Source organism: Gynurincola endophyticus (genome assembly GCF_003991195.1).
Taxonomy (GTDB): Bacteria; Bacteroidota; Bacteroidia; order Chitinophagales; family Chitinophagaceae; genus Gynurincola; species Gynurincola endophyticus.
This window is the reverse complement of sequence record NZ_RCWL01000001.1, coordinates 634,385-692,055: the sequence shown is the minus strand read 5'-3', so window position 1 is coordinate 692,055 and position 57,671 is coordinate 634,385. Positions and strand designations below refer to the sequence as shown.

The window sequence follows — 57,671 nt, the reverse complement described above, 5'->3', positions numbered from 1 at the left end:
TGCTAAAGAAGTTTCAAAACTTGGGAAAGAAAGCGTTTCGTCTTCAACTTCCGGCTCTTCAACGGGTGCTGCCGGAAATAATTCAAACTGACTTTTTGAATTACTAGTTACCGGTGGTACTTCTACTAATTTGGGAGCCAGTTCTTCGGGTAATTTTTTTTCAGGTTCGGCAACAAAACCAGTGGCTTTGTTTTCTACAACCGGTTCTTCAGGAACAGCAGCTGTTTTATTCGGGTTTAAATCTAAATGCGTTGTCGGCTGAGCAACTTCGTTTGGGTTTAACTCAAGAATAATTTTCTGATCTCTTTCTTCAGTAGCGGCTACCGGTTGTGCCTTTGTAGCCAGCTTTGTGAAAGGATCTTTATGCTCAAAACCGGTAGCAATTAATGTAATACCGATTTTATCATTTAAAGAATTGTCATATCCAAGACCAAGAATAACATCTGTTCCTTCGCCGGCCTGGCTCAATAAATGATTTTGAATAATATCCACCTCATCCATTGTAAACTCATGTTCACCTTCAGAAGAATTGATATTAATAAGAATCCATTTTGCACCTGAGATATCATTATCATTTAATAACGGAGAGTTCAGCGCTTCTTCGATTGCACGTTGTGCACGATTATCGCCTCCGGCAGTTGCATTACCTAAAATAGCAACTCCACCGTTACGCATTACGGTACAAACGTCGGCAAAGTCGACGTTGATTTGTCCGGTACTGTTAATAACATCAGTAATACATTTAGCAGCAGTTGCCAATACATTATCAGCCTTTGCAAAAGCTTCTTTCATTTTAAGATTACCGAATTGGTGACGCAATTTATCATTACTGATGACCAATAGGGTATCTACATAATTTTTGAGGATCTTGATTCCTTCTTCTGCCTGTAGCTGACGTTTTTTTCCTTCGTAAGAAAAAGGCGTTGTTACAATTCCGACAGTAAGGATACCCAGATCTTTACATATTTTAGAAATAATGGGAGCACCTCCGGTACCTGTACCGCCACCCATTCCGGCAGTGATAAAGGCCATTTTTGTATTTACTTCCAGAATTCTTCTTATTTCTTCTAAAGATTCTTCTGTAGCCTGACGACCGATTTCAGGATTGGCTCCGGCACCAAGTCCCTGCGTCAGGTGTGGCCCCAACTGCACTTTATTAGGTACCAGACTTTGAGTAATTGCCTGGGCATCAGTATTACAGATAATAAAATTTACTCCTTCAATATTTTGATCAAACATGTGGTTAACAGCATTGCTACCACCACCTCCTACACCGATCACTTTAATGATGGATGATTTCTCTTTTGGTAAATCAAATTGAATCATAGCTTTCTGTTTTTGCTTTCCCGATAAGAAAGCAGTGTTGAATAGGTTAGTAATAAAGCTTTGAAGTATTAGAATTTAGGATCGTCGTCTTCTCTGAACAGTTCGATGATTCCATCTTTCAATTTACCCCAGAAGTCATTCAGGCCGCCCTTACGGGATTTCATTGTTTTTTCAGCAATCGGCTGTTCGGATGTAGTTTCTTCTTCCATGAAATTGTCTACGGCAGCAATTTCAGTTGTTAATACATCCTGTTTTAATGCTTCAGGTACTTCAAACTTTTTAAATGACTGGCTAAAGTGTTTACGATGGTGTTCATAATCACTATAACCTTTTAAGATCAACCCGATACAGGTTGAATAGGTAGGTTTAGAAAGCTCCTCAATATGACCTGCGGCCAGGTGCTCGATTGGTAAACCAATACGTGCATTCAAACCGGTGGCATATTCAGTTAGTTGAATCAAATGACGTAATTGAGAACCACCCCCGGTGAGTACAATTCCACCATTCAAGGTACGACTATCCATTCCGACTTGTTTCAAATGATAAATCACGAAGTCCATGATTTCATTCATTCTTGCCTGAATGATATTTGCGAGATTTTTTACTGAAATTTCTTTAGCAGGCATACCTCTATGACCAGGAATGGTAATAAAAGCATTTGCACGGGCTTCATTCGCCAATGCGCTACCAAATTGAACTTTCATTTGCTCAGCCTGTGATTTCAAAACACCGAGACCGGCTTTAATATCGTTTGTAATATTTTCTCCTCCGAAAGGAATTACAGCAGTATGTTTTAAAACACCTTCATAAAAAACGGCCAGATCGGTGGTACCGCCACCAATATCCACAATAGCCACACCAGCTTCCAGATCTTCTTCACCCATTACGGCAGCAGCTGAAGCCAACGGTTGCAATACAAGATCTTTAGTAATCAGGCTGCTTTTTTCTACAGCACGATTAATATTTCTGATAGCTGTTTTATCACCTGTAATAATATGGAAATTAGCACCAATTTTCACGCCACCATACCCGATTGGGTTAGGAATATTTTGAAAATTGTCTACAGTAAACTCCTGCGGAATCACATCAATGATCTGATCGCCTGCCGGGATGTATGTTTTATATTGATCTGAAATCAACTGATCAATTTCTTTTTGCGAAATTTCATCTTCCGTGCTGTGACGAACAATATCACCACGGGTTTGTAAACTCTTAATGTGATGTCCTGCTATACCAACATATACCTCATTAATCTCTAACTCAGGATTACTCAAATAACAGTTTTGCAAGGCCTGCTCGATTGCGCAGATGGTTTCGTCGATATTCAAAACCTGGCCGTGCTTAACTCCATTTGAGTTAGCTCTACCAAAACCAATCACTTCCAACTTGCCGAATTCGTTCTTCCGGCCTGCAATCGCCACAATCTTTGTAGTTCCGATATCGAGCCCAACAATGATAGGTTGTTGTTCTTTGTTCATAATTTATGTTGTTTTTAGTTGTTGTCTGTTTAATAAGGATAGCTACAACAGCTACACCTTTTCTTTTGTTTACAATAATTGGCTATTTAGTAGCTACAATTTGTTTTTCAAATTGCACATCAATTGTTTTATACTTTTCCACTCCTACATTCGCTAAAACCTGTTCATAAAACAAATCCAATTTTCTAAACTTCTTTGGTATATCCGTTATAGTTCCGAACTGTATCGTTTGTTTTCCTACTGTTGGTACCAGATAAAGTTTTGTGTCGTTCTGCAAATACATCTGAGCAATCTGCGCTTTCCAGAACGGGTCAGCCTGAATGTATTTACTAACTTCAATTATCTGATCTACCAGTGTTTTATATTTCTTCTGATTCGATTTTAATTCTGTTGGAAAACCTGTAATGACAGGTACTTTTGCCGTTACTCTGTTTGACAGTGGTAATACTTTTCGATTTTCTGCGAAGTAGTAACTTTTACCATCTGCCTCAAACACTCTTACGACCGGTTGTTCTTCCTGGATGTAGATTTGTAATATCTGATGATTATCAAAGTGCAAATCTACGTTCTTTACCCAAGGATTCTGCTGAATTTTGTTTTCTATTTTAAATAAATCAAATTCAACGATTGGTTTTCCTTTAATTTTTATTCCACCACTTTTTTCTAACAGTTCTACAATGTCTTTCTTATCCATGAACCATTCCTTATCATCACCTCTGAATTTTATTTCAAACCCTGCACACAATTTTTCATTTCTATGATTCACCGCAGCAACGAGCAGTACCGTTATACCGGCTACAACAGCCAGACTTGTTATAATGGTGATTACTGTTCGTAACTTTTTTTTCATTGATCATTTAATATTTTGGCGATCGGCAATACCATAGTATCTATATTACCGGCACCGGCTGTTATTAATAGTTGCGGTGTATTTCCCTGGTGCACCCTGTTTTCAATTAAAGAAAGAATTTGTTCTTTATCTTCTAACAAAGTGCAGGGCACCGTTATTTTACTCACCAGCATTTCGCTGTTTACGCCATCCATAGGCAATTCTCTTGCCGGATAAATTGGCATCAGGTATACTTCATCAGCCAAACTTAAACTGGCTGAAAATTCATCAGCAAAGTCTCTGGTTCTGCTATAAAGATGCGGTTGAAATACCAGCGTCAGTTTCAGATCAGGGAAGAGTTTCTTTGCTCCTGTTAAAAGTGCTCTCAGCTCTTCGGGATGATGCGCATAATCATCAATCATGATTTTTGTTTGCGCATGATCTGCCTGTATTTCTTTAATAATATACTCAAATCTTCTTTTTACTCCTTTGAAACGATCAACTGCAGTACGGATTTTTTCGTCTTCAATACCCAAATACTTTGCCACAGCTATTGCAGCGGTTATATTTTCAACATTATGCCAGCCCGCCATGTGCAATGTCAATCCTTCCAATGTCCAACCCGGGCCTACCACATCAAAAGTATTTGAACCATTTTCGCCTTTTATATTTACCGGATGAATTTCGGCATCTTTTACATTCCCGTAAGTATAAGTTGTTGCAGCATTCAGGTCTGTTTCACGCGACAATCCTTTTTTCCTGATCAACATCCCATCAGCTTTGATCTGTTTTGTAAAGTCAATGAAAGCCTGTTCAAAAGTGGCACGGTCACCATAAATATCCAGATGATCGGGATCCATTGCCGTAACGATGGCGATATTCGGATGTAATTGTAAAAAGGAACGGTCATATTCATCTGCTTCTACCACACACACCTGGCGTTCATTACTCCAGTAATTGCTATTGTAATTAACTGCGATACCTCCTAAAAAAGCATTACAACCGTAACCTGTATCTCTCAGTAAATGTGCCACCATTGTAGTGATAGTTGTTTTACCGTGGGTACCGGCGATACAGATATTAAAAGTGCTTTTAGTAATAATACCTAACACCTGACTTCTTTTCATTACCGGCACATTATTCTGCAGATACCAGTTCAATTCCTGATGATCTTTCGGTACTGCCGGTGTATAAACCACAAGATCTGCATCCTTCGGAATCAACGCCACATTATCTTCAAAGTGGATACTCATTCCTTCATCGATCAATTGCTGAGTGAGTACAGTAGGTGTTTTATCATAACCGCTGACATTTTTTCCATGAAAATGAAAAAAACGGGCCAGCGCGCTCATTCCGATACCGCCGATTCCGATAAAGTACACTTTCTGTATTTGATCTAAATGCATCACTCTTATTATATTTTATCTAAAATATCTCTTGCTATTTCCTGATCTGCATCAGTAATGGCAAGAGTTTTTATATTTTGTTTCATCATTGCCCGGGCAGCTTCATCTTTTAGTAACTCAATCACTTTGGGTACTAAAAATTCTTTTGCCAGATAATCCGGAATCATTTGTGCAGCTTGTTGCTCCACATAATTCTGGGCATTTTTTGTTTGATGATCTTCTGCAGCATGCGGATACGGCACAAAAATCACAGGTTTTCCCATAACAGCCAGTTCTGCACAAGCCATTGCTCCGGCTCTGGACACTACAATATCAGCAGCTGCGTACGCCATTTCCATATTTGAAATAAAACTGTTCACCCAGATATTTTTGTTATCCACGGCGTAAGCAGCGGCAGTAGCAGCAAATAATTTTCCTGTTTGCCAGATCAGCTGAACATCTTCTTTCTTAAATAAATCTATCTGATCTGCAATTGCCTCGTTAATAGTTTTTGCTCCGAGACTTCCTCCGGTTACAAATACTGTTTTTTTGTCGGCTGAAAGATCAAAAAACTCCAATGCCTGCGCGCGATCAACCAAACCAGTTTTTATATTTTTACGTACCGGATTTCCTGTAACTTTTATTTTCTCAGCAGGAAAAAATTTTTCCATGCCTTTGCTGGCTACATATACAGTAGTAGCTTTTTTTCCAAGAATAATATTCGACTTTCCTGCAAACGAGTTTGATTCGTGAATAAAAGATTTAATTTTCTTACTCTGTGCATATTGCACTACAGGAAAACTTGCATACCCACCCACGCCAATTACGGCGTCGGGCTGAAATTCTTTAAATATTTTTTTTACCTGAAAATAGCTTTTGATCAATTTGAATGGCAAAGCATAATTCTTCCAGATAGCTGACCGGTTGAAACCTGCAATATCCACCCCTTCAATTTTATAACCTGCCTGTGGAACCTTTTCCATTTCCATTTTTCCTTTCGCTCCAACAAACAGTATTTCTACATCAGCATTGATTTCACGAATAGCGTTTGCAATAGCGATAGCAGGAAAGATATGTCCTCCTGTACCGCCACCGGTAACGATGATACGTTTTACCGCAGATTGTTTATTTTGTTGATTCGCCATTCGCTACTTCATTAGTCGCTGCCATATTCTCCAGTTCTGACTCCACGTTTCTTGATACACTCAGAATAATACCAATCGACATACAGGTTATAATAAAAGATGATCCTCCCATACTCACTAACGGCAGGGTAACTCCTGTTACAGGAAATATATTTACCGTTACCGCCATATTAGCAAAAGCCTGTATTACCAAACTAAAGCTCAGCGCCAATGCTAAAAATGCACCAAATGCTCCGGGACATCTTTGATAAATTCTTATACATCTATATAAAAAGATCAAATAAATTAATACAATTACTACACCACCGAGAATACCATATTCTTCTACAATAATGGCATAGATAAAATCTGAGTAAGGGTGCGGCAAAAAATTTCTACCCTCACTATTTCCTGGTCCAACACCGGCAATTCCTCCTTTTGCGATCGCTATTTTAGCCTGATCAGTTTGATAACTATCATCTTTACTGGTCTGATCTGCATAAACAAAGGATTGTACTCTTTTTATCCAGGTCGGAATTCTGCTCACTTCCAATACCGCCGGTAAGTCTTTCATCTTACCTTCTTCCTTATCATAATAACCGATTGCCACTGTAATTAAAATCACAACAGGAATAGCAATAATGCCTGCGGTTACCAGCAGATGTTTAAAGCTTACTCTACCGATAAACAACAGTATCATAGAAGTGACACCGGTTAATAAGGCGGTAGAGAAGTTAGCCGGAGCAATCAACATACAAGTCAGCAACACAGCTCCAATCAACGGCAGATAAGCCTTCTTAAAATCTTTTATATAATCCTTGTATTTACTTAGTCCTCTGCTGAGATAAATATACAAGGCTAATTTTGCAACATCAGAACTCTGAATGGTGAGGTTGATAATGGGTAATTTAATCCACCTCGTTCCTTCATTTAAACTGACACCAAAAAAGAGTGTCCATAAGAGTAACCCCAGGCTTACTACGTACAGCGGGCGTGAGATTTTTAGATAAAACTTATAGTTAATCCGGTGACAGAAATAGATAAATGCCAAACCAGTACCGATAAAAGCAACCTGTCTGAACAAATAATATTCGGTATCACCTTTTTTATCTTTAAACGCCAGCATTCCTGTTGAACTGTAAACCACCAACATTGAAATCAATGCCAACACGAGCACACATGCCCAGATCACTTTATCACCTTTCGTATTTTTGATGATTACCTGTTCCATTAGCTAGGGTTTATAGAGATCGAACTGCATCCTTGAACTGATCGCCGCGATCTTCATAATTTTTAAACAAATCAAAGCTTGCACAAGCAGGGCTTAACAATACCACATCTCCTTTTTCAGCCATATTGAATGCCAGTTCAACGGCATCCTTAGCAGAAGTCGCATCTACCATTTTTTCTACAGTACCTCGAAATGCTTCGTGTATTTTTTCATTATCCACTCCCAGGCAAACGATACCTTTTACTTTTTCTTCTACCAATTCTAAAAGTTCGCTATAATCATTGCCTTTGTCGACGCCACCTACTATCAAAATGGTAGGTTTAGTCATGCTTTCCAACGCATACCAGGTACTATTGATATTAGTTGCCTTACTATCGTTGATAAACTCTACTCCTCTAACAGTTGCTACTGTTTCCATTCTATGAGCGAGGTCTTCAAAACTTTGAATGGCGTCTCTTATCTTCTCTTTGCGGATGCCTAAAGTAGCACCGGCAATTCCTGCTGCCATGGTGTTGAATTTATTATGTCTACCTTTTAATGTGAAATCATATACGCTCATTTGCATTCTCTCGTCTTTGGCAGCAATAGTCATCTGTCCATCCTTAATAAATGCGCCTTTGTTCAATTCTTTACTCATAGTAAATGGTAGTAAGTTAGATTGTATTAAAAACTTGTCTTTATATTTCATCGTAACCGGATCATCTTCACAATAAATGAAAGAGTCTTCGGCTGTCTGATTTTTAACTATCCTGAATTTTGATGCGATATAATTTTCGAACTTATAATCGTATCTATCCAAATGATCTTCTGTAATATTGGTCAGTACAGCTATATCCGGTCTGAATTCCACAATATCATCCAGCTGAAAACTGCTCACTTCAATTACATACACATCTTTCGGATCAATTGCCACTTGCCGGGCAAACGAGTAACCGATATTTCCTACCACTGCACTATTCAATCCGCCCACTGCACAAATTTTTCCGATCAGGCTGGTAGTCGTTGTTTTTCCGTTACTACCGGTAATGGCCACAATGGTACTGGCTCCTTTATACCTGTAAGCAAATTCGATTTCCGATATTATCGGAATATCAGCTGCTCTGATTTTTTTTACGATTGCTGCTTTTTCAGGAATACCCGGACTTTTTACCACTAAATCTGCACTCAGAATCTTCTCTTCAGAGTGTTTACCCGATTCAAACTCAATTTCGTTCTCTGTCAATTCTTTTTGAAACAATGCACTGATCGATCCGCCATCAGACACAAAAACATTCAGTTTCTTCTGCTTTGCCAACAAAGCAGCACCCACTCCACTTTCACCTGCACCCAGAATGATGATATTTTGATTCATTTTTAAATTCTTTATCCTTATACGGATTGAGGGTTTTTCACAAGTATTAGAATTTTACTGTCTCTTCCATCACTGAACTTGCGCATCAAGACCTAAGTGTTGGTTTTTCAGTAAACATATTTTTAGGGGCTTATCTTATTTTCATTGTTACGATTGAGAACACTACACATAAAATGGTAACGATCCAGAATCTGGTAACAATTTTAGATTCATGATAACCTAACTTCTGATAGTGGTGATGGAGTGGGCTCATCAGAAATATCCGCCTTCCTTCACCATACTTCTTTTTGGTATATTTAAAATAACTTACCTGTAATGTAACGCTCAGCACTTCAACCAGAAACACACCACAGAATATAGGAATCAATAACTCTTTTCTTACAATAATGGCCAGCGCTGCAATAATACCTCCCAATGTCAAGCTACCTGTATCTCCCATAAATACCTGAGCGGGGTATGCATTGTACCATAAAAATCCGACACAGGCTCCAATCATTGCACCGATAAAAATCGAAAGTTCTCCCAGATTAGGGATATACATGATATTCAGGTATTCTGCCAAACGGAGGTTTCCGCTGGCATAGGCAAATATTCCTAAACAAACACCTATCAGCGCACTGGTTCCGGTAGCGAGACCATCAATTCCATCTGTTATATTAGCTCCATTTGAAACGGCTGTAATAATAAATATAACAATGACCATATATAAAACCCAGCTATATTCACGAATCGACTCCGGTAACAGTTTTGAATAATTAAACTCATGACTTTTCACAAACGGAATTGTTGTAATAGGTTCGTTTGCCTCAACAAAGTATTTAGGATTGCCATCCAGCGATACCTTCTTCACATTCGCAGGTAAACTGGTTTCACTACTTTCGTATTCACGCCACACTTTAGTGTTTTCATTAAACAGCAAAACAGCAGCAACCACTACACCTAATACCACTTGTCCTAAAACCTTAAACCATCCTGCCAGTCCGTCTTTATCTCCTTTTTTATAAGCGATTCCTTGTTGCTGAGCAATTTTTTTAGCCCTGAGTTTTAGATAATCGTCGATAAAACCTACTATTCCTAACCATATGGTGGCAAAAATCATTAACCGAACATATGCTTTCTCTAAATCCGCTAATAATAAAGTGGGAATCAAAATTGCGAGAATAATGATAATACCACCCATGGTAGGAGTTCCTTTTTTCTGTTGCTCACCTGCCAATCCCAAGTCTCTTACCGTTTCGCCTACCTGCATTTTACGCAGGGTTTGAATTAATTTTTTTCCAAATACAGCTGATATCACCAGCGATAAAATTACCGCCATCAGTACACGGGAAGTAATAAATTGAAACAATGCACTTCCTGGCACTCTTACACCAATTTCTTTAAACCAATCAAAAATGTAATACAACATTATTAAGCTGTTTGGATATTTCCGAGCCGTCGTCAAACGTCCGGTATATTGTCAATTATTATTTATCTAAAAATTCGAATAACTCTATCAATACCTGTTTATCATCAAAAGGATGTTTCACACCGTTAATATCCTGGTATTTCTCATGCCCTTTACCTGCTATCAGAATAATATCTTCAGGTTTCGCAAGGCTGATAGCCGTTTTAATAGCCTCTTTCCGGTCGGCAATAGAAATAAACTTTCTCCTTCCTGCTGCATCCAGATCCGTTTCCATTTGTTTTAAAATTGTAATCGGATCTTCTGTTCTCGGATTGTCGGAGGTAAAGATTACACGGTCACTCCAATCACACGCTACTTTACCCATAATCGGTCTTTTTGCAGCATCCCTGTCACCACCACATCCTACCACAGTAATTACAGATTCATATCCTTTTCTCAACTTCCTGATTGTCGACAATACATTTTCAAGTGCATCTGGTGTATGGGCATAATCTACAATTCCGATTACTTTATCTTTTACAGATATCACATAATCAAACCTGCCTTCTGCTCCTCTCAATACACTCAAACAGGTTAATACCTCCTGTTTATTTTCACCTAATGCCACTGCCGCACCATATACAGCTAATAAATTATAAGCATTAAATTCACCAATCATTCTAAAATGCACTTCCTGTCCATCTACCGTCATCATTAAACCACTCAATGCATTTTCAAGGATTTTCCCTTTAAAATCTGCCGGCTGTTGCAATGAATAAGAATATTTTTTTGCATTCGTATTCTGTAACATCACCAGCCCTCTTTTATCATCAATATTGGTGATTGCAAAAGCATCGCTTGTTAACTGGTCAAAGAACTTCTTTTTCACTTTGATGTATTCATCAAAAGTTTTATGATAATCCAGATGATCGTGTGTGATGTTACTAAAGATCGCTCCTGCATAACGAAGTCCGGCTATTCTATGCTGGTGTATTGCATGTGAACTGGTCTCCATAAATGCATAAGTACATCCTGCTTTTACCATTTCACTCAGCAATTCATTCAGTTGAATCGGGTCGGGCGTAGTATGTGTTGCCGGAATAACCTTTCCATCAATTCTATTCTCTACCGTACTCAGCAAACCGCATTTATATTCCAGCGCTTCAAACAATTCGTACAGCAACGTGGCAATTGTTGTTTTGCCATTTGTGCCTGTTACTCCTACTAACTTTAAGCGATCAGTTGGTCTGTCATAGAAATTATGCGACATAATTCCCAAAGCCTCCTGTGTATTCTCCACAACAATGTAAGTAACATTGTTATGTGTAATAGCCGGCAATTCTTCAAGAATGATGGCTACAGCTCCCAGCTCAATAGCTTTATTAATAAACTGGTGTCCGTCTACATGCACACCTCTTACAGCAATAAAAGCACTTCCCTGTACAACCTTTCTGGAATCAACACACAATTGCTCAATATTTGATTCAACAACTCCTTGCACCGCTCTGATGCTTACACCATATAATATATCCTGCAATACTGGCATGTCCGACTCTATTTATTGTAACTCTAAGAAAACAGTTTGCTGTTGTTGTATTTTTGTACCTGAAGGAATGCTCTGTGTCGTCACTTTTCCAACGCCCTGCACCCTTACTCTTAAATTAAGATCTTCCAATAGCGCTAATGCATCTCTCAATCCCATCCCTTTTACATCCGGCATTTGATTTTCCCATACCGGCTGACCATACACGACCTGCTTATCAGCTTTAGACTTCATCATCCCCCACTCATGAACACCCGTAGAATCATTCAACTGCATTTTCAGTTTTGCTGCGATTGTTTTTAATGATTCAGAATTTCCGGCATACTGATAATAAAGCGAATCTTTTTCCGTTTTAATTTTACGGGTATCCCGATCTTTATCAGCCGAAAGTGCATAAAGTTTGTCTGCCACTTCTCTAAAAACAGGGCCAGCAACACTGGCTCCATAAAACTTCTTCGCAAAAGGTTTATTCTTCACTACTACAATACAACTGTATTGAGGATTTTTAGCAGGGAAATAACCTGCAAATGAAGATTGATAAATCCGGTCTATGTACCCTCTTCTACCATTCGCTACCAATGCCGTTCCTGTTTTACCAGCTACTTTATACGGAGCAGTATAAAACAAGTTATATCCCGTTCCTCCAGGCAAACCACAAACTCCTTCCAAAGCAATCTTCATATCCCGGAGCGTTTCTTCACTACAAATCTTATCTATCATTACAGTTGGCTGAAAAGCTTCCAGAACATTTCCGCCTTCCGTAACTGCATTCACCAGATAAGGCTTCATCATTTTACCATTATTTGCAATCGCATTATATAACATCAGCGTTTGCAGCGGACTCACCAACACTTCATACCCAAAACTCATCCACGGTAAAGTAACCGCGCTCCAACTTCTGTTCTTAGGATTTTTAATTACCGGCTTCGATTCACCGGTCAAATGAATACCGGAATACTGATCGAGCTTTAATTTCGTAAGATGATCTACAAATCTCTGAGGAGATTGCGCATAATGATTCATCACCAGTTTTGCCATTCCGACATTCGAAGAACTTTCAAAAGCCTTTTTAACAGTCACTTCATACAATCCGTGAGGTTCTGAATCATATACGGTTCTGTTTTTCACTTTCCATTTTCCACCTTCCAGATTCACTTTTGAATCAAGTGTAACTTTTTTATCTTCCAACACCGCCATCAGAGTAGCCACTTTAAAAGTAGACCCCGGCTCTGTAGCGGTAATTGCAAAATTCTCAACTTCCCAATAACCACCATCTCCTGTTCTTCCCAGATTGGCTATCGCTTTGATTTTACCGGTAGCCACTTCCATTACAATACACGTACCCCACTCAGCTTCATTATCCTGCATCATTTTCAACAATGCATTTTCTGCGATATCCTGAATATTTACATCGATAGTCGTTATCAGATCTTTTCCGTGTTTCGGCTCAATTCCTGAACCGTCAATCGGAGCATACACACCGGGAGCAATTCTTTTAACCAATTGCGTTCCTATTTCTCCGCGCAACACAGAATCATATACCCGCTCTAAACCTACGTTGGTATTTTTCACCTTTCCCTCACTATCAATAAACTCTCTCGATAAACCAATGGTTCTGTTTGCCAGCAAACCAAAAGGGTTTACTCTTTTATCTTTTGTTTCAACAATAAACCCGCTTCTGTTCTGCCCCAACCTTGCCAACGGCAGTGTTCTGAATTTTTTATATTGCTCAAACGAAACATTTTTTTTAAAAGAATAATAACGACTCTTTTTCTTATACCCCTGTTCTAATTGCTGCTTATAAGCCTGAGCAGATTTATCACCAAACAACCGGGCTAAACCATAAGACAAAGAGTCTATATTATCTTTAAATCTTTTTCCGTTTTTCTGACGAAGACCGTCAGCCATAAAATCAATATAAATATTAAAATAAGGAACACTGGTACTCAACATACTTCCATCTTCACTGTAAATTGTTCCCCGATCCGCATCTATCTCCTGCACTCTTTGTCTTTGCTGTTCAGCCACCTTCACCCAATGCCGATCGTTACCCATCTGAATGAAAACCGCTTTTGCCAAAATACACACACCGAACACCAACAAGCCAAGAAAGCAGAGATAAACCCTCCATAATATGTCTTTCTTTTGCTCCAATTTTCTTCAGTTTAAAAGTCAACTATTTTTTTCCCGTCGAATCCTTTACCACATAAGGCGGCGCTTTCAATTCTTTCAACCCCAGCGGCTCCAGCGCCTTTGCCACCTCACTCTGCTTACTTCTGAACATCACCTCACTATTCAATGATTTATATTCATATTGCAACTCCTTCACTTCACGACTCAACTTTTCTACTTTACTAATTGTTTTTGTTGCATAATGCACATTAGCGATATTCAACACTCCTAACACACTCAAGAACATAATGAAGAGAATATCCTCCTTCTTCACCCGAGGGTTTAAGATTTTTCTGATCTTAAACTTCTTATTCTTTTTTTCATTCACCTCTGTCATGCTTATATCTTTTCTGCGATTCTGAGCTTAGCGCTTCTCGACCGTGGATTACGCTTCAACTCTTCTTTACCGGCTACAATCGGCTTTTTATTTACCAATTTAAAATGTTCACTCTTACCGGAATCTCCATATAAATCATACACATCTTCCACCTCTTCAAAATCACCTTTTTTAAAATAAGTTTTCACCAACCTGTCTTCCAGAGAATGAAACGTAATAATAGCAGCACGTCCACCCTCTTTCAACACCTCCGGCAATTGCTGTAACAACTCTTTCAACACGCCTAATTCATCATTCACTTCTATACGCAATGCCTGAAACACCTGGGCGAAATATTTATTAGGATTACCTTTTACAATATGCTGCACTGCCTGCTTAAAATTCTCAATTGTTTTCAACGACACTGTACGCCTTACCTCCACAATTGTTTTTGCCAGTGTTTTTGCATTCGTAACCTCACCATATCGTTCAAACATCTTATGCAATCCCAACTCTGACTTTCGCATCAAAACATCATAAGCCGTTTTTTCCTGCCTCGCATCCATTCTCATATCCATCGGCGCATCAAATCTTATCGAAAACCCTCTTTCCGCTTCATCAAACTGATGACTACTCACTCCGAGATCTGCCAGCAAACCATCTACAGGAGGAATTTTATGTAAGCGCAGAAAACGATGAATATGCCTGAAATTGTGCGGTAAAAACAAAACCCGCGGATCATCCGGAATATTTCTCTGCGCATCTGCATCCTGATCAAAAGCAATCAATCTTCCCTTCTCATTCAAGCGCTTCAATATCTCTTTCGAATGACCACCACCACCGAACGTACAATCCACATAAATACCATCCGGTTTTATTGCCAATCCCTCCAACACCTCTTCCAGCAACACGGGCACGTGGTACACTTCACCAGACTCCTCATTATTCTCCATTACCGCCCTCCTCTTTTTTAAACTTCGGCTTCGACTTCATTACCTTTTTCGCTATCTCTTTCATTTCAGCAGCCGTCATCACCCGCTCAGATTCAGCTTTCACCTCTTCTGCCCATATTTCATAGCGGTCGCCCAGTGAAGTAATTTTCATTTCTTTAATAATCTTCGCATACTCCTTCAATTCTTTACTGATCAGAATTCTACCGGCACTATCCAACTCTGCTTCTATCAGATCATTAAACACCCAACGCTTTACAGCCTTTTCATCAGTATCATAATCATCCAACTGCATCAGACGATTATATTCAGGACCCCACTGCTCAGGAGTATACAAATACAAATAGTCATCATACCCCTTATGAATAATCACATAACTCTCCTTCTCGGCCAGATTCTTACGAATTCCGACAGGTAAAACGATGCGATTTTTAGCATCAATCGAGACGATATATGATCCGAGACCTCTCATTTGGGATTTTCTACCACTTTCTACCACAAAATAACACTTTCCCCCACTTTTTTATAAAATTTTTTCGTTTTTTATTTATCCACAACACATTAACAATTTATAATACTTAAACAATTATTAATCAATTATTTAAATATCATTTATTCAACAAATACGCATGTTAATTAAGTGTGAATATTTATTTTAAAAATGTGAATAAGCCAAAAACCGATGTGAATCAAGCTGCCGGCAGCTACTCTAAAGCCCTGTAAATGAGGTATTTTATTTTAAAAAAATGTAGATATCTTGCATAGAAATCAAATGTGAACAATGGTGCATCCGAAAAACATATCAATTGCTGATTATCAATACAATTTACCTAATGAAAGAATTGCATATCAACCTTTGGAGCAGCGTGATGCATCAAAACTGCTGGTGAATAAAAAAGGGAAATGGGAAATTGACAACTACAAAAACCTGTATCGCCATCTACCGGCTCCGGCACTGATGATTTTCAATAATACCAGAGTTGTAGCCGCCCGTTTACTGTTTTACAAATCCACCGGTGCTAAAATTGAAATTTTTTGTCTTGAACCGGCTTCAGCTATTGATATCACCACTGCTATGCAGCAAAAGGGCAAAGCAATATGGAACTGTTTTATTGGCGGAGTGAGTAAATGGAGCGAAGATTTAGTACTTGAAAAAACAATTGAAAAAAAGAGCAGGTCCATTACATTACACGCCACTTTCATTCGCAAAAACAGTAATCATTACACGGTAGCATTAGAATGGAATGATGACACCGTTACTTTTGCGGAACTGTTACAGGATGCCGGCAAAATTCCCTTGCCGCCCTATATAAAACGGGAAGCTACCAAAGCAGATGAAGACCGGTATCAAACTGTTTTTGCCAAACAGGAAGGCTCAGTGGCTGCGCCAACTGCCGGATTACATTTTACCAATGAAGTATTAAGTAATATTGCCGCTTCGGGCATTTCAACCGATTATGTTACACTACATGTAGGAGCAGGTACCTTTTTACCTGTAAAATCGGCTACACTCGAGGGGCACGAGATGCACCAGGAATTTATAGAAGTAAATACAGGCACTATAGAAAATTTGCTGGCGCACCTAAGCCGCCATGTGATTGTTGTAGGAACGACCAGTTTACGTACGATTGAAAGCTTGTATTGGCTGGGGGTAAAAGCTGTTTTGCATCCTCACATGAACAGTCAGGATCTGATAGTATTGCAATGGGATGCCTATGAACTGGAAGAAAAAAAGATTGCCGTTGCCAATGCCCTGCAAGCCTTGCTAAACCTGTTGAAAGCAGAGGGAAAAACACAACTGATCACCAAGACGCAACTACTGATCACGCCTGGTTATCAATTTAAAATTGTGAAAGGATTGGTGACGAACTTTCACCAGCCGCAATCTACTTTACTACTATTAATTGCGGCTTTTATCGGAAAGGAATGGAAAGAAATGTATGAGTTTGCTTTAGCAAACGATTTCAGATTTTTAAGTTATGGCGACGGTTGTTACCTGGAACCTTAATAAAGTGGCTTCAACGGAAATTCAAGGGTAAAAGTAGTACCCTTTCCTACCGCAGAGTCTACTCTTATTTTTCCGTTATGTGCATCCACCATTGTTTTCACATAACTCAAGCCCAGACCGAAACCTTTTACGTTATGTAAATTACCGGTGTGCGCGCGGTAAAACTTCTCGAAAATACGCTTTACGGTTTCTTTCGACATACCGATACCGTTGTCTTCAATTTTTATAACAATTGATTTCTTTAAGCTTAAAGTGGATATTTTTATATGCAGGTTTTCTTCCGAATACTTTACAGCATTGTCGATCAGGTTCGACAACATATTCCGGAAGTGAACCGGGTCTCCTTCGATATTATCCCTTCCGGCATTGAGAAATAAATCACAAACACCGTTTTTGTCATTTACCTGCAATTCATATTTAGTGACCAGCTCTTCAAGAATTTCATGAACACGTAATGGTTGACGATTCAACTGCATTTCCTGTTTATCTGTTACAGCGGCTTGTAAAATCGTTTCAACGTGCTTATTCATTCGCTTATTCTCCTCCTTAATTACATTTGTAAAATAATGCATCTTATCGGAGCTCTGTAATACTTTCGGATTGTTCAAAGCATCTACCGCTAATGAAATAGTAGCTAAAGGTGTTTTGAACTCGTGAGTCATATTATTGATAAAGTCATTCTTTATTTCGCTCAGTTTTTTCTGACGGATCAACGCAATGATGGTTACATAGAAACCGGCCATAATAATGAGCGAACAAACGATTGCCAGAATAATTTTACCGCGCATACTCTCATACAATACACGTTTCACATTCGGAACAATCAACGAAAACATTTCATCGGGCGTTAAGTTTTCGAAGTCAGTACCTGATGGGGCTACCATCGGATACTTGATCAACAGTGTTGACGGATTATCCGAACTCGTATGGTTTAAAACAAGTTTTATGAAATTTTTACTCTTAATTTCCGAAGCGATAAAACCAATATTAGAAGTAATAGCGAATTCAAACTCAAGATCTTTAAGCCCTACATTATCAAACTCTTTTCTTAGCTTTTCTTCCACCTCAGAAACTGTGAATCGTTGCGACACGGTAAGCGGGCGCATCAGTTCACGCTGTAATGATTCAGCAGAAGGCCAGCTCAAACCACTTCTGGGCCTGAACCCCTTTAAAGAAGAATAGTTTGAACGCTGAGTCGTTAACTGATCCGACACATTCTTCAGTGAAGCTGATATTTTATCTTCAAACTGTTGTTCCGAAACCTGTCCCATCGTTTTCAACCAACTATATTGTACATAGAAAGTTCCTAACAAGGATAAAGTAATCAGAATAAAAATAATGGGAAATAGTTTCCTTATCTGCAAAGTATTTCTTTTTAAAATTTTCGCCATTGCGCTGCACCTCCTCCTTCATTTTATCTCTCACAGCAGCTAAAACACAAAATTAAAGATAATGATTACTTAACTATTTTTCGTACCTGAAATACAAATCATTTAACAGAGTTTTAGAATTCTGTAAACCATTTCAACATCATTTTATAACTTTTTCTAAACAAGTTTGTTAAATTTGTTATATGGACGTAATTCAATCAGGTAGTTTATTAATTGCTGAACCATTCATGAAAGATCCTTCTTTCAGCCGGTCTGTTGTTTTGATTTGTACACATCAGGATAAGGGAACGATTGGTTTCATGATTAATAAACCTTACCATAAGTCGCTGAATGAATTAATGTACAATATTGATGACCTTCAGATTCCTTTGTTTCTTGGCGGGCCGGTAAACATTGATACCGTTCATTTTCTGCATACCCGCGAAGATATGATTCCGGACAGCTTTCCGCTTGGCAATAACTTATTCTGGGGTGGAGATTTTGAGCAGGCTATCAACTGTATCCGGGAAGGTCTGATTCAGCTTTCTGAAATCAAATTTTTTATCGGTTATGCAGGCTGGGAAATCGGACAGCTGGATAATGAGCTGGCAGAAAAGTCATGGGTGATCGGTGACGGAAATATTCCTTTAATCTTTAATACTCCCGCAAAACAAATCTGGACGCAGGCCCTGCACGAGAAAGGAGGCGATTATGCTCAACTTTCCAACTACCCCATCGACCCCAGCTTAAATTAGTATTCTTCTATTTATCAAGTAGTTAACCAGACCGTATTTTTACCAGGTAGAGAAAATCAGCATTTATACGCTTTTATTAGCAAGGGTTGAAATATATTTTTGAATCAATCTAAAAGCAACCCTATGACCTTAATTAATTTTAATCCGTGATCTGTTTTCATTAGCCACCGAGTAATCCCTTGTACCATATTTTAATCCCTATAGATCAGTATTGTTACTGATTCGAATCCGTATTGTTTACAGAAATCCCGAACCTTATGAAGAACATTTTACTCTTGTTACTTCTATTAATCCCTTTTAAGTCGTATCTACAAACGCATGTTGCAAAAAGCATGAAAGCAACAAATGGCCAACAAATTGGCTTTTATGAATTTACACCCGATGATTACGACGAAAAACGAGACGAAAAGTATCCATTAATCATTTTCTTACACGGTATTGGCGAACGAGGTAACGGTACCACGGAAATGAACCGTGTGTTATCGAACGGTGTTCCCAAAACCATCAACCGCGGCCATAAAATGAAATTTTTCTGGAATGGCCGATGGCAATCCTTTTTGGTATTATCTCCGCAGCTGAACAGCGGCTACAGTTTCTGGCAATTATTCTACGTAGACGAAATGATCCGTTACGCTAAAGAAAATCTGAACGTAGACCCCAACAGAATTATTTTAACCGGTATTAGTTTAGGCGGAGGTGGCTCCTGGTACTGGTCTGGAACCAGCAAAACCAATGCAGCACAACTTTCTGCATTAGGAGTTGGATGTGGTACCTGTCAGGGTATTGACTACACCAACATTGCTAAAGCAAATGTTCCTACCTGGGCATTTCACGCCAACAATGACGGTTCCGTATCGGTAGGTTGTACCACTGGTGCGATTGCTACCATCAGAAATGCCAAACCAGAAAACGATCCGTATATGACCATCTGGTCAGACGGAGGGCATGGCATCTGGGACAGAATGTATGACTCAGCCTACTCCTGGCAAAACCCGAATATCTATGAGTGGTTTTTAGGACAGGACCGTAGCAAACCAACCAACAAGCGTCCTTTCGCAAATGCAGGAAAAGACCTTACCATTTCAACTGCCACCACAACAACCGCTACACTAAGCGGAGCCAAAAGCACCGATACAGATGGAAAGATAGTTCGTTATATCTGGACAAAACTCAGCGGGCCAACCGGAGGAAATATTGTTACACCTGTGTCTGAAAGCGGACAAACAACGATCTCTGGGTTATCCACCACCGGCACCTACGTATATCAATTAAAAGTGGTAGATGACCGTGCCGACTGGACCTTTGATACTGTTCGCATTAATGTAGTGAACACCTCTGTACCAAACATTCCACCAATTACGCAAACAATAGTACCGGCAATAGCAGAAACAGCCCAGCTTGAACTAAACGGTGTAAGAACTTATGATCCGGACGGTAAAGTAGTGGCTTATTCATGGGAACAGATCAGCGGCCCCTCAAGTATTCAATTGAAAAGTGCAGATGCCCCCGTAGCAGAAGTCAGCAATATTTCGAACGGAATTTACAAATTCAGGTTTTCGGCTACCGATAATCTCGGAGCCATTACCATCGATACCGTATCATTTGACGCTTACAATGAAATATTACCGGTAAGATTTCAACCACTCAGAGGCAAAGCCGAAGGAAATACTCATACCTTAACCTGGGGTATATACGAAAGTTTTGAACCGAACCTGCAGATAGTAGAAATCAGTGAAGACGGTGTTCATTTTAAACCGATTTACGAAGTACAACATCAGGAAACAGACAAATTAACGCGGCAATTTGTTTTTAAAAATGAACGTGCCCCCGGAAAAGCTTTTTATCGTATCCGGGCTGTTAGTAGTGTAAGCGGATGGAATGAACTGACACCTGTTATTACGGTTATCAGCAATGATATTCATACAGGCAATCAATGGAAAATTCATCCCAACCCTGTAGTATCCAAAACAAATTTGCATATTTCCAGCAGCTCAAAAGGAATTCATATAGTGAGGATCTACAATTTATCAGGAAAATTATTACAAACACATAATATTCAACACCAGGGTGGCGTTTATGTGAAGGAATTCGATCTTTCAAATTTAACACCGGGAGCGTATCTCATTGAATGGATTGAGCCCACAGGAATAAGGCACTCTGCAAAAATTATGAAACTTTAAGATAGTTATTAGTTGTTATAGTTGTGTAAAAAAAGGAAATCGATAGGGATTTCCTTTTTTTTATCTGAACGGTTTATAAAACTTCTTATCGGCTATTGATAACATTTGTGTATCTCCACTTGTATCACCATATGCATAAATTTCATCATAGTCATCAAGATTATATTGAGCTACGATTCTTTTTACTTTTTCGGTGCCCCTGCAATTCTTTCCAATTAATTTTCCGGTAACACGCAGGTCTTTATACGCTAAACGTGAGGCTAATACCGGAATATTGCGTTCCTGCGCCCATGGAATAATCCAGTCTTGCGGCGAAGCAGAAACAATCACTACTTCAGTTCCTTCACCAATCAGCGCATCAATTTCCACAATAGCTTTCGGTCTTAACAATGTAGGCAGATACTCTTCAGCAAATCCCTGACATATATTCTCAAACTGCTGTTGGGGCATTTTTCTGAAAAACCATCTCAGCACTCTTTCTTTTGCTCTTTGATTGGAAATAATTTTCAATTTAAACCCTACAATATAAGGGCTCAAAAAGGCAAATCCCAGATAACACCTGAATTTACCTTTCGCATATTTAATCACTTCAACAAAAGTATCTTTTGTTGTAATTGTTCCATCAAAGTCGAAAAAAGCGATTTTTCTCACATTTTCATTTTTTTGAAAATAAATTCCGGTACCATTTTAATAATCAGCATAATCCATCTCCAGAACCATTTCACATAAATGGTATTCTTCTTTTTTACTACAGCACTGTAAACAGCATCTGCTACTTCTTTCGGTTCAGCAGTCAATAATGGTGGCAATTTCAGATGAGCTGTCATTTGTGTATTTACAAAACCCGGTTGAACAGATACTACATGAACACCCGAGTGAAACAAACGGTTTCTCAATCCGGCCAGATAAGCGGTAAAACCGGCTTTGGCTGAACCGTAGATATAATTACTCTGACGTCCCCGTTCGCCGGCAACAGAACTGATACCTACTATTGTACCTGACTGCTGACTGATATAATATTGTGCAGCAATGTTCAAAATCGAAACAGCTCCGGTATAATTCGCCTGAATAATTTTTTCTGATTCGTTCCAATCGGTCATTGCTTTTTCCTGATCACCCAAATAACCGAATACACAAATAGTGATAGAAGGTTTTACCGGTAATGAGTTCCAGAAGGAAGCATGTGATTGAAAGTCAGTAGCATCAAACTCATGTAAACTGCATTGTGCATTACTGCGAATATTCATATCTGCCTGTAAAGCATCTAAACGGTTTACATTTCGTGCGGCTAAAAGCACCTGATAGTTTTCAGACGCATATTTTTTTGCGATGGCAATGGCCATGTCAGAAGCTGCACCCAATATTAAAACAGAAGGCATATTATTTATTTTGATGTCAGACGTAAACGGTCTGATTGAATAGATTTGATTTTATGATCCGGATTATATTTTTTAACAATAGATTTAAATTCGTCTAAGCGAGGGTAACCGGCTTCTAATACGTATGGTCTCATTCTGGCATCTTTACTCATATACAAGCGCCCGCCATACTGTAATACGATCTGATCAAGTTCATCTAAAAATTCGAACAAACCGTCTCTGATCGGAATATCCAATGCAAGTGTATAACCTTCTTTCGGAAAAGAAATAAGGCTGTCTTGTTTACCAAAAACTTTTAACACAGCAAGAAACGAAGCCAATCCTTTATCACTGATTTTTTTCAGTATATCCACCAAACCTTGTTTCGCTTCTAATGGTAAAACAAACTGATATTGTACAAAACCTTTTTTTCCATAGCCTCTGTTCCAGTTCTGAACAACATCCAACGGATAAAAAAACGGTTCATAAGGTACAACGTTATCAATTACACGTTTAAAGTTTTTGCCGTAATATAAGAAGTTAAACACCGAGATGGTAAACTGGTTCAATACCCATGAAGGTAGTGTAAACGGAAAAGGAATTTTTCCTTTCGGTTTCAGATAAAGCGGATTTGCTTTTTTTGCAGCTGGTAAATCCTCTATGGTAGCATGTTCACCTAAAATCAGGATACTTCTGCCAAATCCTTTGCCTTTTTTCAAACAATCAATCCAGGCTACAGAATAGGTAGCATCCTTATATTTTTCAAAAAGCTCTATAATTTCTTCAAGATTTTTTGCTTTGATTTGCTTTTGTTTGATATAAGCGGTTTCAATCTTTTTAAGATTGAAGGTAACGGTTGTAATAACTCCTGTCAGCCCCATTCCACCACAGGTAGCTTCAAACAAATCAGGGTGTACTACAGGTGAACAAACCATTAACGAACCATCGGCCAGCATCAGCTCCATTTCAACGATGTGATTTGAAAAACTGCCGTCAACGTGGTGGTTTTTTCCATGTACATCACTTCCTACTGCTCCACCGATCGTAATATATTTAGTTCCGGGAGTTACGGGTAAGAACCATCCTTTCGGAACAATTATTTCCAGCACTTCTTCCAGTAACATCCCGCTTTCACATTTGAATACACCGTTTTTTGTATCAAATGCCAGCGCCTTATTATATTTTAAAGTAGAAATTGTTTCATCTTCCAGGGAAGCATCACCATAACAACGTCCGTTTCCACGAGGAATAAACTTTTTTGCACCTTTTACTAAAGGACTCAATTGTTCTTTAAAGGTAAACTGACGTTCATCCGATTCGATCACCGGGTAGTTACCCCAGTTTGCAATATTCTTTCTCATTATTGAAATATGGTTACATCCTTCATATACAGAATCACATAAAAGCTGATGACCCATAGAAGGAGGGTAATTTGAATAAATCGGTCTTTGTATAGGATTTCTGTTGGCGAACCAGCCTTATTAAGCACAAAGGTGATTTGCAAATATCGCATAATTCCGGCAATCACGAACAAAGAAGTATAATACAAACGATGTCCGAACTGATGATAAAGTGCACCGGATACTGTATAGTTAATATAAGAAACGATCAGAATTGCACAGAAGAGGCCGAGCAGCGTATTCAAAAATTCTAAAGAATATCCTTTCATAGATTTACGCATTTCTGCGCCGGTAGAAACTTTCAGCATTACATCATCTCTTCGTTTAGCAATTGCCATAAATAGTGCTAACAGAAAAGTCATAATTGTTAACCATTCGGTAATATCCACTTTACCCAACTCCGCACCACCTTTAACGCGCAATACGAACCCTGTACTCACAATCAGAATATCGACGATGGATATATTTTTTAATCCAAAGCAGTAACCCATATTCAGTATATAATACAGTAAAGTGATAAACAGGAATTTACCTGAATTATCGAGTAAGTAACTGATTCCGAAACCGAGTATCATCAAAGCAATACTGATCAGCAGGGCAACATTTTTCTTTACTTTACCTGAAGCAATGGGTCTGAATTTTTTCTGAGGATGTTTTCTGTCATCCTCCACATCCCGATAATCATTGATAATATAAATACTACTTGCCAGGAAGCTGAATGCAAAAAAGCCTCCGATCAGCCATTCAAATTGGAGAATCAGCGACTGAGGATGAAACAGCTTGCCCGCAAAAAAAGAAGGAATAAACAGAAAAAGGTTTTTAGCCCAATCTTTAGGGCGAAGTAGTTTAATATAATGCTTCATGAACTTTTATCTTTTTGCAATATACAGCTGTAAAATTAGTTATTGATTTGGTAAGCTTCGTTAATTTACCCAAAAACCATCGTCTTAAACTGATTTTTGTATCAAAAAATTGCCCGATCCCATTTTTGTAGTATAAATAAGCGTTATTTGCTGTTTATTTTTGCATACAAACATGATATCAGACCTCAAAGCTATGAAAAGATTAATATCTATTGCAGAGATTACTATTATAGTGGTAGCCGCACTCATTCCGGTTTTTACCACTTTACCTTATAGAATCAACATTTTTTTATCGTGGGAGGGGGCTTATCGCCTGATGCAGGGCGAAATGCCCTATAAAGATTTCGGAATGCCGGTCGGATATATGTACTGGGTAATTCCGGCAGTTTTCTTTAAATTCTTTGGTGCTCAGCTTTTTACTCTGATAAAAGCACAGGCATTTATCAATATTATCGCAGGATTATCTTTTCGTGCAATCGGGAGAAACTTAGAACTTCCTTACGGAATACGCTTTACAGGAGTTTTAGTTTTTGTATTATCTTACTCATTCTCAAACTATTGGCCATGGTATAATCATACGGTAATCATGTATGAACTGGTGGCACTGGCGATGTTAACTGCTTATCTGAAAACAACCGTATTAAAGCGTTTCGGATGGATCTGGCTCGCCGGAGCCGGTGTTTTCACCTTCTTCTCGTTCTTTACCAAACAAGACGGTGGCGGATTAGCATTATTGATCTGTATTGCGTTACTGGCTTATGACCTCATTCAGAAAAAAGCATGGAAACCCCTTGCTATTTATTTGACTGCTTTTTTAGCTACAGGTTTAATCATTATTCTACCTTTACTAAAATATGATTTCGGTTACTGGTTTAATCATGGACAGTTCCCACATTCATCCAGAATGTCAATCACTGATATCATTAAAGAATTTTTGCTGCAATCACAATGGATTAAATTTTATCTCTTCCTGATTGCCGTTCTGCTGATTGCTATTATCCGTCAATGGAAAAGTTTCTGGAATGACCGTCCGCTGGTACTTTTCACGCTTTTGAGCTTAGGAATTTTAGCCCAGGCGGCTATTTTTCAGGTAACCAGTTATGTTCCACTCGACAATAATATCTTCTTCCATAGCTTTTCAGTCATTTATATACTTTATCTGATCGGGTTAATCACTAAAATCAATTTCAACCAGCCCAAAGTAATTATTATTACAACGCTGGGAATATTATTAACCTGGAGTCATATTTACTTCAGATACATTGAAAGATTTCTGTTAAAAAACAACAAGGAATATACTTACGAAGCGCATGAAGGATATAATTACGCTACCGTAGTGGACAGAAATACTTACATGATTGAATTGGATACTACCGAAATTCCGCTCAGTGAATGGCGTGTTCCAAATCTGAAATCATTTGAAAAAATAATGGTTCCCAATTCAACCGCTGATGGCATAGAACGCTTTATGAATATGGATCTGGTAAAAAATGGAAAAGACCTGAAAGTGTTGAACATGACCGAACTGACCCCATTAGCAGCAGAAGTACCGTTTGCACTAGAAACCGGTTCACACTACCCGCTATGGTTTCATAAGGGTGTAGGAATGTTTGAACGCGAAACCAATATGTTTATCCAACGTATCGAAGATGATTATTACGATATCGTTTTATACGAATATATCCCTTACCTGAATAACTTCTATCCTTACATACTCAGAGAAAAGTTACAGGAAAAATATAAACTGGCCGACCGTTTTGTAGCACCACGCAAACCTACCCAACACGCATGGGTGGAAGTGTATATCAATCCAAAACATATCACCGATTCTACAAACAACGAAGTATTAGAAAATAATGAATAGTATATTTGCGGTAGAAACCGATTGATTATTTCTAACCAGAATAATATACTCAATAGCCCGATTGAATATCTGAAGGGTGTAGGTCCTCAACGTGCAGATTTGTTAAAGAAAGAATTACAAATCTTCACGTTTAAGGATCTGATAGAGCATTTCCCTTTTAAACACATTGATAAAACCAAAATCACTCCGATTCTTTCAATTACGCCACAAGACGATTTTGTACAGGTAACAGGACGAATTGTGAAAAAAGAAATTATCGGAGAAAAAAGAGGCCGCAGGCTGGTTGCTCAATTACAAGACAAATCCGGCGGTGCGATTGAACTGGTATGGTTTCAGGGCATTCCCTGGGTAGAAAAAGCTTTAATCGTCGGTGATGTTTACAGAGCTTATGGAAAAGTTTCTTTTTTCCAGTATCAGGCACAGATTTCTCATCCTGAACTGGAACCAGCCAATGCTTCACAGCCGGAGGCCAAATCTTTTCTGGAGCCTGTTTACTCCAGTACAGAAAAATTAAAAGCCCGTGGGCTTGGCGGACGTCAGTTAGCTCAATTGACACAGTCATTATTTTTAATGCTTTCGGAAAAAGACTTTCCCGAAAACTTACCTGCATACATAATCGAAAAATTAAACCTGATTCCACGTTATCAGGCGATTTGCGCGATCCATTTTCCTCCTTCACAGGAAATGTATCAGCAGGCAGTCAATCGTTTCAAATTTGAAGAGTTTTTTATAGCACAGTTACGGCTGGGTTTGATTCGTCTCGAACGTCAGCGCTATTCTAAAGGAGTAGTATTTTCACAGGTTGGTGACTATTTCAATACTTTTTATGCGAAACATTTACCATTTGAGCTCACAGGTGCGCAGAAAAGAGTACTGAAAGAAATCAGAAAAGATGTAGGAAGCGGCGCGCAAATGAACCGTTTGCTACAGGGAGATGTAGGAAGTGGAAAAACGATAGTGGCTTTGCTGGCGATGTTGCTAGCGGTAGACAATCAGTTTCAGGCCTGCATGCTGGCGCCTACCGAAATATTAGCCCGCCAACATTTTCAGGGAATAAAAAAACTATTAGGCGATTTACCGCTGAATGCCCGGATATTAACCGGCGCCACAAAAACAAAAGAACGCAGAAAAATACTGGAATCTCTGGCCAACGGTGAAATTCAATTGCTGGTAGGAACACATGCAATCATCGAAGATACCGTACAATTTAAAAATCTTGGTCTGGCCATTGTTGACGAACAACACCGGTTCGGAGTAGCACAAAGAGCAAAGTTGTGGAAAAAAGCCAGCATTCCACCGCACATGCTCGTAATGACGGCAACCCCGATTCCGAGAACGTTGGCGATGACCGCTTATGGAGATTTAGATTACAGTGTAATGGATGAACTACCCCCGAACCGGCAACCTATTACTACCGTGCACCGGCAGGAATCAGCGCGTTCGCAGGTGATGGATTTTATCAAAAATGAAGTACAGAAAGGCCGTCAGGCTTACATTATATTCCCGCTCATCGAAGAATCGGAAAAACTCGACTACGAAAACCTGATGAAGGGTTATGAGAACGTAAAAGCTTACTTTCCGGAGCCTAAGTACTGGATCAGCATGGTTCACGGAAAACAACCCCTGGATATCCGTGAAACCAACATGCAACGTTTTAAGACGAATGATACTCAAATAATGGTAGCCACTACGGTAATCGAAGTGGGGGTAGATGTACCGAATGCCAGTGTAATGGTTATTGAAAGTGCAGAAAAATTCGGTTTATCCCAGTTACACCAGTTGAGAGGACGGGTGGGACGTGGAGCGGAAAAGAGTTATTGTATACTGATCACCGGCAGCAAACTGAGTAATGAAGGTTCGGAACGGATGAAAATCATGTGCGCTACCAATGATGGCTTCAAAATAGCAGAGAAAGATCTGGAGCTCAGAGGACCGGGAGACATTGAAGGTACGCGTCAGAGCGGCGCACTCAACTTTAAAATTGCCAGTATCGCTAATGACCGTGAATGGTTACTGCTGGCACAACAGATCGCTACCAGGGTTTTAGAAAAAGACCCTGATTTATCGCAACCCATCCACCAATCCTTGAAAACATATTTACATACACTCAAAGGAAGAACTGCCTGGAGCAAAATTTCCTAATTTGTGTAATTGCTTTTAACATTTGTTTTGCTGATTATTGAGTTAATTAGTAATTAATGTTCTTTTAATTGAAAATTTCCTAAGTTTAATGATTGCATCGGCCTCTGCCATTAGGAATGGTCAATAAATTTTCTTAAATTCAATAAAATTACCCATGATACAACAGATCCGTATATTGCTTCTGCTATTACTGATCTCCGTTTCGTCAACAGCCCAGGATCTTCCCAGTTCTTATGACTTCACAGAAAATAAAGGACAATGGGATAAGCGTGTTTTATTTCATGGGAAGTTATCGGACGGAGCTTTTTTCCTTGCAAAAGACGGATTTTACATTGTTCAATACAGTACTGAAGATATGCACCGTATTCAACATGCGCTGCATCCTCATGTGGAAAGCACTAACAGCGGTGGCCCGATCTTCATTCCTGACGGCAGTAATTTAATCAACCCACTCCCTTCCGCCCCTTCAAAACCACCGGCAGGAATGGGTGAAATGGATTATCGTGCACATGCCATTAAAGTAACTTTCAGAAATGCTAATCCAAACCCCGAAATTGCCGGAGAAAAAGAAATAGGCGGAGCCAGTAATTACTTCTACGGAAATGACCCTTCCAAATGGGCCTCCAATGCCAAAACATACACTGCAGTCACCTACCGGAACGTTTATCCCAATATCGATATCCGGTTTATCAGTGCAGCGGGCGGACTAAAGTATGATATCATCGTTCGTCCGGGTGGTAATCCCAAAAATGTAATTCTTGATTATGAAGGTGCCCAAAAACTACAGATTGTAAAAAACCAACTCATTATCACTACTTCGGTAGGTAAAATGATAGAAGATATTCCTGAAAGCTATACTTATCAGGATCAGAAAGGACGTGAAAAAGTAACTACAAAATTTGAATTATTATCCCCGCAATCTGTCGGATTTAAAGTAAACACTCCGGGTGCTGATCAAACCCTGGTGATTGATCCATCCCTGGTATTCAGTTCGTTTACCGGTAGCCCGAGTGATCAATATGGTTATACGGCTACCCCGGGCAGAGACGGATCTTTATTCTCAGGAGGAATTTCATGGGGGCCGGGCTTCCCTACTTCAACCGGTGCTTTTCAGGGTAACTTTCTGGGCGAAATAGATATATCAATATTCCGGTTTAACAGTACCGGTTCACAGAGAATGTACGCCACCTATATTGGTGGTAATGCACACGAATACCCTCACAGTTTAATTGCAGATGAGCAGGGCAATTTGGTTGTTCTCGGACGAACCAACTCTTCTAACTTTCCCGGCACCAGAGAAGGTCCCGGCGGTGGTTTTGATATAGCTCTGTGCAAATTAAATGCAACGGGAACAGCTTTGATCGGTTCTTTACTGATTGGAGGATCCGGTGATGACGGTGTAAATATTCAGGATAAATTTCTGAATGGAAACAATATATTCAGACAAACTTACCGGTTCTATGGCGATGACTCCAGAAGTGAAGTCATTTTTAAAGACAATGGAAATATTCTTATCGTATCACAAACGCAGTCTTCAAATTTCCCGATGCGCGGAAGTGGTTTTAATACCAGTCATCGCGGCGCACAGGACGGTATAGTAGCTGAAATCGACGTGAATTGTCAAAATATTTTATGGAGCAGTTATCTGGGTGGCAGCAGTGATGATGCAGCATTCGTATTAACACAACATCCGATTACCCGGCAAATTTATGTAGCCGGGGCTACTTCGAGTTCAGATTTTCTGGGTGCCAACTCCTCTACCTTCCAGGGAGCACCGGCAGATGGATTTATCAGTATCATCTCACCAAATGGTAACTCACTGGTAAAAACAGTATTTGTCAGTACCAATCGTTTTGATGGTATTTATGGAATTCAGACAGATCGTGCCGGTGACATTTATATTATGGGGGTTGCAGAAGGCGGACTCAGTGTGATCAATGCCAACTATTCTAATAATGGCGGAAAACAATTCGTAGGAAAACTCTCACCCGATCTGGATACCTGGCATTTCAGAACAGTATGGGGATCAGGCGGCCGGAATGCCAATGTTTCGCCCGTTGCATTTATGGTAGACAGATGTCAGAATATGTATATTGCCGGTTGGGGCGGATTAGGAAATTCACTTCCCAATAACTACGGAATGGAAGGAACGATAGGTTTACCCATCACCGCTGACGCCATAAAATCACAAACAGACAATCAGGATTTATATTTTATGGTAATGGCACGGAATGCCGACAGCCTGATTTATGGAACTTATTTCGGACAAAACCAGGGATATCCCGAACATATTGACGGAGGAACCAGCCGCTTCGATCAGCAGGGAGTAATTTATATGGCCGTATGTGCGAACTGTATGAGAAGCACTTACCCGAACGTACGTTTTCCTACCACTGTAAATGCATGGTCAAGAGTAAACGGCAGTAATGGTTGTAACCTGGCAGCTATTAAAATTTCATTCAATTATACCGGTGTAATTTCCGGTGTTTCTTCCTATAATGCACAAACACAACGCTTCGATACCATCGGTTGCGTACCATTCAGCACTGTTCTGAAAGACACCATGCTTCTGGCCAAAAGCTACGAATGGCAAATTTTTAACAGCAGCGGTACCATGGTGCGTAATGAAACGACCACACATTATGAATTGCCACATATTTTTGATCAGGTAGATACTTATACCGTACGCCTGATTGCAATTGATCCGGCCACTTGTAATGAGAGAGATACTTCTGAAATAAGAGTACATGTGGGAGACAACGAAGCGCTGTTAAACTTTGATTACACACGCGGCAGTGATTGTACAAAATTTGAATATACCTTCAATAACCTTAGCCAGGCATTATCGGGCGGTAGTTTTAGTGGCAACGTGTTCAGGTGGGATTTTGGCGACGGGCACACACAAATAGCCGGCATCAACGATGCTGTAACCCATACTTATGCCCGCGAAGGCAACTATAAAGTAACACTGACATTAACAGATCCGGCATTCTGTAATGCAGAAGAACCACTGGAGGTTAATCTCAGGGTAACAGAAACACTGGTAGCCCAAATAGCCACACAGCCAGGCGGCTGTTTTCCTTATCTTGCTCAATTTACCAACCTTTCATTAGGAGGTATCAGTTTCAGATGGGATTTTGGCGACGGCGGAGCCACTTCTACAGACGTGAATCCGACCCATACCTATACACAACCCGGTACTTATACCGTGCGGTTAATTGCTGAAGATGAATTTACCTGTAACAAAATAGATACTACCTATTTTACACTAACAGTAGCCAATCAACCGGTGAGCGCATTCAGTTATACGCCTACTACAGTGGTACCAAATTCACCATTTGTATTTACGAACCAATCAGTAGATGCCGTTCAATATAAATGGAGTTTCGGTGACGGTACTGAATTCGCTACCAATAGTAGATCTCCTGTTACACACGACTATTTATACAGTGGAACGTATGAGGTGATTCTGGTAGCCATTAATCAATTCGGTTGTACTGACACTGCCCGTCAAACGGTACGAGCAGAAGTACATCCCAGTTTTGATGTTCCGAATGCCTTTACGCCGGGCAGAGGTGGAGAAAACAGTATTGTTAAAGTGAAAGGGTACGGAATTGTGAACATGCGGTGGGTCATTTATAATAGATGGGGACAGAAAATGTTCGAATCAACAGATAAAAATATTGGCTGGGACGGTACCTTCAATGGTAAATTACAGCCGATGGATGTATATACCTATACACTCGAAATTGAAATGACAAACGGTGAGAAGTATAAAAAAACAGGCGACATTACATTGATTAGATAACCCCGGAAAGCGGAAGACATGAACAGAAAATTGAACCATATCAAAAAGGCACTCCTCTTGAGTGTGCTTTCAACGGCAGCGGTAATCACCTTATCTGCTCAGGACCTGCATTTTTCGCAATGGTACAATTCTCCACTGTCAACAAACCCGGCCAATACGGGTTTCATTCCTGACGCCGATTACCGGCTTGGGGTAAATTATCGCAATCAATGGTCATCTGTAATGAACGTTCCCTACAAAACTTATTCGGTTTGGGGAGATGCACAGGTATTCAGAGAAAAGATCTATTCGGGATGGATGGGGCTGGGTGGTATGATTTTAAGAGATGTTGCCGGTTCAGGGGCACTCACCACCACAAAAGCCTATGCTTCCGTTGCCTATCACCAGATGATTGGTGTGGCCCATCTTTTATCAGTCGGATTCAATGCAGGTATTACCAATAAAAGAATTAATCAGCACGATTTAAGATTTCCTGATCAGTTCGATGGCTATTTCTTTAACCACAATATTCCCAGTAGTGTGGTCATTGACAACAACCACGTGAACTATTTAGATATGCAGGTAGGCGTCAACTATGCCTATTTTCCCTCAAAAGATGTTTATATTAATATGGGGGTAGCCGCCTGGCACCTGAACAGGCCCCGCGAATCGTTTTTTGATGCGGATGTAACCGGCATAGATAACAGAATCGCTCCACGTTATACGGCTTTTGCCAATGCCATCTTAAAAACCAGCGACGAATGGATTATTAACCCCATGGGATACTATTCGCATCAGGCCGGCGCCTCCGAATATGTGCTGGGTATGAATGCTCATTATAATCTCTCCGGCGATGGTGAGTTACAGCTGATTGGCGGCCTTTTTTACCGCGGCGGTGATGCCGTTATTCCACAAGTTGGATTTCAATGGAAATTTCTTCGGATGGTATTCAGCTACGATGCTACCACTTCGGGTATGAAGAATTTTAACCAGATGCGTGGTGCATTTGAATTCTCACTGATTGCACCCGGCCATTATTTACCAAACTCTAAAGAACACCGCCAAACTCTTTGCCCCACTTTCTAAACTTTTTTTAACATTTCTTGTTAACAAATGACGATCAAGCTTTAACATATGCATAAAAAATATTGATTACCTTTGTTGAATGAACGTTCAATCGAAAGATGTAGCCTGTAAGAAACAGGCTATTATGCAAAGCATGCTTTCCCTCATCTATGAATATGGTATTCAAGGTACTCCGATGAGTTTAGTGGCCAAAAATGCCGGAGTAGCCGCAGGAACCATTTATCATTATTTCGAGAGTAAAGAAGATTTAATGATTCAAACAGCCAAAGAGATTCGTCAATCAATTCACGACAACTTTTTCAGGCCTGAGTTTCAAGATTTAAACTATTATGACCGGTTTAAAAACGGTTGGATTGCCCTTGCCAAGTTTTTCTTCGAGCATCCCCGCTATCTGTGGTATCTCGAGCAGTATAGCAACTCCCCCTATGCTCAAAAAGAGAAAGACGATGGCATTGTGGAAAGTCCGTTTTTTGTGCAGTTCAGAGCCCTCATTGAGGAGGGTAAGAAAGTTGATATAATAAGACAGTTAGACACTACATTGATCTCAATTGTTTTGTACGGCTGTATCATTTCGACGGTAAAATGTGCATTAAAAGGGCTTACAACCATGGATGAAACCATCATGACTCAAATCTTTGAAATAAGCTGGGAAAGCATTCATAAAAAATAAGAAGAATTATCAATTTAAACCCTGATTCGGAGATAAAAGTACAAATCGACAAGCATGAAAGTACACTTGCACAACAAATGGAGTAAGAGCATCGGGATGGCGCTGGTATTTTCCGGTATTTCCCTTGGTCTGTTTGCTCAAACTGAAAGTGATACGCTTCCTTCTACAATCGCACTCAATGATGCGGTAAATTTTGCCTTGCGCAATCAACCGAGATTACAAAATGCGTTTCTGAATGAATCGTCTACTGAAAAAACTATCAGAGCAAAATTAGCAGACTGGTTTCCTCAACTGAATTTCAGTTATTTATTACAACACAATTTTGAAGTTCAGCCGACTTTCTTTAATGGTCAGGTGATGCGTTTAGGTGTTGAGAACACTTCGACTGCATCCTTTACCGCGCGTCAGAACATTTTTAACAGAGATGCCTTACTGGCTTCTTCTACCAAAAATGTAGTGAGGGATATGGCGCGTCAAACAACTTTTGCTACAAAGGTTGACCTCGTAGCGGATGTAACAAAGGCGTTTTACAGTTTATTGGCCAGTGCTCAACAAGTCAGGGTAACTGAAGGAGACATTACCCGTCTGGAGCGTTCATTACAAGATGCCAATAATCAATACAAAGCCGGTATTACCGACAAAACGGATTACAAAAGAGCTACCATTGCCCTGAATAATTCAAAAGCATTGTTAGCAGCACGAAGAGAAGACGTATTGGCAAGAGAAACACTGTTAAAATACCTGATGGGGTATCCTACAGAACATCCGTTAGCTGTTGTATATGACAGTGTGGCGCTGGAAGCAGAAATTTTACTTGATACTACGGTGAATTACTCATACGAACGTAGAATCGAATTTCAACAGTTAATGACGCAGAAGCGTTTGCAGGAAGCGAATGTGAAATACAATAAGTGGAGTTTTATTCCTGATGTTTATGCATCCGGTGCTTACAACTTCAACTTCCTGAATAACGACTTTGGTAAATTGTATGACCGTGCATTAACCAACTCTTTTGCCGCGATCACCGTTGCAGTACCACTTTTCCAGGGAGGAAAAAGAAAGTACAATATTGATATTGCCCAGCTACAATTGAATACTATTGAAAACAATCTGAAAGATTTAAAAAATAGTATCAACAATGAGTATGTACAGGCAAAAGCAAATTACAAATCTAACCTTGCCAATTATCTGGCACTGAAAGAAAATCTCCAGTTAGCACAGGAAGTTTATGATGTAATCGATTTACAATATAAAAATGGTATCAAAACTTATCTGGAAGTGATTAACTCGGAAACAGATTTAAGAAATGCCCGTATTAATTTTTACAATGCACTCTATTTAGTACTATCGAGTAAAGTAGATGTACAAAAAGCCCTTGGAACTTTAGTTTATTAATCATAATTAATTGCAACAATGAACCTCAATAAATTTTCTTATAGTTTAGTCATATTAGCGGGGCTTAGCCTGGCTGCCTGTAAAGACAAACCTGCTGCCAACCCGGCTGCAGCCGCTCCACAGGCCGTTCCGGTCACTGTAGAAAAGGTAGCCACCTCTTCTGCCAGTTATTTTGATGAATATCCGGCATCAGTAACACCTTTAAATCAAATTGAATTACGCCCACAGGTAAACGGTTTTATCACTGGTATCCATTTTAAAGATGGAGCAAAAGTGAGAAAAGGGCAATTACTGTACAGTATTGACCAGCAAATGTATGAAGCAACTTATCAGCAGGCAGTTGCAAATCTGGCGGTACAGGAAGCGAATATGATCAAAGCACAAAAAGATGCTGACCGTTATCACGAGCTGGATAAAAATGATGCGATTGCCAAACAACTGGTGGATAATGCAGATGCTGCTTTAGCTGCTGCACAAAAACAGGTAGAGGCCGCAAAAGCAAATATAAAAGCCGTTCAAACCAATGTTCGTTATACGAATATTACCGCTCCGTTTGACGGAACAATCGGTATTTCAAACGTGAAAACCGGTTCTCCTGTAAGTGCAGGACAAACCATTCTGAACACTGTTTCAACAGACGATCCGATCGCTGTAGATATCTTTATCGATCAATCACAGGTGTATCGTTTCAATAAACTATATCAGGAAAAAAATAAGACTTCCGATAGTACTTTCCAGTTAACATTCGGAAAAGAAAAATATGCTAACCCCGGTGTTATTTCAGTAATTGACCGTGCAGTTGATCCGGCAACCGGAACAATCAGGGTAAGACTTGATTTCCCTAACAGAAATCATTTATTGAAACCCGGCATGTACGGTAACTTAAATGTGAAAGCTACCGATGCCAACGAATATGTAATTATTCCGTTTAAAGCAGTTGTTGAGCAATTAGGTTCTTTCTTTGTTTTTGTAGTGAAAGAAGACAATACGGTAGAACAAAGAAAAATTAAAACAGGCAGAGAGATTGGTGGAACTATCATTATCGAAGATGGATTAAGCGCAGGAGAAACCATTGTTACGCAAGGCGTACAAAAATTAAGAGAAGGTAGTTTAATTGCTCCTCAGGAAAACTAATCACATTGGGAAAATTCTAAAGTAAATTAAGATGATCGCAGATACTTTTATAAAACGGCCGGTAACTGCCATCGTTATTTCCATCGTTATTGTATTGGTGGGAATTATTGCGATGATGAATTTACCGGTAGCACAATATCCGGATATCACGCCGCCAACCGTTTCGATCTCGGGTAACTATACCGGTGCCGATGCAGAAACTGTTGAGCAAACCACTACCACAGCTATTGAAACCCAGGTAAACGGTACCCCGGGTATTACTTATATTACCAGTAACAGTACCAGCAGTGGAATGTCGAGCATCACCGTAAACTTTGATATCGGTACAAATATCGACATTGCAACACTTGACGTACAAAACCGTGCGTCGGTAGCAGAACCAACATTACCCGATCTGGTAAAAAGATTAGGCCTTACCGTAAGAAAGCGTAACCCCAGTATCATGATGGTGTTGACTCTTTACTCTCCGAATGGTACACACGATGCAACCTTTCTGGGTAACTATGCCAACATTTATCTGAAAGATGCCTTATTGAGGGTAAAAGGGGTGGGTGACTTATTTGCACGCGGTGATGACTTTGGTATGAGAATCTGGATGAATCCGGCTAAACTCGCCGCATTGAACCTGACTCCTTCCGAAATCACAGCAGCGCTTAGTTCACAAAACTTACAGGTAGCAGCAGGTACGCTGGGTGGTACACCACAAGCCAGTGAACAGGCGTTTGAGTATAGCGTACTCACCAACAGCCGTCTCAATACAGTTGATCAATTTGAAAATATCATTGTAAGAAATAATCCTCAGGATGGATCTATCGTTTATTTAAAAGATGTGGCCAGTGTTGAATTAGGAAAATTCACTTATGCCAATAACTCTTTTGTAAACGGAAAACCTGCAGCTTTCTTATTACTTTATCAGGCACCCGGCGCCAATGCACTGGATACCTATGAAGGAGTGATCAGTGCTTTGGATAATCTGAAAAAGAACTTCCCGAAAGACCTTGACTATACCGTTACATTAGAAACGGCGTCGGTAGTAAAAGTGTCGATCAACGAAGTAATGCATACCTTACTCGAAGCATTGATACTGGTAACAATTGTAGTATTCCTTTTCTTACAGAGCTGGAGAGCTACCTTAATTCCTTTACTGGCTATTCCGGTATCACTGTTAGGTACTTTCATTTTCTTTATTCCTTTCGACTTCACCATCAACACACTTACTTTGTTTGCCTTCGTATTGGCTATCGGTATTGTGGTAGATGATGCCATTGTGGTAGTGGAGGCCGTGCAGCACTATATCGATCATGAAAAGCTCTCGCCCAAAGAAGCTACTAAAAAGGCAATGAAGGATATCTCCGGACCGGTAATCGCTATCGCATTAATTCTTGCTGCGGTATTCGTTCCGGTTGGATTCATACCCGGTATCGTAGGGCGGCTTTATCAACAGTTTGCCATTACCATTGCCATATCGGTGTTAATTTCTGCATTCGTGGCATTGTCGTTAACACCAGCTCTGTGTAGCCTGATGCTGAAACCGTCTAAAGCACCCGGCGACAAACAAAATTTACTCGATAAATTTTTTGCCGGCTTCAATAGAATATTCGGTAAAATTACCCGCTCTTATACATTAGGCGTAGGTAAATGGATTCGTCATACGCCATATGTAGTAGTAATGATGGTTTGTTTATTCGTAGGTCTGATCTGGCTATTTAAAACAAAACCATCCGGCTTTATTCCGATTGAAGATGAGGGCAGACTTTTCGTAACATACGAAATGCCTGAAGGTACCTCAACCACCAGAAGTGTAAATATGTTGCTCGATATTATGCAACGGGTAAGAGATATTCCTGCCGTACAAAACGTTGGGGGTATGGCCGGGTTGAACATCATCAACTTCTCTACCAAATCGAATGCAGGTACTATGTTCGTCAGTTTAAAACATTGGGACGACCGTAAATCTAAAGAACAACACGTACAAAGTGTGATTCAGCAGATCATGGCGAAAACTGCTGATATTAAAGAAGCACGTGTGCTCGCTATTGCACCACCGGCCATTCCGGGTTTAGGTGCCACTGCCGGATTTAATATCGTGTTACAACAAACCACTTCAACCGATCCGATTAAAGACTTCGAAAGCCTTGCTTATGAGTTTCTGGCTAAAGCAAATGCTCGTCCTGAAATCGGAATGGCTTATACTTTCTTCTCTACGAAAACACCTTCTTACAGAATTGATGTTGACAGAGAAAAAGCAATGAAATTAGGAGTAGGAGTAAACGACGTTTACTCTACCATTTCTACCCTGCTGGGATCTTCTTATGTAAATGATTTCAATATTTATGGTAGAAACTTCCGTGTAATGGCACAGGCAGACAGTAACTTCAGAGCCAGTCTCGACAATCTGAAAAACTACTATGTACGTAACAGAGCCGGAAATATGATTCCTGTAAACACCCTGGTGAATGCTACACTTGTGGAGCACCCTTCAGTGATTTCGCACTATAATCTTTACCGCTCTATTGAGATCAACGGATCTCCTGCACCAGGTTACAGTAGCGGACAGGCAATTGAGGCGCTGAGAGAAGTAGCCGCTGAAGTATTACCGCAAGGTTACGGCTATGAATTCTCAGGTATGAGTAGAGAGGAAATCAAAGCCGGTGATAGTACAGTCATTGTATTCACCGTTTCAATTGTATTCGTGTTCTTATTCCTGGCAGCATTGTATGAGAGCTGGTCTATTCCGTTCTCTGTATTATTTGCCGTACCGATCGGAGCATTCGGTTCGATTCTAACATTAACCTTCTTACCGAATCTCGACAATAACGTTTATGCACAAATCGGTTTGGTTACCCTGATTGGTTTGGCCGCTAAAAACGCCATCCTGATTGTCGAATACGCAAAAGAAAGGGTTGACAGAGGAATTGATGTGGTACATGCTACCTTACAGGCAGTATCGCTGCGTCTTCGCCCGATTGTAATGACTTCATTAGCCTTCATCTTAGGTACCTTACCATTGGCATTTGCCAGCGGTGCAGCTTCGGTATCAAGACAAACAATCGGCTGGACGGTTGTGGGTGGTATGATTGCGGCAACAACACTTGCCATCTTCGTAGTGCCTGTTTTGTTTGTACTCATCACCCGTATTGCTTATGGCAAACGTTTGAAAGAAATACAAAAAGAAGCCAAAATGCAGGAAGCAATTGATCAGGAAATTGCCAATAGCAAAATATAATACGGATCGCTTAAATGAGGTTCTCCAAATACTAAAAAAGCACGCTTGATAGCGTGCTTTTTTTATTGATGTTCTTTATAATTATTTACCGGAAGAATAGAAGCAATGGCCCGACGTTCTTTTTCCGTTAACCGTATACTTTTCAGATAAGCCAATACATCAGTTAACTGTTCTGTAGTACGGATACCTACAACAGCACTGGTTATTGCCGGATGGCTCAATACAAATTGTAGTGCAACACTGGTCGCTGTAAGGTCAGTTTTAACAACAGCCCGGATAACATCCTGTAATCGTTTTACATCTTCATCAGAATAATCCAGATAGGTAACCGGCGGTTTATTCACCAGTAACCCTTTTGCCAGACTTCCCCTGGCCATTACACTGATATTATGTTCTTCGAGTAAAGGTAAAACAGATTCCTCCGGCCGCCTGTCGAGCAAACTATACTGCGTCATCACTGAAACAATATCAGATGAAACAGCATATTTACGAATTACAGCAGGGCGGATAGAAGATATTCCATAATATCTTATTTTACCCTGTTTTTTCAGTAATTCGAATGCCTCCACAATTTCATCAAAAGGGTCTTCCAGTGTTCCGCCGTGCAATTGATAGAGGTCGATATAATCAGTATTTAATCGCTTTAATGACTCTTCAACAGCCTTCAGAATATAATCTTTAGACGGTCCCCATTCCCAACCTTCTTTGTTCTGCGAAAACCGGTTGCCTACTTTTGTAGCGACGACCAGGTTTTTTCTCTTTTCATGAATCACTTTGCCAATGAGTGTTTCATTTAATCCCTTCTCGTAGAGATCAGCAGTATCTATATAGTTTATTCCGTGCGCAACCGCCTCATCAATAATATCTCTTACCGCCGATTCGTCGTTGGGAAAAGACATTGCACCTAATGCCAGTTCGCTCACTTTAATTTCTGTATTCCCTAAAGATTTGTAATGCATAAGAATAATATTGCTTCACCATAAATTTAACCAAAAGCATACCAGCAAAAAAAACACATCCTAAGGATGTGTTTTTTTAAAATTCTGTCTTTGATACAGGTAAGAATGTTTTCCCGTTCCCCTACCGTCGTTATTATCATGCTGATGCCGCAGGCGGCGGAATAAAATACAGGTAACAGGAATCGAAAACAACAATCCTATATAATAATACTCATTATAAAACCCTTTTACTAAAATCACCAGATTTAGTAATAATACTATACCCTTAATCATTTGATTGGTATAAGAGAATGACTTTATACTTAACATAATTAACCCTTGAAAAATGAAACAAAATGGAGTTTGAATCATCCCCCCAAAGCTATGGTTGGGGGGCCAGGGTATTAAAGTCTTTATAGTTGGAGAAGTAATACAGTTTGTTATAGAAGCAGGCATTGCTACTAGGCATGTAGGTAGTTGAAAAAATTATATGGTGACTAGTAGGCCTCATAGTATTAAGATACAAAAAATTACGATCACCACCAAATTTAAATTAATCTGATTTTAATGGCCGCAAAAGGTATTGGCAGCCATATTTCGGGCAATAAAAATCCCCCTTTCTGTAAAAACCGCTTTCAGAAAGGGGGTAATAACGAAGTGGATAAACCAAAAAATCACACAACGATATTTTTATTTCTCTAACAGCAGTTTTATCATCTGGTCAGCTGCTAAAATTCCAATAGTGGATATATAGTTTCTGGGAGTAAGGTCTCCGACTTCATAAGTAACAGCTTCTGCCTGATGTTCCCGGCTAAACCATGCTTTTGAAACAACCCCTTCGTTTCCGGAAGGTTCAATTCTGGCTTTATAACCATCACGTCCTTCTTCCATTCCTTGTAGCCATTTTGTAACAAAACCGGGAATAAGGGAGCCAGGGTTTTCTTTATTTACATAAAATACATCATACCAGGTAGAATGGAAATCCAGAAAAAACAATACTTTGTTTCCCTGTTCCGTTCTGGTAGCCACATAATCGCGAATAGCTTTTGTTTCGGGTTGAACAAAACCTTTCCAGTCACGGTTTAAATCCACTCCTCCGACACTATGCCGCCAGTGACCATTATCTACCCCGTCCGGATTCATCATGGGTACAACTACCAATTCAAAATTTTGCTGAAAGTTTTTAGCAGCGGCTGAAGAGCCTAAAACTCTTTCCACAAAAGCCTGCATAGCCAGGTAGCCTGTTACTTCGGGCGGATGCTGACGTGAAATAACAAAGACAATTTTTTTAGAAGTTGCGTTGGTATTTCTCAGCGCATATAATGGTTTACCCATTAAACTATGGCCGATTACAAACTGCTCAACATTCGGAAGTCTGGCAATATCTTTTACCCATTTTTGATTGTCTTTACTCGTCATTAATTCCTGCGCAGAAACGGTAGTAGTTCCTTTATCAACTTTCATTGAGAAACTGGCTACTGATTTTTGTTCGTTCGTATAAACTGTATCTACAGACAACCATGTTTTAAGATCACGGCTATACTTTGGCAGATAACGATGTTTAACATTCTCATATTCTAACTGAAAATAGAGATTGCGTTCTTTTTTACTGGTTATCTGAAAAGCATACCAGGGGCTGGGATTAACAGGTGTATTTTCTGCTTTGACAACAATGGCGAAAGTAGAGTCGTTGATCACTTTCAGATCATCAACCCGGGCACCGTCAAAGCGATTAGATATTTTCACAGATTGATCGCTGTTAAAATAGTCTTTCTTTTGCTGAAAGCTAACTTTAACGGATGATAAATCTCCGGTATTTGTACTCATTTTTGAGGATGTACATCCAGCTAAAGACGTAACGATAGCCAAAAAGTAAATCGCTCTAACCAATAAATTCTTAAACATCCTGAACTGATTATTAATAGGTGAAATTATAATGTTCGGCTAAAAAGTCTCTCACCACATTGGCCAGCTTACTCGCAGCGGCAGCACGGGTAGTGGTTGATTCACGAACAGACGGACGTGGAAACTCAAGCTGAATAGCTGAGATAGTACCACTGTCTTTAGAACCATGTACCAGCGTTGTGTAACCTCCGTTAAAATAAGCGGCAGTACCGGGTGACGGATCCTGCTGGCTGGGAACAGCTGCCATACCTTCATTTTCCATTAAAGTACCAAAAGCTTTTGACCCGCGCAATAACTCTGAATAGGTAAAGGTTGAACCGTTCCAGATATTTTTGATACTTGACTGAGCACCACGTGTATTCAGAGAAACATCAGTAGCGTTGATCTGTGTTCTGGTAGTCAGATATCCAAGCTCCGTTCTGTCAATCGCATGAGCGTGTCCGTGAACATCCAGCAATAAACCCTTACCGATTCTTTCGGTAACCATCCGGCGAGCGATAAAAATAAATTCATGGTATTGGTCGTATGCAACTTTTGCGGAATCGTGCGTAAGATATAATTCGTCTTCCGGGCGATTAGGATCCAGTTTAATACGATGCAGGTTATTGATGATTACGTGCGGGCGAACACCAATTCTGTTTTTAATAGAATCTGCGATTCTGCGGGCCAGGTCAGCAGTATTTAAATCTGCTGCGGTTTCACCCTGCGTACGGTCTGGAATAAAAGCGGGGCGCAAAGTACCACCATGGCCGGCGGTAACGATCATTGCGGTATTAGAATCTCCTACGGTAAATTGAACAAAGTTTTTATCTCCATATAAAGTAGTACCGGGTGTATAAGAATCTGTGTATGCAGAAGACATTACAGATTCTTCCGGTTCATCTACCTGCAAAGTAACAATATCCTGTACTTTTTTTGAGCAGGCATACAGCGCAACTCCTGTAAATAGAATAACCAAAGAGACTTTTTGTTTCCTGTTCATAGAATGAAAATTTTAAGGTTAATGGTTAATATAAATAGTAACAAAAAAGCTAATTGCGAATAAATAAAAAGGCGACGCCGAAACGCCGCCCTTTCGTGTTCGTGTATCTGGGAGTTATGGGTTTTGATCTTGTAAAGTCAGATTCGGATTATCATTCAACTCACTGATAGGAAGCATCCAGGTCCATTCATTTGCACCTGCTGCCATAAACAATACATTTGCCAATGTAGATGTGTGATTTGCATTTCTACGATCCAGGTCGCTATTCGTACGTTTAAGATCGAGGAAGCGGAACCCTTCACCCCAAAGTTCCACACGGCGGTGATGCATTACTTCATTGATCAGTGCAGCTCCGGTATTAGTTGATAAAACATAATCCGGGTCTCTCTTACTGATCAGGGTAAACAGTGTTTGTTGTGCTAATCCGTACTGCTCAGAGCGTGCATATCCTTCTGCTTCTATGAGGTACATTTCAGATGTTCTCATAAAAGGAATATCACCTGCGGCAAATCTGTAATCAGCTGTTACATATTTTTTATGTTGATAAGCAACAAAAGTTTGTCCTGATACCGGGTTACCGGTTTCGGCATTAATTACACCCGGGAAATTCACTCTGTCGGCCGTTGTTCCATCCCACCATAATTTTCTTCTATAGTCAGTAGGAGAAATGGATTGCCATAAAACAGAATTCATTGATTTCGGATTGGTACGGGTAAACCCTGAATTAATATTAGAACTCATGTAACGGAAGAAACCGCCATAAGTAGGAACTTGTTGTTCTAACTGTTGAACACCCCACATCCATTCAACATTACTCAGGTTAGAAAAACCAGCGAAATAATCATTTTCGCTCATGATTGCTTCGCCTGCATTCGTTTCGCTGGCAAACGATTCACGTGCAGCTTTCGCCATCAGGGCAGCTTCAGAATATCTGTGCTGCGTTAATAATACACGTGCTTTTACACCTTGAGCTACGCTGATATTGATATGTGTTTTAAGCGTGCGCGCAATTGCTCCGCCAAAAATAGAGATGGCCTGATCTAAATCGTCGTTGATTGCCTGATAAGCGGCTTCTACTGTTCCTCTTCCGGTACTGGTAATTGAGTGAGTAAGATTGATCGGAATACCAGGCTGGGTATTATTACCACCTTCCTGATAACGTTTTGCATACAACTGAATCAGGTAGTGATGAGCCCATGCTCTTAATGTTAAAGCTTCGGCTTTAATTCTTGCCTTTCTTGCCGGGTCACCTTCTACTTCATCGATGTTATCAAGTATTTTATTAAGATTACCAACGATGAGATAATAGAAGTCCCATACAAAACCAACAACGTTTGCCGAGCTTGGGTTTCTATGATCTTCCCAGCGATAAGCACCACGGTGGTAAGTGTATCCGGTTCTTGAGCGAACATAATCTTCGCCCATTGCGTCCATTAAAATCATTACGGCACCATGACCGTCTCTATGCTGATTGGTAAACTGATTATAAGTTGCTCTGTAAGCACCGTTTAGTGCTTTTTCAATGTTTGCTAAACTGGTGAATACAATCCCTTCAGAAACCTGATCGGTAGGAAAGGTATTCATCTTCTCTTTAGAACATGCTGTTGCCAATGTAATGATAGCAACTGCAAAAAAGAAATATATACGTTTCATAATTTTTTCAATTGCTTTTATTAAAATGATACATTCACACCTACTGAAATAGTTCTGGCCGGAGCATAAGTATAAGAAGGAGCACCGGTGTAAACCTGAGTAGGATTTAAACCTTTACGTGCTGCTTTAATGAAAAGATTTTCTCCGCTCACATATATTCTACCTGAAGTAGCTGCAATTCTATTCATAAAGCTTTTAGGCAATTCATACGTTAAAGAGGCTGAGCGCATGGTAATGTATGAACCTGAGATAAGGAAACGGTCACTATCATACATTACATTACTCAATGTTCTTCTTGGCACATCTGTTACATCACCAGGTTTTTGCCAGCGGTTTGCCGCATCGGCGTGTAATGCTCTGCCGAATGTACCATCATGCATTATTGACTGATAATCGTTATCGAACACTTTACCACCGATCTGATAAGTGAATAAGGTAGTCAGCGTGAAATTCTTGTAAGTAAATGTATTGGTAATACCGCCATATACATCAGGAATTACAGAACCGAAATAATTATATTTAGCTTCGGCCGCAACTGCAGTAACAGTATCACCTTTACCATTTACAAAAGCGTTTGATGTCATTCCGTTTGCATAATACAACCCTGTTCCATTATCCGGATCTACACCGTACCAGTCACGTAACCAGAACTCGTATCTTGAAACTCCTACTGAATATTTTTTAGTACCGCTTACAATTTCTTCCTGTGGTAATTCTTTAATAATATTTTTATAAGTAGTTGCATTTACTGCGAGGTTCCACTTAAAGTGTTTATTACGGATAACATCAGCATTCAAAGAGATTTCGAATCCTCTGTTCAGCATTGCTCCGATATTATCGTTGAAAGAACTATTACCGGAAGAACCAGGTGTTGGTCTTGCGAACAAGAGGTCATTGGTACGTCTGTGGAAGAATTCGATTTCACCATTAATACGGCTTTTTAACAATCCGAATTCAATAGCGATATCAGAGTTTACGGTAGTTTCCCAGCGGATGTTCGGGTTTCCTACAGTAGACTGCATTCTTAAACCGGCTTCTGAACCATAATTATAAGCATTACCGAAATTGTACAATGACTGGTAAGCATATAAGCCCATTGCGTCATCAGAACCTACTTGTCCCCAGCTGGCTCTCACTTTCAAGTGGTCGAAAGCAGGAACATTAAACCACTCTTCGTTACTTACCTGCCATGCAGCAGATGCAGACACAAACCAGCTCGATCTGTTATCAGGATGGAATTTAGAAGAAATGTCATTTCTGAAAGCTCCGGATAAGAAGTATTTTTTATCATAATCATATTCAGCTCTACCGAAATAAGACTCCAGTTTGTAATTATCCTGATAACCTAAGATATCAATTACAGAAGAGAAGTTATCTAATTGCATTGAACCGTCAACCGTTTGAATTTCTTTACGTCCACGGATATAATCGTATTGATACTGATAATATTCATGTCCTAATAAGAAACCAACAGAGTGTTTATCAAAAGTTTTGTCGTAGTTAAGGAGTTGGTTAATGGTTACGTATTTTGACGTACTCCGCGTGTCATAAGTTCTACCTCTTCCCATAGCATCTCCGATGTTAGGACTATCAAATACGATCATCTGATAGTTGTTTACATCAAAGGCAATGTTCGTAGTGAACTTGATATCTTTTGTAAAATTAATGGTACCGTAGAATCTTGAGTTCAATACGTTTCTCGAAAGCTTATTAAGATTGTATTGAGTTTCTGCAAGAATATTTCTTGAAGTCATAATCGGTCTGTAATCACCGATATCAATCACGCGCTGTCCGTTTCTGTCTAAGATGTAATCACCGGTAACAGGATCATGTTCGTGTACATAATAGATAGGTCCCATCAATAAATCTACATAAAAAGGATTTTCATTTAAACCACTGTTTTCAATAGACTCTTGTGAACTGGTATAATTAGCTGCGATATTAGCACCTACTTTAAACCATTTGGTAACCTGGCTGTTTAATTTAACACGGGCATTAGCTCTTTCAAAGTCAGACTTTAAAGTATAACCTCTTTCTTTTAAGTAGCCCAGTGATGTAAAGAAGTCTGATTTATCGGTTCCTCCATAAATAGAAACGTTGTAATCATTTCTTAAGCCCATTTGAGTAACAGCTTCTCTCCAGTTCATATCATCAGCGTGACGAACTCTTGCTGCCGGATTGATTGTTCCGTCAGGAAGTACGATTTGGTTATTCGGAACGCCAAAAGGATTTGAAACCAGATTTGAATAAATTTCATCAGAAGCTTTCTGGTTGGCATCATTTAATACCATACCATTATCCACAAAACTATTACGTAAACTTTCCCATAGTAAAGGATAATATTGATAAGCGTCTGTTCTGTCATACAAGCTCAAACCACGGGTTGAGAAACCTTGAACAGCTTTAATATCTACACGAGTTTTATTCTTGATACCTTTTTTCGTAGTAATTACAATGATACCATTTGCTCCTCTTGCTCCGTAAAGAGAAGTAGAGGCAGCGTCTTTTAAGATAGACATAGATTCGATATCATCAGGACTAATGTTATTCAGAACACCGGAATAAGGAACTCCATCTAATATATACAAAGGTGCATTATCGCCACTGATAGAGCCAAATCCACGGATACGGATGGTAGATCCGCTACCGGGAGACCCATTACCGGAGTTTGATTGAACACCGGGAGCAGCACCTGCAATTGCGTCAGAGATATTAGAAATAGGTCGTTTTTCAAAATCCTTCGAAGAAATTTTTGCAACCGAAGTTGTTAACTCTTCCTTCTTTTTAGAACCGTATGCCACCACTACCAGATCCAGGTCGTCGGATTCTGGCGACAGTGTAACTTTTACATTTCTATTCTGACCGATTTTAAGTGTTTCGGCAAGATATCCAACGTAACTAAAAGAGAGAGTTTTACCTTCTGTAGGAAAAAGAATTCTGAACTTACCATTTGCATCTGTTACTGTCATTACTTCAGCTTTTTCTACAACACTTACAGTAACACCTTGTAATGGTGAACCTTTTTCATCTACAACAACACCTTCAACAAACTGTTGTTGAACATATTCAGTTTTACGGGTTTCTTCTTTAACTTCTTTTTCTGTTTTTAATACAATCGTATTATTATCAACAACAAAAGAAATTTTTTGCTCATTAAAACACTGAGCTAACACTTCCTTTAAAGGAGTATTTTTTACATCAATACTAATGGGAGATGTTTTCTTTAATAACTCTGCATTATAAAGAAAGGAAAATCCTGTTTGTTGGTTAATTGCCTTTAATACTTTTTCAACAGGAGCATTTTTCAGAGAGATACTTACATTTTGAGAATATGCAAACACATTCATCTGAAAAAATAAAGCCGTAAAAGCTACCAGAATTTTCCTGGAGCCGTTTTTTACCATCCTACGGCTAATAAGATGGGGCACTCTCTTTCGCATCAACGTCAAAAAAGAGTTGGAGTCAATTTGCTTCATCATAGTTGGTTGTTTTGGTTCCCAGATTTTTTGCCTTATTAGTTCACTAGAAGTTTTTTATCTTTTATTTCAAATTTTACATTACTTGATAATTCTAACATTTTTATTACCTGTGACAACGGAACATCACGGGATATAATTCCAAAATATCTTTGATCCGGTATATTATCATATACTACTTCTACATCATACCAGCGTTCGATTTGTCTTAGTATAGAAGTCAGCTTTTCATCATTGAACTGGAACCTGTTTTCAATCCATGCTACTACTTCATCAATGTCAGCTTTAATGATTTTCATATTACTATTAGTAACACGCAACATTTGCCCTGGCTGAACGATTGAATTTCCCTTATCAGAATTTACAGACAATTTGCCTTCTAATAAAGTAATCGCCTGTACCTGTTCATTTTCGTAAGCATTGATATTAAACCTTGTTCCGGTAACCACTACTGAAGTGTGATTCGTGTGTTCGCTTTGAACATTTACGATAAAAGGACTGGTCACATCGGATTTCACTTCAAAATAGCCCTCCCCTTTTAACTCAACTTCACGTTCACCTTTCTTAAAATTCGTAGGGTATCTTAAATAAGAACCGGCATTCAACCACACCTTTGTACCATCCGACAAGGTAACTCTGTATTGCCCGCCTTTTGGAGTTGATACTGCATTGTAAACAACTGCAGCATCTTCACTGGATTCATATACTAATCCGCCCTCATTATTGACAATCTTGGTAGCCAGTTGATCGATCTGAAAACCTTTGCTGGAAGAGTCAAGACTAACAGTGCTTCCGTCAGCGAGTATCAGGATTGCTTTATCAGATCCGGGCAAAACATCATTCACTACTGTTGCAGCATTAGTAGCCAGAACATCTGTGGTAACCGGTTGCTTTTCATAAAGAAAAAGAGATAATCCCAAACCTATCACCAGTACTGCAGCTACTGCTATCTTCCATATGGTGCTGCTTTTTGATGGAATTTTTGCGGCAATACCTTGAAAGATTTTCCACTTTACCACTTCTTTCTCACCCATTAACGGGTCATTCCAAGGCTTCAAATTCAGCTCGAAATCATCTTCATACATGAATAATTTCTGCTGTTCTTCTTCTGAACATTCGCCGCTCAAGTATTTCTCATAAAGCCTTAAAAATTCTTCGCGCGTCATTTTCAAAAATTTGTTCTATATTTATAGAGCCTTATAAAAATCGACACACACATTCAAAACCAGATTTTTTTTACCTTATTCTAGAAGTTCAACTAGAAATAAATATTTTTCACAACTGAACTGATTTCAATGTTGAACAAAGAATCTACCGACCAAGAAATTTGGGAGGAAATTACATGCGGTAGCCTTAAAGCCTTCAACCTTCTCTTTGATCGCTATTGGGACACATTATATACCACAGCCTACAGTTATCTAAACGATCAGGATGCATGCGTTTCTGTTGTTCAGGATATTTTTACGAATATCTGGATCAAAAGAAAAACACTTTCTATTGAATTTGTGGGTCAATACCTCAAAACAGCTGCGAGATATCATATTTATAAGGAGATAAAAAAATTGAAAAGCGTTAAAGTAGTTTACTCTACTACTATAGAAAGAAGTCATGAAGATGACAATAATGCCGGTGAGCATAAATTGATCGGGCAAGACCTTGAAAGCTGGCTGGATCTTCAATTAAGCGATTTACCCACGAGATGCCAGGAAATTTTCAGGCTAAGCAGAAAGGAAGGTTTTAAAAACGAAGAAATAGCGGAACAACTGGGTATCTCAAAAAGAACTGTAGAAAATCAAATAACGATGGCATTGCAACACATTCGGAAGAATCTGAAAAATATTACCTTTTCATTTATAGTATTGTCTCTATTATCGCAATAAAAAACGCTTCCCGTCGGGAAGCGTTTTCAGTTATAATAACAAGAGCTTATCTTGATAAATAGTAATTGATATAAATTGTTTTACCCTCAAAAGCTACAGGAGACGATAACACCATTGAATTTTCATCAATATTCTGAATTTCCAGTTCATAACCGTCTACCACCCTATTAGGCTTTTCACCTTCACTTAGTTTTTTAAATCTGAAATATTCCGCTCCTTTTTTAGTATCCACACTCCAGAAAATACTTTGCAATTTAGATCCGCAAGCTTCATTATTAATAGAGTAAGATCCATTACCAGAAGGTTGCAAAGTCCATACACTTCCTTTAAAGCAGGAATAATCACCTTCATCAAAAGCAGTAATTTTCAGGTTTTTTAAATCAGTACCGGTAACACGTACATCGGTAACATTCCAGCTGCCTCTGATATTCACTGCTGTTCCGCCTACACTTGAAACTTTTGATGGGCTACAAGCCAGCGCCAACAGGCAAAAAGTCAATACGGCGAATAATGGATAAGACTTTATTTTCATATAGTATATATTATAAGAAACGAAATGCAAAGAATATACCATTACATTTTGGCAATTCCTCTGAAAAGTGTGCGGGTGAAAAATCTGAGATTATCTTCCGTAGGCTCAAAATCTTCTGCAAAAAACAACTTTGCCCCCACTGCCTGCAAGGAAGAAATGACCGATTTCGACCACATATCCATCTCTGCTGCCGACATAAGCTCCACTTCTCCGGTGGAGATGCCCAAAATTAGCAGATCTTTGAGAATGACTTCCAGTTGTTTTTCTTTTTTTCTCGACATTTCAATGAAAAACAATGGATTCTCAATAAAATCCTGTTTTAGGTGAGGAAAACTTTTGGTATGGGTGATAATTTTGCGCATCAACGAAGTTACAACACCGTGAAACTTCTCTTCCACCGTATTTCCGGCTGCGATGACCTCTTTTAAGGCATCGATTTGTTCTTCAGTATCTAACTGAAGTGCAACCTCAAATATTTCTTCCTTCGTTTTATAATAATAATAAAGTGAACTCTTCGACTTGCCGACTTTTTTGGCAATATCGTCCATAGTGGTTTTGCGGTAGCCAAACCGGGCCATCAAATCCATTGCGGCATTCACAATTTCATTCCTGATCGGATCCAAAAATCTTTGACAATTCGACATATTTAGTCAACTGGTTTATAATGCAAAGATAAAACTTAAAAAAAACTATATACTAAAACAGAAAAAGAAACCAATATAAGAAAAAGAGTTTCCAATGTTTTTTTTCATTAATAAATACTGATAATCATCTAGTTAAATACAAATAAACTAACAATTGTCAATGTTTTAGAATGTCATGAAAACTTCACAAAAAAGCTTCTTAACATTTTTTTACAACTCCAAAATATACAATTTGAAACCCCTGAACTACTTTTGACCGAAATTAAGATTTGGTCGAAAATGGAAATACTAATTTTAAAAACCGCACATTACCTATTTACCTCAGAGGGGATAGTGAACTATAGAATGAGTGATCTGGCAAGTAAATTGGGCATTTCAAAGAAAACCATTTACAAGTATTATCCCACCAAAGAATTTCTGGTAGAACGGGTTGTAGAAATAATGATTGAAGAACATGAGGCCAGATTAGAAAGTTCAGTAGATGTTTATAAGGGAGATACCATCCGTGAAGTAATAGGCCTGGTACATGTTTTATTCTATCTGGGCAAAGATGTAAACCCCGCATTTTACCACGATTTACAAGCACATTTCCCTACGCAGTGGAAAATATTCAACGATTCGCTTGACCGCTCATCTTATCAACGCATGCGACAGTTACTGGAAAAAGGAATTACCGAAGGTTTGGTAAGAGGTAATCTCCATCCTGCAATGCTGATGGATTTATGGAAAAAACACCTGGTGAATGATTTCGAGTATGCTTCTGAACTGATTAATGATTACAGTAAAGATGAAGTATACTGGCAGTGTTTAAACCTTTTTATACAAGGTATCATCAGCAAAGAAGCAAATGATCAGACGAATGAAATTCTTCATGATTTGTTTGAATCGAAACACAGTAACAGTCAACTGATTAATATTTAGAATAAACCACCAAAATAAAATGACAAAGCTTAAGAAGTTTTTCAGGAATTGTAAAACGGCATGGATGTTATGCTTAGCGGTGGGATCTACAGGTTACTTATCAGCGCAAAACACTGATTCTGTAGTGAACATGACGCTCCCGTACGCTCTGCAGCATGCCATGGAACACCAGGCAAGCGTTAGAAAATCCAGAATGGAAATAGAAACAGGAGAAAACAAAATCGCAGAAGCACGTTCTCAGGCGTTACCACAATTAACAGCCAGTGGCACACTTGCTTACAATCCTTTGTTACAAAAAAGTGCCTTACCAGGCGAGTTGATTGGTCAACCAGGAACAACATTATTAGTTGCTTTTGGTCAGAAATGGAATACAGGAGCTTCTCTTAACCTCACACAAAACATTTTCGATGTTTCAGTTTTCACAGGTTTAAAAGCAGCTCAAACTACCAGAGAATATTACAGGCTACTCAATACATTAACTGAAGAACAGTTAATTGAACAGGTAGCTACTTCATATTTTCAGGTGTTGGTACAAAGACAACAAATGGCTTCTACCGACTCTACCATCGCTACTACAGAAAAAGTAAAAGAAGTGATTGAAGGTTTGTATAAATCAGGTTTAGCGAAAAAAATAGATTTAGACAGAACAAAGGTTAACCTGTCTAATCTTTATTCACAACGTCAGCAATTATTAAACGGTATTCAATTACAGGAGAATTTACTGAAGTTTTATATCGGTATGAATGTAGAAACGCCCGTTTCATTTGAAGCAAACGAGCTGGAAAGAATCAAACCGCAATTAGAGCTGACGGATGTTATTCCAAACGTAAAAACTTTAACAGACTTCAGAGCTTTACAAAAGCAGGAACATCTGCTTGTTTTAAATAAAGAAGCAGCTAAAGCAAGTAATTATCCAACACTTTCCATGTCAGCCAACTTTGGTTACGGTGGTTTAGGTAATACTTTCCCATGGTTTAAAACGCCTAGCGATGGGGTGAACTACTTCGGTTATTCTACGATAGGTTTAAATCTGCGCGTACCGATTTTCAGTGGTTTTTATAACAGATCAAAGATCCGTCAGGCAGATGTAGATTTAAGAAAGCTAAGAGTGGATATGACCAATACAGAGAATTCACTTAAACTGAACTTCCTGAATGCGAAAACTCAGATCGAGAATAGCATTATCACACTGAACATGCAAAAAGAGAATGTTGAGTTAGCACAGGAAGTATATGAAAATACTTTGAATAACTACAATCAGGGATTAGCACCGTTAACAGACCTGCTGGAATCTGAAAGTTCATTAACCAATGCGCAAAATCAATATTCAAACGCATTACTCAATTATAAACTTGCTGAAATAGCACTATTAAAAGCTCAAGGAAACTTAAAATCACTTTATAAATAATTATACAATGGGAAAGTTTGGTAAAATATTATTATATCTTTTATTAATAGCAGGTTGCGTTGTAGCGATTGGATTTGTGCTTACAAAACATAAAGAAGAATCAGCGGCTCAAACAGCTATTGTAAATGAACCGGTAGCTTTTATTGCTGTTAAATCGGCAAAAGCTATGAAAGATGCTCCGTCTTCAACAATGCAATCAAACGGTGTATTTGCATCTTCGCAAGAATTAAATTTCTCTGCAGAAAAAGCAGGTAGAATCGTGAATGTATATGTAAAAGAAGGTGCTTATGTAAAAAAAGGACAAACCTTAGCTACCATCCGAGTTGATCAGTTAAGTGTTGATTTGCAAAACGCAGAGGTTAATTATAATGTTGCTTTAAATGAAGTAGAACGTTTTGAAAACGCCTACAAAACCGGCGGTGTTACCAAACAGCAGGTAGATCAGATGAAGCAGCAATTAGAAAACGCTAAAGCAAGATTGGAAACTGCAAAAATCAGTGTGAATGATACTTATATTAAAGCAAGTATCGATGGTATCGTCAACAAAAGATTAATTGAACCGGGTTCTGTGGTATCTCCAGGTACTGCTTTATTTGAAATTGTGAATACTTCTCAGTTAAAATTAAAAGTTACAGTAGACGAATCGCAGGTAGCTTCATTATCTGTAGGTAAAAAAGTAAAAATTACTGCAAGTGTTTATCCTAATCAGACATTTGACGGAACAATCAGCTTTATTGCTCCGAAAGCAACAGAAGCATTGAATTTCCCTATAGAAATTACAGTAACCAATAATACAAATAACTTACTGAAAGCCGGTATGTACGGAACAGCACATTTCGCTGAAGGAAAAGTTACAAACGTATTGATGGTTCCAAGAACTGCATTCGTAGGTAGCACTAAAAACGGACTGATTTTCACTATTGAAAACGGTATTGCCCGTCAGAAAAAAGTTGTTGCCGGTAGAAACTTTGGAGACTTTGTGGAAGTAATCGACGGATTAGCAGAAGGTGATGAAGTAATCACGAGTGGTCAGATTAATATCATAGACGGATCGAAAGTACAAAGTATTCAATAAGCTAAACTTTTAATTGCAGATAATGAAAATTGCAGAAATATCGATAAAAAGGCCCTCAATGGTAGTCGTATTATTTACGATTCTTACACTGGGGGGTATCCTGGCCTATACATCGCTGGGATACGAGTTGATTCCAAAATTTGAAACCAATGCAATTACGATTTCTACAGTATATCCCGGCGCCTCTCCATCAGAGGTAGAGAATACTGTAACCAAGAAAATCGAGGATGCTGTTTCATCTTTAGAAAATATTAAAAAACTTGAAGCTAAATCATATGAAAGCTTATCATTGGTAACGATTCAGTTAACCAATGAAGCAGATGCTGACTATTCACTCAATGATGCTCAAAGAAAGGTAAATGCGATCTTAGCCGACCTTCCTGAAGATGTTAAACCACCTTCATTGGTGAAGTTCTCTTTATCGGATATGCCTATTATGAACCTTGCGGCAACCAGTAATATTGATGATATCGAGTTTTATGATTTATTAGATAAAAAGATTTCACCTTCTCTTTCACGTGTAAATGGTGTGGCTCAGATTAATATGACCGGTGGCCAGGAACGTGAAATTCAGGTAAATCTGGACATGGATAAGTTAAAAGCTTACGGTATTGCAATTGGTCAGGTTCAACAAGCAATTCAGGCATCTAACCTTGACTTCCCTACCGGTTCTATTAAAACCCGTGAACAATCAGTATTGGTACGTCTTGCTGGTAAATTTGAAACGGTTCAGGAACTGAGAGAGCTCGTATTGGTTTCTAAAAATGGCTATCAGGTTCGTTTAGGTGAACTTGCTGACATTCAGGATTCTCAAAAAGATGCTGACAAACTGGCCCGCTTCAACAAATCATCAACTATCTTAATTGATGTTGTTCGTCAGTCGGATGCGAATGCGGTACAGGTATCTGAAGATATTCAGAAAGCCATTGTTAAACTGCATGAAGATTATAAAAACATCGGTTTAAATATTGAAATAGCGAACGATAGTACTACCTATACGCTGGATGCAGCAGATGCAGTAATTCACGACTTATTACTCGCGGTTGTATTAGTAGCGTTTGTAATGTTATTCTTCTTACATAGTATCAGAAACTCTGTAATTGTAATGGTGTCGATCCCGGCATCTCTGATCGCTACTTTCATTGCCATGTCAGCTTTAGGATATACCCTGAACCTGATGAGTTTATTAGGTCTTTCATTAGTGGTAGGTATCCTGGTGGATGACGCCATCGTAGTGTTGGAAAATATCTATCGCCATATGGAGATGGGTAAAAACAGAGTACGCGCAGCTTATGAAGGTTCTAAAGAAATCGGATTTACCGTAACAGGTATTACCCTGGTAATTGTGGTAGTATTCTTACCGATTGCAGTTAGTACCGGTTTAGTAAGTAACATTATTAAACAGTTCTGTGTGGTGGTAGTAATTTCAACCATGTTATCATTACTTTCATCATTCACTATTATTCCATGGTTATCATCCAGATTCGGTAAACTGGAAAAAATTGAAGGTAAGAACCTGTTTGGACGTATTATTTTAGGGTTCGAAAGAGGATTAAGCAAGTTTACGAAATGGGTTGGTGATTTGTTATTATGGTGTTTGGGCCATAAGACAAGAACTATGCTGACAGTAATCGTTCTTTTCTTCTCTAGTATTGCATTATTAGTAACCGGCTATATCGGTGGTGAGTTCTTCCCTGCATCAGACAAAGGTGAATTCTTAGTACAGATCGAGTTACCGAAAGATGCAGCCATCGAAAAAACAAATATTCTTACACAGGATATCGAGAATTATATCTCTGAAAAACCTGAGGTTGTGGATCTTATTACCAAAGTTGGTGTTACCAGTGAAGGTTTTGCAGGTACACAAACCACTACCTATAAAGCTGAAATCAAAGTAAGCCTGATAGATAAAAAACTCCGTGCAGAT

The 57,671-nt window shown here is 39.2% G+C and carries 43 protein-coding genes (2 of these 43 running past the window's edge); 16 read left to right on the top strand and 27 right to left on the bottom strand.

What is annotated here, in order from left to right:
* The 13 genes from ftsZ to D9O48_RS02775 form a co-directional block, all read right to left on the bottom strand.
* A protein-coding gene (gene ftsZ, locus D9O48_RS02835; protein ID WP_126970369.1) for a cell division protein FtsZ crosses the window boundary here: on the bottom strand, window positions 1-1,326 show its 5' portion. 744 nt of this gene lie to the left of the window's left edge; 1,326 of the gene's 2,070 nt are visible here — the first part of the coding sequence; the start codon lies at window positions 1,324-1,326; its stop codon lies beyond the left edge, outside the window.
* Between the two features lie 68 nt (window positions 1,327-1,394).
* Window positions 1,395-2,804 carry a cell division protein FtsA gene (gene ftsA, locus D9O48_RS02830; RefSeq protein WP_126970367.1) on the bottom strand — a complete coding sequence of 470 codons (1,410 nt, stop codon included), beginning with the start codon at window positions 2,802-2,804 and terminating at the stop codon, window positions 1,395-1,397.
* 82 nt (window positions 2,805-2,886) lie between these two features.
* Complete coding sequence (locus D9O48_RS02825; RefSeq protein ID WP_126970365.1) at window positions 2,887-3,654, bottom strand: cell division protein FtsQ/DivIB; 768 nt, start codon at window positions 3,652-3,654, stop codon at window positions 2,887-2,889.
* The gene (gene murC, locus D9O48_RS02820) at window positions 3,651-5,039 is read right to left on the bottom strand and encodes a UDP-N-acetylmuramate--L-alanine ligase (protein ID WP_126970363.1); all 1,389 of its coding nucleotides are present in this window, start codon (window positions 5,037-5,039) and stop codon (window positions 3,651-3,653) included. Before murC ends, D9O48_RS02825 begins: the two co-directional genes overlap by 4 nt.
* 8 nt (window positions 5,040-5,047) lie before the next feature.
* Complete coding sequence (gene murG / locus D9O48_RS02815; RefSeq protein ID WP_126970361.1) at window positions 5,048-6,163, bottom strand: undecaprenyldiphospho-muramoylpentapeptide beta-N-acetylglucosaminyltransferase; 1,116 nt, start codon at window positions 6,161-6,163, stop codon at window positions 5,048-5,050.
* Window positions 6,144-7,373 carry an FtsW/RodA/SpoVE family cell cycle protein gene (locus tag D9O48_RS02810; protein WP_126970359.1) on the bottom strand — a complete coding sequence of 410 codons (1,230 nt, stop codon included), beginning with the start codon at window positions 7,371-7,373 and terminating at the stop codon, window positions 6,144-6,146. The genes murG and D9O48_RS02810 overlap by 20 nt, the downstream gene beginning before the upstream one ends.
* Before the next feature lie 10 nt (window positions 7,374-7,383).
* Window positions 7,384-8,724 carry a UDP-N-acetylmuramoyl-L-alanine--D-glutamate ligase gene (gene murD / locus D9O48_RS02805; RefSeq protein ID WP_126970357.1) on the bottom strand — a complete coding sequence of 447 codons (1,341 nt, stop codon included), beginning with the start codon at window positions 8,722-8,724 and terminating at the stop codon, window positions 7,384-7,386.
* A 130-nt stretch (window positions 8,725-8,854) separates the two neighbouring features.
* Window positions 8,855-10,132, bottom strand: coding sequence for a phospho-N-acetylmuramoyl-pentapeptide-transferase (gene mraY / locus D9O48_RS02800; RefSeq protein ID WP_126970355.1), 1,278 nt, complete (start codon window positions 10,130-10,132; stop codon window positions 8,855-8,857).
* 58 nt (window positions 10,133-10,190) lie between these two features.
* Window positions 10,191-11,657 (bottom strand): UDP-N-acetylmuramoyl-L-alanyl-D-glutamate--2,6-diaminopimelate ligase, encoded by a 1,467-nt coding sequence (locus D9O48_RS02795; RefSeq protein ID WP_126970353.1) that lies wholly within the window; start codon window positions 11,655-11,657, stop codon window positions 10,191-10,193.
* A gap of 12 nt (window positions 11,658-11,669) precedes the next feature.
* Window positions 11,670-13,808, bottom strand: a complete 2,139-nt coding sequence (locus tag D9O48_RS02790) for a penicillin-binding protein (RefSeq protein WP_126970351.1) — start codon at window positions 13,806-13,808, stop codon at window positions 11,670-11,672.
* A 22-nt stretch (window positions 13,809-13,830) separates the two neighbouring features.
* Complete coding sequence (locus D9O48_RS02785; RefSeq protein ID WP_233589164.1) at window positions 13,831-14,163, bottom strand: FtsL-like putative cell division protein; 333 nt, start codon at window positions 14,161-14,163, stop codon at window positions 13,831-13,833.
* Between the two features lie 2 nt (window positions 14,164-14,165).
* The gene (gene rsmH, locus D9O48_RS02780) at window positions 14,166-15,095 is read right to left on the bottom strand and encodes a 16S rRNA (cytosine(1402)-N(4))-methyltransferase RsmH (RefSeq protein ID WP_126970349.1); all 930 of its coding nucleotides are present in this window, start codon (window positions 15,093-15,095) and stop codon (window positions 14,166-14,168) included.
* Complete coding sequence (locus D9O48_RS02775; RefSeq protein ID WP_126970347.1) at window positions 15,085-15,564, bottom strand: division/cell wall cluster transcriptional repressor MraZ; 480 nt, start codon at window positions 15,562-15,564, stop codon at window positions 15,085-15,087. The genes rsmH and D9O48_RS02775 overlap by 11 nt, the downstream gene beginning before the upstream one ends.
* 309 nt (window positions 15,565-15,873) lie before the next feature.
* On the opposite strand from D9O48_RS02775, the gene D9O48_RS02770 reads away from it, so the two are divergent.
* Window positions 15,874-17,100: an S-adenosylmethionine:tRNA ribosyltransferase-isomerase gene (locus D9O48_RS02770; protein WP_233589163.1), complete on the top strand. Its 1,227-nt coding sequence runs from the start codon at window positions 15,874-15,876 to the stop codon at window positions 17,098-17,100.
* Here the strand turns inward: D9O48_RS02770 and D9O48_RS02765 are convergent.
* Entirely contained in the window at window positions 17,097-18,491 is a 1,395-nt protein-coding gene (locus D9O48_RS02765; RefSeq protein WP_126970345.1) for a sensor histidine kinase, read from the bottom strand. The genes D9O48_RS02770 and D9O48_RS02765 overlap by 4 nt on opposite strands.
* Window positions 18,492-18,673: 182 nt before the next feature.
* On the opposite strand from D9O48_RS02765, the gene D9O48_RS02760 reads away from it, so the two are divergent.
* Both D9O48_RS02760 and D9O48_RS02755 read left to right on the top strand, forming a co-directional pair.
* The gene (locus tag D9O48_RS02760) at window positions 18,674-19,225 is read left to right on the top strand and encodes a YqgE/AlgH family protein (protein ID WP_126970343.1); all 552 of its coding nucleotides are present in this window, start codon (window positions 18,674-18,676) and stop codon (window positions 19,223-19,225) included.
* A gap of 332 nt (window positions 19,226-19,557) precedes the next feature.
* A complete protein-coding gene (locus D9O48_RS02755; protein WP_158624796.1) occupies window positions 19,558-21,405 on the top strand; it encodes a PKD domain-containing protein in 1,848 nt (615 codons plus the stop codon).
* 60 nt (window positions 21,406-21,465) lie between these two features.
* Here the strand turns inward: D9O48_RS02755 and D9O48_RS02750 are convergent, their stop codons facing one another.
* Genes D9O48_RS02750 through D9O48_RS02735 form a run of 4 tightly spaced genes read right to left on the bottom strand, consistent with a single transcriptional unit; the run spans window position 21,466 to window position 25,026 of the window.
* Complete coding sequence (locus D9O48_RS02750; RefSeq protein WP_158624795.1) at window positions 21,466-22,056, bottom strand: HAD family hydrolase; 591 nt, start codon at window positions 22,054-22,056, stop codon at window positions 21,466-21,468.
* The gene (locus D9O48_RS02745; protein ID WP_126970337.1) at window positions 22,053-22,784 is read right to left on the bottom strand and encodes an SDR family oxidoreductase; all 732 of its coding nucleotides are present in this window, start codon (window positions 22,782-22,784) and stop codon (window positions 22,053-22,055) included. The genes D9O48_RS02750 and D9O48_RS02745 overlap by 4 nt, the downstream gene beginning before the upstream one ends.
* A 5-nt stretch (window positions 22,785-22,789) precedes the next feature.
* Entirely contained in the window at window positions 22,790-24,124 is a 1,335-nt protein-coding gene (locus D9O48_RS02740; RefSeq protein WP_126970335.1) for an FAD-binding oxidoreductase, read from the bottom strand.
* Window positions 24,124-25,026 carry a decaprenyl-phosphate phosphoribosyltransferase gene (locus tag D9O48_RS02735; protein ID WP_126970333.1) on the bottom strand — a complete coding sequence of 301 codons (903 nt, stop codon included), beginning with the start codon at window positions 25,024-25,026 and terminating at the stop codon, window positions 24,124-24,126. Before D9O48_RS02735 ends, D9O48_RS02740 begins: the two co-directional genes overlap by 1 nt.
* 193 nt (window positions 25,027-25,219) lie before the next feature.
* Between D9O48_RS02735 and D9O48_RS02730 the strand changes: the two genes are divergently transcribed.
* The 8 genes from D9O48_RS02730 to D9O48_RS02695 all read left to right on the top strand — a co-directional run bounded on the left by D9O48_RS02730 (window position 25,220) and on the right by D9O48_RS02695 (window position 40,330).
* Window positions 25,220-26,890: a hypothetical protein gene (locus D9O48_RS02730; RefSeq protein ID WP_126970331.1), complete on the top strand. Its 1,671-nt coding sequence runs from the start codon at window positions 25,220-25,222 to the stop codon at window positions 26,888-26,890.
* A gap of 21 nt (window positions 26,891-26,911) precedes the next feature.
* Window positions 26,912-29,032: an ATP-dependent DNA helicase RecG gene (recG, locus tag D9O48_RS02725; RefSeq protein ID WP_233589161.1), complete on the top strand. Its 2,121-nt coding sequence runs from the start codon at window positions 26,912-26,914 to the stop codon at window positions 29,030-29,032.
* Between the two features lie 154 nt (window positions 29,033-29,186).
* Entirely contained in the window at window positions 29,187-32,840 is a 3,654-nt protein-coding gene (locus D9O48_RS02720; protein ID WP_126970329.1) for a DUF7948 domain-containing protein, read from the top strand.
* Window positions 32,841-32,858: 18 nt separating this feature from the next.
* Window positions 32,859-33,905 carry a PorP/SprF family type IX secretion system membrane protein gene (locus D9O48_RS02715; RefSeq protein ID WP_126970327.1) on the top strand — a complete coding sequence of 349 codons (1,047 nt, stop codon included), beginning with the start codon at window positions 32,859-32,861 and terminating at the stop codon, window positions 33,903-33,905.
* A 79-nt stretch (window positions 33,906-33,984) separates the two neighbouring features.
* Window positions 33,985-34,575, top strand: a complete 591-nt coding sequence (locus D9O48_RS02710; RefSeq protein WP_126970325.1) for a TetR/AcrR family transcriptional regulator — start codon at window positions 33,985-33,987, stop codon at window positions 34,573-34,575.
* A 54-nt stretch (window positions 34,576-34,629) separates the two neighbouring features.
* A complete protein-coding gene (locus D9O48_RS02705; RefSeq protein WP_126970323.1) occupies window positions 34,630-35,970 on the top strand; it encodes a TolC family protein in 1,341 nt (446 codons plus the stop codon).
* An 18-nt stretch (window positions 35,971-35,988) separates the two neighbouring features.
* Window positions 35,989-37,104 carry an efflux RND transporter periplasmic adaptor subunit gene (locus D9O48_RS02700; protein WP_126970321.1) on the top strand — a complete coding sequence of 372 codons (1,116 nt, stop codon included), beginning with the start codon at window positions 35,989-35,991 and terminating at the stop codon, window positions 37,102-37,104.
* Window positions 37,105-37,135: 31 nt separating this feature from the next.
* Window positions 37,136-40,330 (top strand): efflux RND transporter permease subunit, encoded by a 3,195-nt coding sequence (locus tag D9O48_RS02695; RefSeq protein ID WP_126970319.1) that lies wholly within the window; start codon window positions 37,136-37,138, stop codon window positions 40,328-40,330.
* 62 nt (window positions 40,331-40,392) lie between these two features.
* Here the strand turns inward: D9O48_RS02695 and D9O48_RS02690 are convergent, their stop codons facing one another.
* The 7 genes from D9O48_RS02690 to D9O48_RS02660 form a co-directional block, all read right to left on the bottom strand.
* A complete protein-coding gene (locus tag D9O48_RS02690; RefSeq protein WP_126970317.1) occupies window positions 40,393-41,289 on the bottom strand; it encodes an aldo/keto reductase in 897 nt (298 codons plus the stop codon).
* Between the two features lie 60 nt (window positions 41,290-41,349).
* On the bottom strand, window positions 41,350-41,562 hold the full coding sequence (locus tag D9O48_RS02685; protein ID WP_126970315.1) for a hypothetical protein: 213 nt from the start codon (window positions 41,560-41,562) through the stop codon (window positions 41,350-41,352).
* Between the two features lie 396 nt (window positions 41,563-41,958).
* Window positions 41,959-43,095: a M14 family metallopeptidase gene (locus D9O48_RS02680; RefSeq protein WP_158624794.1), complete on the bottom strand. Its 1,137-nt coding sequence runs from the start codon at window positions 43,093-43,095 to the stop codon at window positions 41,959-41,961.
* Between the two features lie 91 nt (window positions 43,096-43,186).
* Complete coding sequence (locus tag D9O48_RS02675; RefSeq protein ID WP_126970311.1) at window positions 43,187-44,155, bottom strand: hypothetical protein; 969 nt, start codon at window positions 44,153-44,155, stop codon at window positions 43,187-43,189.
* Between the two features lie 114 nt (window positions 44,156-44,269).
* Window positions 44,270-45,808 carry a RagB/SusD family nutrient uptake outer membrane protein gene (locus tag D9O48_RS02670; protein WP_126970309.1) on the bottom strand — a complete coding sequence of 513 codons (1,539 nt, stop codon included), beginning with the start codon at window positions 45,806-45,808 and terminating at the stop codon, window positions 44,270-44,272.
* 20 nt (window positions 45,809-45,828) lie between these two features.
* Complete coding sequence (locus tag D9O48_RS02665; protein ID WP_126970307.1) at window positions 45,829-49,287, bottom strand: SusC/RagA family TonB-linked outer membrane protein; 3,459 nt, start codon at window positions 49,285-49,287, stop codon at window positions 45,829-45,831.
* A 35-nt stretch (window positions 49,288-49,322) separates the two neighbouring features.
* Entirely contained in the window at window positions 49,323-50,450 is a 1,128-nt protein-coding gene (locus tag D9O48_RS02660) for a FecR family protein (protein WP_126970305.1), read from the bottom strand.
* 129 nt (window positions 50,451-50,579) lie between these two features.
* Here D9O48_RS02660 and D9O48_RS02655 point away from each other — a divergent pair, with 129 nt between their 5' ends.
* The gene (locus D9O48_RS02655; RefSeq protein WP_126970303.1) at window positions 50,580-51,164 is read left to right on the top strand and encodes an RNA polymerase sigma factor; all 585 of its coding nucleotides are present in this window, start codon (window positions 50,580-50,582) and stop codon (window positions 51,162-51,164) included.
* A gap of 46 nt (window positions 51,165-51,210) precedes the next feature.
* On the opposite strand, the gene D9O48_RS02650 is transcribed toward D9O48_RS02655, so the two are convergent.
* Together D9O48_RS02650 and D9O48_RS02645 are read right to left on the bottom strand one after the other, a co-directional pair.
* A complete protein-coding gene (locus tag D9O48_RS02650) occupies window positions 51,211-51,696 on the bottom strand; it encodes a lipocalin family protein (RefSeq protein ID WP_158624793.1) in 486 nt (161 codons plus the stop codon).
* Between the two features lie 41 nt (window positions 51,697-51,737).
* The gene (locus D9O48_RS02645; protein WP_126970298.1) at window positions 51,738-52,340 is read right to left on the bottom strand and encodes a TetR/AcrR family transcriptional regulator; all 603 of its coding nucleotides are present in this window, start codon (window positions 52,338-52,340) and stop codon (window positions 51,738-51,740) included.
* Window positions 52,341-52,619: 279 nt separating this feature from the next.
* Between D9O48_RS02645 and D9O48_RS02640 the strand changes: the two genes are divergently transcribed.
* The 4 genes in view from D9O48_RS02640 to D9O48_RS02625 are tightly spaced (at most 22 nt apart) and all read left to right on the top strand, a layout consistent with a single transcriptional unit that may run on beyond the window.
* A complete protein-coding gene (locus D9O48_RS02640; RefSeq protein WP_126970296.1) occupies window positions 52,620-53,261 on the top strand; it encodes a TetR/AcrR family transcriptional regulator in 642 nt (213 codons plus the stop codon).
* Window positions 53,262-53,280: 19 nt separating this feature from the next.
* A complete protein-coding gene (locus D9O48_RS02635) occupies window positions 53,281-54,669 on the top strand; it encodes a TolC family protein (RefSeq protein ID WP_199750480.1) in 1,389 nt (462 codons plus the stop codon).
* Between the two features lie 7 nt (window positions 54,670-54,676).
* Window positions 54,677-55,744, top strand: coding sequence for an efflux RND transporter periplasmic adaptor subunit (locus D9O48_RS02630; RefSeq protein ID WP_126970294.1), 1,068 nt, complete (start codon window positions 54,677-54,679; stop codon window positions 55,742-55,744).
* Window positions 55,745-55,766: 22 nt separating this feature from the next.
* Window positions 55,767-57,671, top strand: partial view of an efflux RND transporter permease subunit gene (locus D9O48_RS02625; protein WP_126970292.1) — the 5' portion only. It continues 1,242 nt past the right edge of the window; 1,905 of the gene's 3,147 nt are visible here — the first part of the coding sequence; the start codon lies at window positions 55,767-55,769; the stop codon falls past the right edge of the window.

Coding starts and splice junctions, on each gene's coding strand:
- ftsA (WP_126970367.1), bottom strand. CDS start 2,804: ATGAACAAAGAACAACAACCTATCATTGTTGGGCTCGATATCGGAACT.
- D9O48_RS02825 (WP_126970365.1), bottom strand. CDS start 3,654: ATGAAAAAAAAGTTACGAACAGTAATCACCATTATAACAAGTCTGGCT.
- murC (WP_126970363.1), bottom strand. CDS start 5,039: ATGCATTTAGATCAAATACAGAAAGTGTACTTTATCGGAATCGGCGGT.
- murG (WP_126970361.1), bottom strand. CDS start 6,163: ATGGCGAATCAACAAAATAAACAATCTGCGGTAAAACGTATCATCGTT.
- D9O48_RS02810 (WP_126970359.1), bottom strand. CDS start 7,373: ATGGAACAGGTAATCATCAAAAATACGAAAGGTGATAAAGTGATCTGG.
- murD (WP_126970357.1), bottom strand. CDS start 8,724: ATGAATCAAAATATCATCATTCTGGGTGCAGGTGAAAGTGGAGTGGGT.
- mraY (WP_126970355.1), bottom strand. CDS start 10,132: ATGTTGTATTACATTTTTGATTGGTTTAAAGAAATTGGTGTAAGAGTG.
- D9O48_RS02795 (WP_126970353.1), bottom strand. CDS start 11,657: ATGCCAGTATTGCAGGATATATTATATGGTGTAAGCATCAGAGCGGTG.
- D9O48_RS02785 (WP_233589164.1), bottom strand. CDS start 14,163: ATGACAGAGGTGAATGAAAAAAAGAATAAGAAGTTTAAGATCAGAAAA.
- rsmH (WP_126970349.1), bottom strand. CDS start 15,095: ATGGAGAATAATGAGGAGTCTGGTGAAGTGTACCACGTGCCCGTGTTG.
- D9O48_RS02775 (WP_126970347.1), bottom strand. CDS start 15,564: ATGAGAGGTCTCGGATCATATATCGTCTCGATTGATGCTAAAAATCGC.
- D9O48_RS02770 (WP_233589163.1), top strand. CDS start 15,874: ATGGTGCATCCGAAAAACATATCAATTGCTGATTATCAATACAATTTA.
- D9O48_RS02765 (WP_126970345.1), bottom strand. CDS start 18,491: ATGGCGAAAATTTTAAAAAGAAATACTTTGCAGATAAGGAAACTATTT.
- D9O48_RS02760 (WP_126970343.1), top strand. CDS start 18,674: ATGGACGTAATTCAATCAGGTAGTTTATTAATTGCTGAACCATTCATG.
- D9O48_RS02755 (WP_158624796.1), top strand. CDS start 19,558: ATGAAAGCAACAAATGGCCAACAAATTGGCTTTTATGAATTTACACCC.
- D9O48_RS02745 (WP_126970337.1), bottom strand. CDS start 22,784: ATGCCTTCTGTTTTAATATTGGGTGCAGCTTCTGACATGGCCATTGCC.
- D9O48_RS02740 (WP_126970335.1), bottom strand. CDS start 24,124: ATGAGAAAGAATATTGCAAACTGGGGTAACTACCCGGTGATCGAATCG.
- D9O48_RS02735 (WP_126970333.1), bottom strand. CDS start 25,026: ATGAAGCATTATATTAAACTACTTCGCCCTAAAGATTGGGCTAAAAAC.
- D9O48_RS02730 (WP_126970331.1), top strand. CDS start 25,220: ATGAAAAGATTAATATCTATTGCAGAGATTACTATTATAGTGGTAGCC.
- D9O48_RS02720 (WP_126970329.1), top strand. CDS start 29,187: ATGATACAACAGATCCGTATATTGCTTCTGCTATTACTGATCTCCGTT.
- D9O48_RS02715 (WP_126970327.1), top strand. CDS start 32,859: ATGAACAGAAAATTGAACCATATCAAAAAGGCACTCCTCTTGAGTGTG.
- D9O48_RS02710 (WP_126970325.1), top strand. CDS start 33,985: ATGAACGTTCAATCGAAAGATGTAGCCTGTAAGAAACAGGCTATTATG.
- D9O48_RS02705 (WP_126970323.1), top strand. CDS start 34,630: ATGAAAGTACACTTGCACAACAAATGGAGTAAGAGCATCGGGATGGCG.
- D9O48_RS02700 (WP_126970321.1), top strand. CDS start 35,989: ATGAACCTCAATAAATTTTCTTATAGTTTAGTCATATTAGCGGGGCTT.
- D9O48_RS02695 (WP_126970319.1), top strand. CDS start 37,136: ATGATCGCAGATACTTTTATAAAACGGCCGGTAACTGCCATCGTTATT.
- D9O48_RS02690 (WP_126970317.1), bottom strand. CDS start 41,289: ATGCATTACAAATCTTTAGGGAATACAGAAATTAAAGTGAGCGAACTG.
- D9O48_RS02685 (WP_126970315.1), bottom strand. CDS start 41,562: ATGATTAAGGGTATAGTATTATTACTAAATCTGGTGATTTTAGTAAAA.
- D9O48_RS02680 (WP_158624794.1), bottom strand. CDS start 43,095: ATGAGTACAAATACCGGAGATTTATCATCCGTTAAAGTTAGCTTTCAG.
- D9O48_RS02675 (WP_126970311.1), bottom strand. CDS start 44,155: ATGAACAGGAAACAAAAAGTCTCTTTGGTTATTCTATTTACAGGAGTT.
- D9O48_RS02670 (WP_126970309.1), bottom strand. CDS start 45,808: ATGAAACGTATATATTTCTTTTTTGCAGTTGCTATCATTACATTGGCA.
- D9O48_RS02665 (WP_126970307.1), bottom strand. CDS start 49,287: ATGATGAAGCAAATTGACTCCAACTCTTTTTTGACGTTGATGCGAAAG.
- D9O48_RS02660 (WP_126970305.1), bottom strand. CDS start 50,450: ATGACGCGCGAAGAATTTTTAAGGCTTTATGAGAAATACTTGAGCGGC.
- D9O48_RS02655 (WP_126970303.1), top strand. CDS start 50,580: ATGTTGAACAAAGAATCTACCGACCAAGAAATTTGGGAGGAAATTACA.
- D9O48_RS02650 (WP_158624793.1), bottom strand. CDS start 51,696: ATGAAAATAAAGTCTTATCCATTATTCGCCGTATTGACTTTTTGCCTG.
- D9O48_RS02645 (WP_126970298.1), bottom strand. CDS start 52,340: ATGTCGAATTGTCAAAGATTTTTGGATCCGATCAGGAATGAAATTGTG.
- D9O48_RS02640 (WP_126970296.1), top strand. CDS start 52,620: ATGGAAATACTAATTTTAAAAACCGCACATTACCTATTTACCTCAGAG.
- D9O48_RS02635 (WP_199750480.1), top strand. CDS start 53,281: ATGACAAAGCTTAAGAAGTTTTTCAGGAATTGTAAAACGGCATGGATG.
- D9O48_RS02630 (WP_126970294.1), top strand. CDS start 54,677: ATGGGAAAGTTTGGTAAAATATTATTATATCTTTTATTAATAGCAGGT.